General features: G+C 33.3%; 51 protein-coding genes (2 of these 51 running past the window's edge). 18 read left to right on the top strand and 33 right to left on the bottom strand.

Going from position 1 to position 57,671, the window contains the following annotated elements; translation table 11 throughout:
* The 17 genes from GQ47_RS22580 to GQ47_RS22500 form a co-directional block, all read right to left on the bottom strand.
* A protein-coding gene (locus GQ47_RS22580; protein ID WP_035653405.1) for a 3-phosphoshikimate 1-carboxyvinyltransferase crosses the window boundary here: on the bottom strand, nucleotides 1-186 show its 5' end (the start). It extends 1,044 nt beyond the left edge of the window; only the first 186 of its 1,230 coding nucleotides appear in the window; its start codon is at nucleotides 184-186; its stop codon lies beyond the left edge, outside the window.
* A 98-nt stretch (nucleotides 187-284) separates the two neighbouring features.
* Nucleotides 285-611, bottom strand: coding sequence for a nucleotide pyrophosphohydrolase (locus GQ47_RS22575; protein ID WP_012022600.1), 327 nt, complete (start codon nucleotides 609-611; stop codon nucleotides 285-287).
* A 249-nt stretch (nucleotides 612-860) separates the two neighbouring features.
* The gene (locus GQ47_RS22570; protein WP_035653402.1) at nucleotides 861-2,888 is read right to left on the bottom strand and encodes a DUF3857 domain-containing protein; all 2,028 of its coding nucleotides are present in this window, start codon (nucleotides 2,886-2,888) and stop codon (nucleotides 861-863) included.
* A gap of 37 nt (nucleotides 2,889-2,925) precedes the next feature.
* Nucleotides 2,926-4,833: a DUF3857 domain-containing protein gene (locus GQ47_RS22565; protein WP_035653399.1), complete on the bottom strand. Its 1,908-nt coding sequence runs from the start codon at nucleotides 4,831-4,833 to the stop codon at nucleotides 2,926-2,928.
* A gap of 63 nt (nucleotides 4,834-4,896) precedes the next feature.
* The gene (gene dtd, locus GQ47_RS22560; protein ID WP_035653397.1) at nucleotides 4,897-5,349 is read right to left on the bottom strand and encodes a D-aminoacyl-tRNA deacylase; all 453 of its coding nucleotides are present in this window, start codon (nucleotides 5,347-5,349) and stop codon (nucleotides 4,897-4,899) included.
* A 106-nt stretch (nucleotides 5,350-5,455) separates the two neighbouring features.
* On the bottom strand, nucleotides 5,456-6,433 hold the full coding sequence (gene rsgA / locus GQ47_RS22555) for a ribosome small subunit-dependent GTPase A (protein WP_035653394.1): 978 nt from the start codon (nucleotides 6,431-6,433) through the stop codon (nucleotides 5,456-5,458).
* A gap of 138 nt (nucleotides 6,434-6,571) precedes the next feature.
* Nucleotides 6,572-10,168 (bottom strand): VIT domain-containing protein, encoded by a 3,597-nt coding sequence (locus GQ47_RS22550; protein ID WP_152561081.1) that lies wholly within the window; start codon nucleotides 10,166-10,168, stop codon nucleotides 6,572-6,574.
* A 220-nt stretch (nucleotides 10,169-10,388) separates the two neighbouring features.
* Complete coding sequence (locus GQ47_RS22545) at nucleotides 10,389-11,471, bottom strand: bifunctional 3-deoxy-7-phosphoheptulonate synthase/chorismate mutase type II (RefSeq protein ID WP_035653393.1); 1,083 nt, start codon at nucleotides 11,469-11,471, stop codon at nucleotides 10,389-10,391.
* Nucleotides 11,472-11,484: 13 nt separating this feature from the next.
* Nucleotides 11,485-12,345, bottom strand: a complete 861-nt coding sequence (locus GQ47_RS22540) for a prephenate dehydrogenase (protein ID WP_035653391.1) — start codon at nucleotides 12,343-12,345, stop codon at nucleotides 11,485-11,487.
* A gap of 107 nt (nucleotides 12,346-12,452) precedes the next feature.
* A complete protein-coding gene (locus tag GQ47_RS22535) occupies nucleotides 12,453-13,598 on the bottom strand; it encodes a pyridoxal phosphate-dependent aminotransferase (RefSeq protein WP_035653390.1) in 1,146 nt (381 codons plus the stop codon).
* Nucleotides 13,599-13,692: 94 nt separating this feature from the next.
* Nucleotides 13,693-14,526, bottom strand: coding sequence for a prephenate dehydratase (locus GQ47_RS22530; protein ID WP_035653388.1), 834 nt, complete (start codon nucleotides 14,524-14,526; stop codon nucleotides 13,693-13,695).
* A 450-nt stretch (nucleotides 14,527-14,976) separates the two neighbouring features.
* Complete coding sequence (locus GQ47_RS22525; protein ID WP_051951720.1) at nucleotides 14,977-16,143, bottom strand: DUF1501 domain-containing protein; 1,167 nt, start codon at nucleotides 16,141-16,143, stop codon at nucleotides 14,977-14,979.
* An 11-nt stretch (nucleotides 16,144-16,154) separates the two neighbouring features.
* Complete coding sequence (locus tag GQ47_RS22520; protein WP_035653386.1) at nucleotides 16,155-17,552, bottom strand: DUF1800 domain-containing protein; 1,398 nt, start codon at nucleotides 17,550-17,552, stop codon at nucleotides 16,155-16,157.
* Between the two features lie 284 nt (nucleotides 17,553-17,836).
* Nucleotides 17,837-20,230: a ribonucleoside-diphosphate reductase subunit alpha gene (locus GQ47_RS22515; RefSeq protein ID WP_035653384.1), complete on the bottom strand. Its 2,394-nt coding sequence runs from the start codon at nucleotides 20,228-20,230 to the stop codon at nucleotides 17,837-17,839.
* Nucleotides 20,231-20,496: 266 nt separating this feature from the next.
* Nucleotides 20,497-21,474, bottom strand: a complete 978-nt coding sequence (locus tag GQ47_RS22510) for a ribonucleotide-diphosphate reductase subunit beta (protein ID WP_035653382.1) — start codon at nucleotides 21,472-21,474, stop codon at nucleotides 20,497-20,499.
* A gap of 337 nt (nucleotides 21,475-21,811) precedes the next feature.
* Nucleotides 21,812-22,381, bottom strand: coding sequence for a DUF3109 family protein (locus GQ47_RS22505; protein WP_026728413.1), 570 nt, complete (start codon nucleotides 22,379-22,381; stop codon nucleotides 21,812-21,814).
* Between the two features lie 90 nt (nucleotides 22,382-22,471).
* Nucleotides 22,472-23,254, bottom strand: a complete 783-nt coding sequence (locus GQ47_RS22500) for a DUF4412 domain-containing protein (RefSeq protein WP_152561080.1) — start codon at nucleotides 23,252-23,254, stop codon at nucleotides 22,472-22,474.
* Nucleotides 23,255-23,545: 291 nt separating this feature from the next.
* On the opposite strand from GQ47_RS22500, the gene GQ47_RS22495 reads away from it, so the two are divergent.
* The 3 genes from GQ47_RS22495 (at nucleotide 23,546) to GQ47_RS22485 (ending at nucleotide 25,033) form a co-directional block, all read left to right on the top strand.
* Nucleotides 23,546-24,124 (top strand): MarC family protein, encoded by a 579-nt coding sequence (locus tag GQ47_RS22495; protein WP_035653377.1) that lies wholly within the window; start codon nucleotides 23,546-23,548, stop codon nucleotides 24,122-24,124.
* Nucleotides 24,125-24,224: 100 nt separating this feature from the next.
* Nucleotides 24,225-24,425, top strand: a complete 201-nt coding sequence (locus GQ47_RS22490; protein ID WP_035653375.1) for a hypothetical protein — start codon at nucleotides 24,225-24,227, stop codon at nucleotides 24,423-24,425.
* A gap of 2 nt (nucleotides 24,426-24,427) precedes the next feature.
* Nucleotides 24,428-25,033, top strand: coding sequence for an FAD-dependent oxidoreductase (locus tag GQ47_RS22485; protein ID WP_035653372.1), 606 nt, complete (start codon nucleotides 24,428-24,430; stop codon nucleotides 25,031-25,033).
* Between the two features lie 166 nt (nucleotides 25,034-25,199).
* Here the strand turns inward: GQ47_RS22485 and GQ47_RS22480 are convergent, their stop codons facing one another.
* The 5 genes from GQ47_RS22480 to GQ47_RS22460 all read right to left on the bottom strand — a co-directional run bounded on the left by GQ47_RS22480 (nucleotide 25,200) and on the right by GQ47_RS22460 (nucleotide 28,598).
* Nucleotides 25,200-25,514, bottom strand: a complete 315-nt coding sequence (locus tag GQ47_RS22480; RefSeq protein ID WP_035653369.1) for a hypothetical protein — start codon at nucleotides 25,512-25,514, stop codon at nucleotides 25,200-25,202.
* 92 nt (nucleotides 25,515-25,606) lie between these two features.
* Entirely contained in the window at nucleotides 25,607-25,972 is a 366-nt protein-coding gene (locus tag GQ47_RS22475; protein WP_035653367.1) for a nuclear transport factor 2 family protein, read from the bottom strand.
* Nucleotides 25,973-25,990: 18 nt separating this feature from the next.
* Entirely contained in the window at nucleotides 25,991-27,568 is a 1,578-nt protein-coding gene (locus GQ47_RS22470) for a S41 family peptidase (protein WP_035653365.1), read from the bottom strand.
* Nucleotides 27,568-27,999 carry a deoxycytidylate deaminase gene (locus GQ47_RS22465; protein ID WP_035653364.1) on the bottom strand — a complete coding sequence of 144 codons (432 nt, stop codon included), beginning with the start codon at nucleotides 27,997-27,999 and terminating at the stop codon, nucleotides 27,568-27,570. The genes GQ47_RS22470 and GQ47_RS22465 overlap by 1 nt, the downstream gene beginning before the upstream one ends.
* A gap of 5 nt (nucleotides 28,000-28,004) precedes the next feature.
* Nucleotides 28,005-28,598: a HupE/UreJ family protein gene (locus GQ47_RS22460; RefSeq protein ID WP_035653361.1), complete on the bottom strand. Its 594-nt coding sequence runs from the start codon at nucleotides 28,596-28,598 to the stop codon at nucleotides 28,005-28,007.
* 170 nt (nucleotides 28,599-28,768) lie between these two features.
* On the opposite strand from GQ47_RS22460, the gene GQ47_RS22455 reads away from it, so the two are divergent.
* Nucleotides 28,769-29,200, top strand: a complete 432-nt coding sequence (locus tag GQ47_RS22455; RefSeq protein ID WP_035653359.1) for a TerB family tellurite resistance protein — start codon at nucleotides 28,769-28,771, stop codon at nucleotides 29,198-29,200.
* A gap of 123 nt (nucleotides 29,201-29,323) precedes the next feature.
* On the opposite strand, the gene GQ47_RS22450 is transcribed toward GQ47_RS22455, so the two are convergent.
* Both GQ47_RS22450 and fbp read right to left on the bottom strand, forming a co-directional pair.
* Nucleotides 29,324-29,725 carry a hypothetical protein gene (locus GQ47_RS22450; protein WP_035653358.1) on the bottom strand — a complete coding sequence of 134 codons (402 nt, stop codon included), beginning with the start codon at nucleotides 29,723-29,725 and terminating at the stop codon, nucleotides 29,324-29,326.
* Between the two features lie 61 nt (nucleotides 29,726-29,786).
* Complete coding sequence (fbp, locus tag GQ47_RS22445) at nucleotides 29,787-30,794, bottom strand: class 1 fructose-bisphosphatase (protein ID WP_035653356.1); 1,008 nt, start codon at nucleotides 30,792-30,794, stop codon at nucleotides 29,787-29,789.
* Between the two features lie 171 nt (nucleotides 30,795-30,965).
* On the opposite strand from fbp, the gene GQ47_RS22440 reads away from it, so the two are divergent.
* From GQ47_RS22440 to GQ47_RS22430, 5 genes are all read left to right on the top strand, one after another.
* Complete coding sequence (locus GQ47_RS22440) at nucleotides 30,966-31,466, top strand: GNAT family N-acetyltransferase (protein ID WP_035653354.1); 501 nt, start codon at nucleotides 30,966-30,968, stop codon at nucleotides 31,464-31,466.
* Nucleotides 31,467-31,531: 65 nt separating this feature from the next.
* Nucleotides 31,532-32,791 (top strand): aspartate kinase, encoded by a 1,260-nt coding sequence (locus tag GQ47_RS22435; RefSeq protein WP_035653351.1) that lies wholly within the window; start codon nucleotides 31,532-31,534, stop codon nucleotides 32,789-32,791.
* 212 nt (nucleotides 32,792-33,003) lie between these two features.
* Complete coding sequence (locus GQ47_RS23685; RefSeq protein WP_193745240.1) at nucleotides 33,004-33,165, top strand: hypothetical protein; 162 nt, start codon at nucleotides 33,004-33,006, stop codon at nucleotides 33,163-33,165.
* 41 nt (nucleotides 33,166-33,206) lie between these two features.
* Nucleotides 33,207-33,404 carry a hypothetical protein gene (locus tag GQ47_RS23525; protein WP_152561079.1) on the top strand — a complete coding sequence of 66 codons (198 nt, stop codon included), beginning with the start codon at nucleotides 33,207-33,209 and terminating at the stop codon, nucleotides 33,402-33,404.
* Nucleotides 33,405-33,430: 26 nt separating this feature from the next.
* On the top strand, nucleotides 33,431-33,655 hold the full coding sequence (locus GQ47_RS22430; RefSeq protein WP_035653349.1) for a DUF5808 domain-containing protein: 225 nt from the start codon (nucleotides 33,431-33,433) through the stop codon (nucleotides 33,653-33,655).
* A 1-nt stretch (nucleotide 33,656) separates the two neighbouring features.
* On the opposite strand, the gene GQ47_RS22425 is transcribed toward GQ47_RS22430, so the two are convergent.
* Together GQ47_RS22425 and GQ47_RS22420 are read right to left on the bottom strand one after the other, a co-directional pair.
* Nucleotides 33,657-36,050 (bottom strand): TonB-dependent receptor domain-containing protein, encoded by a 2,394-nt coding sequence (locus GQ47_RS22425; RefSeq protein WP_035653348.1) that lies wholly within the window; start codon nucleotides 36,048-36,050, stop codon nucleotides 33,657-33,659.
* Nucleotides 36,051-36,164: 114 nt separating this feature from the next.
* Complete coding sequence (locus tag GQ47_RS22420; protein WP_035653346.1) at nucleotides 36,165-37,226, bottom strand: helix-turn-helix domain-containing protein; 1,062 nt, start codon at nucleotides 37,224-37,226, stop codon at nucleotides 36,165-36,167.
* A gap of 196 nt (nucleotides 37,227-37,422) precedes the next feature.
* Between GQ47_RS22420 and GQ47_RS22415 the strand changes: the two genes are divergently transcribed.
* From GQ47_RS22415 to GQ47_RS22405, 3 genes are all read left to right on the top strand, one after another.
* Entirely contained in the window at nucleotides 37,423-40,854 is a 3,432-nt protein-coding gene (locus GQ47_RS22415; RefSeq protein WP_035653344.1) for a hypothetical protein, read from the top strand.
* 63 nt (nucleotides 40,855-40,917) lie between these two features.
* The gene (locus GQ47_RS22410) at nucleotides 40,918-41,517 is read left to right on the top strand and encodes a hypothetical protein (protein WP_035653342.1); all 600 of its coding nucleotides are present in this window, start codon (nucleotides 40,918-40,920) and stop codon (nucleotides 41,515-41,517) included.
* A gap of 226 nt (nucleotides 41,518-41,743) precedes the next feature.
* Nucleotides 41,744-42,814: a glycosyltransferase gene (locus GQ47_RS22405; RefSeq protein WP_035653339.1), complete on the top strand. Its 1,071-nt coding sequence runs from the start codon at nucleotides 41,744-41,746 to the stop codon at nucleotides 42,812-42,814.
* Nucleotides 42,815-42,816: 2 nt separating this feature from the next.
* Here the strand turns inward: GQ47_RS22405 and GQ47_RS22400 are convergent, their stop codons facing one another.
* The 3 genes from GQ47_RS22400 to GQ47_RS22390 form a co-directional block, all read right to left on the bottom strand.
* On the bottom strand, nucleotides 42,817-44,127 hold the full coding sequence (locus GQ47_RS22400) for a porin (RefSeq protein WP_035653336.1): 1,311 nt from the start codon (nucleotides 44,125-44,127) through the stop codon (nucleotides 42,817-42,819).
* 165 nt (nucleotides 44,128-44,292) lie between these two features.
* Nucleotides 44,293-45,372 carry a sensor histidine kinase gene (locus tag GQ47_RS22395; RefSeq protein ID WP_035653332.1) on the bottom strand — a complete coding sequence of 360 codons (1,080 nt, stop codon included), beginning with the start codon at nucleotides 45,370-45,372 and terminating at the stop codon, nucleotides 44,293-44,295.
* A 209-nt stretch (nucleotides 45,373-45,581) separates the two neighbouring features.
* The gene (locus tag GQ47_RS22390) at nucleotides 45,582-46,265 is read right to left on the bottom strand and encodes a response regulator transcription factor (RefSeq protein WP_026728392.1); all 684 of its coding nucleotides are present in this window, start codon (nucleotides 46,263-46,265) and stop codon (nucleotides 45,582-45,584) included.
* 232 nt (nucleotides 46,266-46,497) lie between these two features.
* Between GQ47_RS22390 and GQ47_RS22385 the strand changes: the two genes are divergently transcribed.
* The 4 genes from GQ47_RS22385 to GQ47_RS22370 all read left to right on the top strand — a co-directional run bounded on the left by GQ47_RS22385 (nucleotide 46,498) and on the right by GQ47_RS22370 (nucleotide 52,257).
* On the top strand, nucleotides 46,498-49,302 hold the full coding sequence (locus tag GQ47_RS22385; RefSeq protein ID WP_035653329.1) for a TonB-dependent receptor: 2,805 nt from the start codon (nucleotides 46,498-46,500) through the stop codon (nucleotides 49,300-49,302).
* A gap of 199 nt (nucleotides 49,303-49,501) precedes the next feature.
* Nucleotides 49,502-50,695: a hypothetical protein gene (locus GQ47_RS22380; protein WP_035653327.1), complete on the top strand. Its 1,194-nt coding sequence runs from the start codon at nucleotides 49,502-49,504 to the stop codon at nucleotides 50,693-50,695.
* A gap of 106 nt (nucleotides 50,696-50,801) precedes the next feature.
* Nucleotides 50,802-51,140: a T9SS type A sorting domain-containing protein gene (locus GQ47_RS22375; RefSeq protein WP_035653325.1), complete on the top strand. Its 339-nt coding sequence runs from the start codon at nucleotides 50,802-50,804 to the stop codon at nucleotides 51,138-51,140.
* Nucleotides 51,141-51,276: 136 nt separating this feature from the next.
* On the top strand, nucleotides 51,277-52,257 hold the full coding sequence (locus GQ47_RS22370; protein ID WP_035653323.1) for a LuxE/PaaK family acyltransferase: 981 nt from the start codon (nucleotides 51,277-51,279) through the stop codon (nucleotides 52,255-52,257).
* 60 nt (nucleotides 52,258-52,317) lie between these two features.
* On the opposite strand, the gene GQ47_RS22365 is transcribed toward GQ47_RS22370, so the two are convergent.
* Both GQ47_RS22365 and tyrS read right to left on the bottom strand, forming a co-directional pair.
* Nucleotides 52,318-52,665 carry a hypothetical protein gene (locus GQ47_RS22365; RefSeq protein ID WP_035653320.1) on the bottom strand — a complete coding sequence of 116 codons (348 nt, stop codon included), beginning with the start codon at nucleotides 52,663-52,665 and terminating at the stop codon, nucleotides 52,318-52,320.
* A gap of 204 nt (nucleotides 52,666-52,869) precedes the next feature.
* Complete coding sequence (gene tyrS / locus GQ47_RS22360; protein ID WP_035653317.1) at nucleotides 52,870-54,165, bottom strand: tyrosine--tRNA ligase; 1,296 nt, start codon at nucleotides 54,163-54,165, stop codon at nucleotides 52,870-52,872.
* Nucleotides 54,166-54,358: 193 nt separating this feature from the next.
* On the opposite strand from tyrS, the gene GQ47_RS22355 reads away from it, so the two are divergent.
* Nucleotides 54,359-55,591, top strand: coding sequence for a hypothetical protein (locus GQ47_RS22355; RefSeq protein ID WP_035653316.1), 1,233 nt, complete (start codon nucleotides 54,359-54,361; stop codon nucleotides 55,589-55,591).
* Nucleotides 55,592-55,733: 142 nt separating this feature from the next.
* Complete coding sequence (locus GQ47_RS22350; protein WP_035653315.1) at nucleotides 55,734-56,735, top strand: NAD-dependent epimerase/dehydratase family protein; 1,002 nt, start codon at nucleotides 55,734-55,736, stop codon at nucleotides 56,733-56,735.
* Here the strand turns inward: GQ47_RS22350 and GQ47_RS22345 are convergent, their stop codons facing one another.
* Entirely contained in the window at nucleotides 56,736-57,206 is a 471-nt protein-coding gene (locus tag GQ47_RS22345; RefSeq protein ID WP_035653313.1) for a DUF4296 domain-containing protein, read from the bottom strand. It abuts the gene before it with no gap.
* Nucleotides 57,207-57,215: 9 nt separating this feature from the next.
* Nucleotides 57,216-57,671: the end of a dihydroorotase gene (locus tag GQ47_RS22340; RefSeq protein ID WP_035653312.1), read on the bottom strand. The gene runs 885 nt beyond the window's last position; only the last 456 of its 1,341 coding nucleotides appear in the window; its start codon lies beyond the right edge, outside the window; the stop codon is at nucleotides 57,216-57,218.

Genomic DNA, 57,671 nt, shown 5'->3' with positions numbered 1-57,671 from the left:
ATCATTTCCAATTAACGCTTTTTGCATTACTTCGCTGTCGTCTGAGTTTGAAGTATTAGCTAAAGTGATATTTGGAAATAAAGCTTTTAGTAACAATAAACGGTTCGTTTCGCTTTTAGAACCTGTGATATTTAGTTTCGAATCATCAATTGTGAATGGTGAATTCGTGCTTAATTTTAAATTCATGATATTAGTTATGAGTTGCGAATTATGAGAAACATAATTCGAGTGCGCAATTTAACACTCCTCGTTCGTAAATCAAAATTCACGCTGAAATTTCACAATTATTTCAATTTATCATTGTTTTTGTGACGATCTTTATCTCTAACCGATTTTAAATCCATTTTTTTGTCAAAAGCAGCTTGTAAATCGATTCCGGTTTGGTTTGCCAAACATAAAACCACAAAAACAACATCGGCTAATTCTTCGCCTAAATCTTTGTTTTTATCACTTTCTTTTTCAGATTGTTCTCCATAACGACGCGCAATAATTCGGGCAACTTCACCTACTTCTTCTGTAAGTTGCGCCATATTTGTCAATTCGTTAAAATATCGAACTCCGTGTTCTTTTATCCAGGTATCAACATCAAGTTGAGCATTTTTCAAATCCATTACTATATTTTTTTAAGGACAATTTTTTCATTTTGGCTGGCAATTACTTGTTGGAAAAGATTTTTTAATCCAAATATAATCGCCAGCTACAAAAATACTATTGTTAATTTCTTTTATACAGCTAATCTGAATTTTATTTTTGAAATTTGAAAGAATTAAAGTCTAAATGATTTCTTTGTTTTGTGCTTTTACTTTTGCTGTAAAAACAATAAGCAAAATTGCAATCGCTACACTTTTAACCTTCATTTTTTATATACGTTTTAAAACAATTTTTTCAGTTTCTTTCGCAATCATTGTTTTATAATATTCTTTCAGCATTTCGTATTTTTCTGCAGAAAAAATCGCCTCATTAATTTGATTTGAGATAATTACTTGCAAACTGTTTCCGCTCGCTGCAACATTAAATTTAAAACTTCCTGCATTGTCTTGCATATTTATAGCCGCAGGAGCCGGCAGAGTTTCAACGGCAAAACCATCAGGAATCTGAATTGTGATATTGAACTTATCCATTTGCGGAAATCCAAAATCAACCGGATATTCTCGTACGTCCTGTTTAAACGGATTTTTGTCATTTGTAAAAAACAGCATTGGACTAATATAAATTTTACCCCCAATAATTTCGCATAAATCATTTCCGGTAAAGGCATATGTTTCTATAGCAGGCAACAAAATATCTTTTTCGTTAGTTCGGCTATAATCACTAATCTCAATTTTTCCGCTTTTATTTTCTAATTTTTCAAGATAATCTTCTTCTTTAACACCATCAATTTTTTCTCTTGTAATCATTGCCATGTGATCTGTGTATTGTCTTTTGGTTTTTCCAGAAATTTTTCCATCAGCATCAATACTATAAATCATAAAAACAAAATCATTTGATGCTTTTTTAGGTGTCAGCTCAATCTCTTCAGAAGTACCATCTTTACGGATCAATCTTCCTGTCCAGTTAATGGTTCTAAAAGGAAGAATATTTGGTGTTGAAAATTTATTTGAAGCATCTAACAATAAATTTCCTTGCGGTGTTTCGACAGCAGCAACTACATAATCAAAAGCAGTTCTGTTAGGAAATAAAGCAATTCCGTTTTCACGTGTACTCAACAAAACCGGATTTGCAGTCAGACCTGCATAACGAAGCATTGAAGTCAGCATTAAATTGATGTCGCCAATATTTCCTGTTTTTTCTTTGTATGCTTTTTTAACTCCGTTATCGCAATCGTAACCAGTGTAACCGTTCCATTTTACACTAGATTTTACATGATTCAAAATCACCCAGATTTTTTCTTCAGGCGTATTTTTTCTGGCAAGAAGTGCTTTTAAATCATCTTCATAATATCCTGTTTTATTTAATTCAGGACCAAAAGTTTCATAATCATAAATTGTTTTCACTACCGATTCCCAATCTGTTGAATACATTTTCAGCTGTGAATTAGGATATTTTATCATCGCTAATTCATGTTGAACACTGGAAACATAATTGTCCATATTGTTTACAAAAGATTCCTCTTTTATAGCTGGAAAATCTTGTGCTACGTATGTCGTTCTTGTTTCTGTATAATCGTATTTGTCCGTTGAAAAATCAGTTCTGACCGGACCGCCAAATCTGCCGACATTTGATCGTTCTTTAGTTGTAATTATAATGGAACGTGGTCCTTTTTCAACTGACATTTTAGGAAAAACATAGCCTTTTTGTCTTGGATTAAACACGTAATACTCTGGAATATTAGTGCCAAATTCAGAATAATTTACCGGAATAGTTTCCTGAAAATTCCATTCTCTTATTATTCTGTCGCTCGGACTTTTGATGGTATATTTATATTCAATTACAGAACCTTCTTTTACATTAGGCATTGTAATTTTTTTCTGCGCTTTGAACTTGTTTAGCACTTCATCAAAAATCCCTTCAGGTTTTAATTTTGTTTTTTCGACTTTACCATTCACTAAATTATAAGTATAAGCATCTGAAAAAGTAACTTTTTCAACAAAGTTAGCTTGCTTATAATACCAAACCGCCTGATTCGCCCATTCATAACCTTCTTTTTTATAAACTTTTATTCGAACCTCAACATCGGCCATTGTAGCAAAACCTCCTTCACTTACATCGTACTCAATTCTGGTTCTTCCTCTTTTATATAAAATAGCGGCCGGCGCTGCTGAATCTTTTGGATGCACTTTTTGCTCTAATTCGGCAACAGATACTTTTCCTAATTTAAATTCTTGTGCTGTAGTTTTTGTAACGATTAACAGCACAATTGAAATACTGAAGATCTTGATTAATTTCATTTGGTAATTCTTTGGTTAGTTGGTTTTGGTTAGTTTATTAGCTTTTAATCAATATAATTTTTGCATTATCATTTTTTGAAACCTGTTCCATAAACAAACGAAATTCGTCATATTCCTTATTTGAATATTTTCCTTTATTCAAAAACATGCTTCGTTTGTAAACAAGCTTATTATTCTCTTTTTTGATGATTTCAGTTTTGTATTCTCCGAATTTTCCTTTGAGTTCATAATTTTCAGGAAGAAATTCAATTGTAAATCCGGCCGGTAGATTCACTTCAATTTCATCAGAATCTAAAAAACCACGCTGAATTTGGAACGGATTTTTTCTGTTTCGGATTCGTTTTATATTTCCTGTATTTTGATTGAAAGCATCAATGGCAAAAATCATTTTGTTTGCTGAAATTGAAGCGTAATTTATCGCGCTGAACTGTACATCTTCAGTAAAACGAACATTTTCCTTATCGTTTGAAAATGTTATTTTGCCTAATTTCAGATTATTGATATTATCCCAATATTCCTTATAATGAGCTTCTTTTTCTGTTGGCTGATACGTTTCGATTCTGTATTTCTCATTATATTTCGAGCCTTCAGAAGTTATCGAAATAGAACCTGAAAAGTTTCCATTTTCGTCAATTGTATAAATTCCTTTATCTTTTTGAATGTTCCCTTTGTCTTCGTAAATCTTTGTGCGAACAATTTCACCTCCTTCTGGCTTAACAATCAAAACATCACGGTCATCTGTAAAAGTTCCCTGGTAGCCAAAAGGATCATCTTGACTTGTACATTCCAAAAAAGTATAATTGTCTCCATTTGGAATTGCCAATATCATATGATTTCCCTGCATTGAAACAAAATCAGACTGAATATTAGATTTATATGAATCTCCATATAAAATGGTGTTGTAAGAAGGTACATCAACTGCTTGCAAGAGTGCTTTAGTATAATTTGACAATGCTTTGCAATCTCCATATCCTAAACGGTCAACATCGCTGGCCAACATTGGTTTCCATCCGCCAATTCCAATAGCAATATTTACATATCTTGATTTTTTTTGGACATAATCGTAAATGATTTTTGCTTTCTTGATTGGATCTTTTTCATTGCCTACAAGCGCTTTCATTTTTGCCTTGGTTTCTTCTGGTAAAGTCGTTGTTCCCGTTAAAATTTTATCTCCGTACCATTTCCCAAATGCTTCCCAGGTTGTTGCTGTTCCATCGACACCTTCTAAATGAAACTTTTCTAAACCCATTATAATTTTTGGAAACAAATCAGATGGAGATGGACTTAAATCTTCTCCTTTTTGAGCCAAAATGTTCGATGCCACATAACTAAGTTTAGTAGCGGTTTCTTCTGTCTTTTTTATATTAAATCCAGCAAACTGAAATTCCTTTTTCTTGAAACCTAAATCACTCGGAAAAGTAACATTCAAAATACATTTCTCAACGCTTGCATTATAGCCTCCTAAAAAATACCAACGTGGTATAAAAGCAGTATTTGAAGTCTCTGTCTCACATGTATAAGCAATCGTAAAAGGATATGAAATTGGTGTATAATTTAAATAAACTACCCGACTATCTGAAAAAAGCGTACTGCCGCTTACTGCACTTTGGTCTCTAAAATCTTTACGCTTGATTTTTTTGATTTCATTGCCCGCTACGTCATAAACAATTGCCTCAATGCTGTTTATTGAAGTCGTTTTATCATAATGCTCATAAGCATCGATATCACCGAGTCCTTTTTCATTTAAAACGGTTACAATTCTTTGTTTTTTGATAATCATGCTTCTTTGCGAAGCAATAGTAATATCCATTTGATCTAGCCGAACAACTGCATTTGCATTTTGTTTAAGGCTATCTGGAATAGAAGTAACGTTATAATTAACCTTTTGAGAGTAAGAATTAAGGGCAATTAGAAATAAAAATAACGCAAAAAAAGGGTTTTTCATTAGTAAGGAATTTCCCCAAATATATATTTTTTTTAGAAATCCTTAACATTTGTTTATATTTTTTTACTCCCGATTTTTGCTGTCCATAACGATTGTTACGGGACCATCATTTAAGAGACTGACTTTCATATCGGCACCAAAAATTCCGGTTTGGATTTTTTTACTGAATTCTTTCTCCAAAGTTTTTACGAAGGTTTCATACATCGGAATTGCAAAATCTGGTTTTGCTGCTTTTATATAGGAAGGACGATTTCCTTTTTTTGTAGAAGCATGAAGTGTAAACTGACTAACTACAATTATATCGCCATCGATATCTTGAACTGAACAGTTCATAACATCATTTTCATCTCCAAAAATTCTCATTTTAATGATTTTCCCAGCAAGCCAGTCAATATCTTCCTGAGTGTCGGCATCTTCTATTCCGACTAAGATTAACAAGCCTTTTTTAATGTCTGCAACAATTTTAGAATCAACGGTTACAGAAGCCTCGGAAACTCTTTGAAGAACAATTTTCATTTAATGGTTAATTGTAAATTATTAATTATTGATTTTTTTCTTTAGAGGTGATGAAATTAAAATTGTAGTCAATCATAATTTACAATTAACCATTCACAATTAATAATTATTTACGTGTTTCGTCGCTGGCAGCACGATCTTCACCATAAGTATCGGTGCGATAATGTTCTTCGTCGCCCTCTAAAATTTTAAGATAACTATTGTAACGCGACCAGGCGATTTCATCTTTTTCTAAAGCGGCTTTTATGGCGCAATGCGGTTCTTCTTTGTGTAAACAATTGTTAAACTTGCATTGATCTTTTAATTTGAAGAATTCAGGAAAATAACCGCTGATTTCTGTTGGTTCCATATCTACGATTCCGAAACCTTTAATTCCCGGAGTATCGATAATTCGGGCATTAAAAGACAAATCATACATTTCAGCAAAAGTTGTAGTGTGCTGACCTTGTTTACTTTGTTCTGAAATCACAGTCGTTTTTAAATGAAGACTTGGTTCCATCGCATTTACCAAAGTTGATTTTCCAACTCCAGAATGTCCTGAAAACATACTAACTTTTCCGACCATCATTTCTTTCAGCTTATCAACGCCTTTATTTTCTGTTGATGAAATTCGCAGACATTTATATCCAATTTCCTGATAAATGTGCTGTAAATAAAGCTGATCATCTAAAGTCTGATCGTTTAAAGTATCAATTTTATTAAAAATCAAGATTGCTTCAATTCCGTATGCTTCGGCAGTAACCAAAAAACGGTCAATAAAACTTGTTGTTGTAGGCGGATTATCGATTGTGACCAATAAAAAAACCTGATCAATATTAGAAGCAATAATATGAATCTGTTTCGACAAGTTAACCGATTTACGAACGATATAGTTTTTTCTTTCATGAATATTATGAATCGTTCCGGTAACGGCATCTGAAGTTTCCTCCAATTCATAATCCACAATATCGCCTACAGCAATAGGATTGGTACTTTTTATACCTTTAATTCTAAATTTCCCTTTCATACGGCATTCGATAAAATCTCCATTTTCAGATTTTACGGTATACCAGCTTCCTGTAGATTTATAAACGGTTCCTGTCATTCTTTAATTTTAGATATCCGATTTTAGATTTTAGAATATTTTAAAACCTAAAAAATAAAAGGCAAAATTACGTTTTTAGAATTGAACAACGCAACTTCGTCTTTTAAATTTGAAATCTAAGCTTTGGATTTCTGACTTTTACCAAACAATTTCGGCCAGAATTTCATTTTCTTTTATTTTTCCTATCTGAATTGTTTTCAAAGTTCTTGAAGTTTTTCCGGCTTTGGTTGTATAAATTTCAATCATTACAGTTGCTGGGCCATTTTCAGTTAATGTGGTTTCGCCAAAGAAATTAGTTTTTATTTGATATTTCCCTTTTACCGCATTTCTAATTAAATATTGCTCTGGGCCATAACCTTGTGTAAAATCTTTCGAAAATCTTCCACCAATTTCTGTCGAAGTATGACTATAATAACATTCTTCTCCAGTTGGTTCAATTACATGTAAATCTAAATCAACATCCATTTGGTTCCAATTCATGATGATTCTGATATCGACAGGCATTTTTTCAATATACTTTTTATCTAATTTTCCGGTTTTCAATCCTGGATGTTCTTTCATTATTCGATTAATATCCATTAAAACAATATCTTCTACACCTTCATATTGTCCGCTCATTTCTCCGTAATAATTTACTTCAAGTGATTTTACTAATTCATCAAATGCCTCTTGATATTTTCCGGCATCTTCCAGCGTCAAAGCATAATCTCTTAGACTTTGTGGTTCATGTTCTCTCCATTTTGCAACTTGTTTTGCAGTAAACACTGCATCACCATAATCTTTCCATTCGCGCAAAGTATAAGTCAATGTTTTATACAATTGATGATTCTCTAAACCTAAATCAGCGATATTACTGACAATCAGCAATGCCTTTTTAACATCGCCTTGATTATAGAAAAAATGAGCCACATCAAAATAAAAACTTGGATTTCTTTCCTGTGCTTTTCTTAACTCAAAATACAAATCGTATTGTTTTTCTTTTGGCGCCGATGCCAAGGCTTTTAAATACAATCGATCTGGATTCCAGCTTTTTGTTTGAACAACACTGTTTGAAGACTTCTTTTTCGTTGTTATAATAATAACTCCATTTGCCCCTCTGCTACCATAAGTAGCAATTCTCGAAGCATCTTTCAAAACTTCTACTGTTTCAAAATCATCTGATTTTAAATCCGTCAATTCGCCTTCATAAAACTGACCATCAACTATTATTAAAGGCTTTTTTGAATCTCCTGTTGAATATCCTTCATCTAAATTTGTTTCGTTTTGAATCGTTTTTACTACCTGACCTGCAGCTTCGGGTTTTATATCTTGTACAGCATCTTTATTTTTTTCAGCACTTTCAGCAGAAACACCAACAAGATCTCTTTTCTTTTGAGTTCCGTATCCAACAACTATAACTTCTTCACTTCCAACTTTTTTATCTTTTAATTCAGTGATTACAGGTGCAGAATTATCTTGAGGAGCCATGTTATACACATTATTGTCTTCTTCAATTACTGTTGTAGCTGTTCCTCTGCCAACAGGTTCGTCTATTGTTAAAACAGCATCAGGATCTCCCTTAATAGTTTCATGGCTAGCAGCAGTAGTTACAACTTCACTTAAAGTCTGAGAATTCTCTCTTAATCTTATAGAAACCATATTATTTCTGCCTACATTAACACGAGCAGGTTCGAAACCAATATAGGTAATATTAAAAACAGTATTCTGAGGAGCTTTTATCGTAAATTTTCCATCAAAATCGGTTTGAACTCCCTCACTTCGTCCATTTATAATAATACTCGCTCCTGGCAATGGCTGACTATCCCCATCTAAAACAATTCCAGAAATAAATCCAGCTGGTACAGTTTGACTACTTCTTAAAATTGTATTTGCAACATTATTATTTGCTCTTTGGGAATTCTTGATTTTAGATTTTGACGCTAATTTAGATGCAGAATATTTCGTGTCTTTTTTCCACCAAGCGTTTATGCTGGCAAAATAACTTTCAATACTTTCCCAATTATTTTTTTGCTGTGCCAATCTAGAATCATGTTCCTGTTTTTTAATTCTATCAAATTCTTCGCGCAATTCTGCCGGCGGTAAAATATCATATAAAATATAATCACTTAAATTTTCCAGAACAATCAACGAGGTATTTTTAGTTACAATTCCGAATTTCTTTCCAAGAAGTTCAATTTCATCTGCATTTTTAGCATATTCTAATTCAAGATTGGCGATTTTTTTCTGTGCCCAAAGTTTCTCAACATTAATATCATTAGTGTTTTGAACCGCACCATCAAGTGTAATTTTTCTTTCTAAAACAGCTTCATTATTATATCCGAATAATAAAGTGATTTCGTTTTTTGGATTTAAAGAAATTCCGGAAAAACTAAAATTCCCCGAAACTGAAGTTCCTTCCATCGGAAACAAATCAGTTACCGTTAAATTTTCTTTTATTCCTAAAAACTTCAAATTTGTATTTATTAATTTATCCAAAGCCACTTCAGGATTTATCTGATTTAAATTGATAAAATTACCGCCAGTTTTCGTTGAAGAAAAATTCAGAAAAGCAAAATCGGCAGAGACTGAAGAGGTAATAGTATAAACAGGTTTTTTAGTTTTTGGCAGAAGATTTTCACTCAAAGAAGATAATCCATCAGTAAAAAACAAATATTCATCTTGACCTGCAAAGTTCAGTTGTGAAAAACGAGTCCCTCCATCGTATTTTGTTTTTTCTAAAACGGCTTTTAAAGCATCCCAATTTCCATTAGAAACTATATATTCTTGTTGTTTATCGAAAGTATAATTCAAAAAGTACAGCGTAACTTTTGTGTTTTTTATTTTTTGAAAATAAGCATCCAGCAAATTCAATTCTTTCTTTAAATCCCTATTCTGACAACTCAAAGAATTATCCCAAATCAAACCAATAGAAGCTGGTATCTTTTTAACCGTTTTATTGCCATCTATAAAAGTATTTCCATAAAAATAATACTGACCACCAACATCCTGCATTAAAACGCTCGGGATATTTTGCTGTATCGGAATTTTAATAACAATTTTTTCTGCAGGCTGGTAATTTTCTTTTTTGATGGAAGCCTGAAAAGCTTGATTCCATTTTGAAAAAGTAATTTCATTTCCTGAATTTTCAGTAACAGTTGGTGCTGTCGAAGTTCCTAAAACCGAAACATTAATTTCAAACTTATCCAGTTTTTTCGGAAAACGACTTACCAATTGATACGCCAGATTGTCTTTATCAAAAGCCGAAAGTTCTTCTTCATAGCCAATAACAACAGTTCGTTCACCATTTGGCATCAATGGATAAATTCTGGTTTTAAAATTATTGCCGTCGACTTTTTCCAGTAATCCCGGATCAACACGACGATGTTCAATGGCTTCAAAAACTTGTTTCCCTTTATTTTTGTTTACCGGAACAGCTTCACGAAGTTTTCCATTAATGTCAATTGCGTATCTGGAAACCGAAACATTTTCTGGTAAAGGAAAAATAAGTTCAGCCTCCATCTGGCGAGTTCCTGAATTAAAAAAATGCATTTCGGCAGTAGTGTATGCAATATTGCCCACCACTTTTACATTGACGAAAAGTTTATTCATTCTCACTTTTTCAGCTTCTTCTCCTTTAACAGTAAGTTCAGGACTTTGTGCGAAAGTTTTTGTTCCAATAAAAAACAGAAAAAAAAGCAATACATTCAAATTCAATTGAAAAATGCGCGGCGCAGACGAAAACAATTTTAACTTCATGACACGAAAATTAAGGTTTATATTGTTATAGAGAACAAAAAACATCAAAAGGTTGGGAAGATAAAAATATTTATGCAAAAAAAATCTCCACCACTTCTTACTTAAGTGATGGAGATTTTAAAAAAACAATCTAATTTTACCATTATGATATAAGAAAACCTAAAAACAAAGTTCAAAAGATTTCAAATTAACTTATACCATAAATATTATTTAGAGAAAATTATGCATTGAAAATTTTCTCTTGGTGTCCAATACTTTCCTGGTGAATTGCTTTGAACATTCTTAAAACGAACTCTTCAGTAAGACCTTTTTTCTCACCTTCCAAAATCATTTTCCCTAAGATTTCGTTCCAACGATTGTTTTGAAGAATCGCAACGTTTGCATCTTTTTTCACTTGTCCAATTTCGTCAGCAACTTTCATACGTTTTCCTAACAATTCTAATAAATTAGCATCTAGAACGTCGATGTTAGCTCTTAGTTTTTTCATTTTTTGGCTGTACTCGTCTGTAGTATCATCCGTTTTTCTGATCGTCAAATCTTTAATGATTTGTTTCAAAGCATCTGGAGTAACTTGTTGAGCAGCATCAGACCAAGCGTTGTCTGGATCGTAGTGCGTTTCGATAATCATACCATCGTAATTCAAATCTAAAGCCTCTTGTGTTACTTCGAAAATCATTTTACGATCTCCAGTAATGTGAGATGGATCGATGATTAATGGTAAATCAGGGAATTTATTTTGCAATTCGATAGCAATTTGCCATTCTGGAATGTTTCTGTATTTTGTTTTTTCGTAAGTAGAGAAACCTCTGTGGATAACACCTAATTTCTCGATTCCAGCCATGTGTAAACGCTCAACACCACCTAACCATAAAGCTAAATCTGGGTTTACAGGGTTTTTAACCAAAACGATTTTATCAGTTCCTTTCAAAGTATCAGCAATTTCCTGAACTGCGAAAGGGTTTGCAGTTGTACGAGCACCAACCCATAAAACGTCGATATCATGTTCTAAAGCCAGTTTACAGTGCGCCGCAGTCGCAACTTCAGTTCCCATTAACAAACCAGTTTCAGCTTTTGCTTTTTGTAACCATTTTAAACCAATTTCTCCAACACCTTCAAATCCTCCTGGACGTGTTCTTGGTTTCCAGATTCCAGCTCTGAAAACACTTACTTTTGAATCTTTCAATTCGTGAGCAATTTTCAATACTTGATCTTCAGTTTCTGCACTACATGGTCCAGCTATCACAAGTGGGTGATTTAAATTGAAATCTTCTAACCACTTTCTCATTTCTTTCTTATTTTCCATCTTAATTCTAATTTTACTTTTTAGTTGTTGTTAATCCGTTTAGTATTTCTTTTATTTTATTTGTGCTTTCCATTTCTTCAAAAATGGCGTTGTAATTTTCGTCTTTCAACAAATCCCTAAACCGACTGAGATTTGAAATATATTCTTCTAATGTTTCCAGAACATGTTCTTTGTTTTGCTTAAAAATTGGTGTCCACATCGCCGGCGAACTTTTTGCTAAACGAACGGTGCTTTCAAATCCACTACCCGCCATATCAAAAATATCCTGTTCGTCTTTTTCCTTATTCATTACCGTTTTTCCGAGCATAAACGAACTAATGTGTGACAAATGCGAAACGTAAGCAATGTGTTTATCGTGTGAAGTCGGATCCATATATCGAATCCTCATTCCGATTTCGCTGAAAAGCTTTAACGCCTTTTCCTGCAATTTAAAAGTGGTTTTTTCCACTTCGCAAATAATGTTTGTCTTTCCTTTAAACAAACCTCTTATCGCCGCCGAAGGTCCTGAAAACTCCGTTCCTGCTATCGGATGTGTGGCAATAAAATTTCTTCTTTTCGGGTGATTGGCAACCGCATCACAAATTGGCTTTTTAGTTGACCCAACCTCAAAAACAATCGTTTTATCTCCAACCGAATCCAGCACTTTTGGCAAAACCGTCAGCGCCACATCCACAGGAACCGAAACGATTACAAAATCGGCTTCAGCCAAATCTTCAAAACTTCCCGCTTCGTCGATAACTCCTAAATCAATGGCTTCCTGCAAATGTTTTTCGTTACTATCGATTCCAAAAATGGTCGAATCCGGATGTTGGTCTTTGATGTCCAACACCATCGAACCGCCTATTAATCCTATTCCTATTACGTATACTTTCATATTCTTTTTTTTTCCTGCAAGGTTTTCAAAACCTTGTAGGTTTATATAATCAAGACTTTCAAACTCATACCTACAAGGTTTTAAAAACCTTGCAGGAAATCTAAACTCTAAAATCGATCAATCGCTTCTTGCACTTTTTCTTCTTTCACACACAATGAGAATCTGATATATCCTTCGCCGTTGCTTCCAAAAATGGTTCCCGGTGTAATGAAAATATGTTTCTCATATAATATTTCGTCAATGAACTTCTCTGCTGATTCTATTCCTTCTGGAAGTTTCGCCCAAACGAAAAGTCCAACTCCTTCTTTATATACTTTACAGTTTAACTTTTCAGCTAATTTCTCCGTTAATTCTCTACGGCGTCTGTAAATTTTGTTTTGGTCTTCGAACCAGGATTTATCACATTTTAAAGCCGCGATCGCACCTTTCTGAATTCCATAATACATACCGCTGTCCATGTTGCTTTTTACTTTTAGAACCACATCGATAATTTCAGGGTTTCCTAAAACCATTCCGACTCTCCAGCCGGCCATGTTGAACGTTTTACTAAGTGAATTCAATTCTAAAGCCACATCCTTCGCGCCTTCAACCTGCAGTAAACTCATCGGATTATCATTCAAAACAAAACTATACGGATTGTCGTTGATCAATAATATGTTGTGTTTTTTAGCAAAAGCAACCAATTTTTCAAATAACGCTAAACTTCCTCTCGCTCCTGTCGGCATGTGCGGATAACCCAGCCACATAATTTTTACTTTCGAAAGATCCAGTTTTTCTAAAGCTTCAAAATCTGGTTCCCATGCATTTTCTTCTTTCAAATCATAATAAACCGGAACTGCCTGAACCAAATTAGTTACCGAAGTATAAGTTGGATAACCTGGATTCGGAATTAAAACGTGATCGCCTTCATTTAGAAATGCCAGCGAAATGTGCATAATTCCTTCTTTTGAACCCATCAAAGGTAAAATCTCATTATTCGGATTCACTTCAACACCAAACTGATCACGATAAAAATCTGCCATCGCCTGTCTCATTTCTGGCAATCCTTGATAGCTTTGATAACCATGTCCGTTTTCGTCTTGAATTGCCGCAGCGACTGCTTCAATTACTGCTTTTGACGGACTCAAATCAGGGCTTCCGATTCCCATATTGATAATCGATTTTCCTTCAGACATCAACTGACGAACTTCTCTTAATTTTGATGAGAAGTAGTATTCTTCAACTGTGTCTAATCGTTTTGCTGTTGTAATCATTTTTTTATTGCTTTAGGCCGTAAGCTTTAGGCTTTAGGCTCTTTTTAAACTTTCTATTTTGGACTTTAAGACTTTCGACTTTCCAACTTTAAGACTAACTTAAAGGTTTTGTGTTTTTATATTCTCCCAACACTTTAAAATATTCTGCCATGATGTTTAATAACGCTTTGGCTTTTGCAAAATCTTCGTATTTCTCAAATGTTACGTCTACGAAGAATGAATATTTCCAAGGCGTTTCAATTTTTGGAAGCGACTGAATTTTTGTCAAATTCAGTTTGCAGTCGCTCATTACATTTAAAACCGCTGCTAAACTTCCTCTTTTATGATCCAATTCAAACTTAACAGATGCTCTGTTGATTTCACTTTCCGGCAAAAATGAATTTTGCTTTTTGATGATTACGAAACGTGTCATATTGTTTTTGATCGTTTGAATCGATGATGCAATAATATCCAGATTGTACATTTCAGCAGCCGTTTCACTTGCAATTGCCGCAATTCCGGTTAATTGTTTTTCCTGAATTCTTCTTGCTGTTTCAGCTGTATCTTTATCCTCAACCAATTTAATATTTGGATATTGTTTCAGAAAATCCATACACTGCAAAAGTGCCATTGGATGTGAATGAACTTCTTTTATATCTTCAATTTTCTGACCTTTTAAAGCCATTAAATTCTGCTGAATGTTTAAATAATGCTCTCCAATAATGTGCAAATTATTCTTGTCGATCAAAGCATAATTCGGGATAATTGGTCCTGCAATTGAATTTTCGATCGCCATAACCGCCTGATCTGATTTTCCGGCAATAAGGCTGTCGATTAATTCTTCAAAAGACAAACATTCATCAATATCCACATTTTCAGAGAAATACTCTTTCACAACCTGATGATGAAATGATCCTTTTATACCTTGTATTGCAATTTTCGTTGTCATATAGTCAAAAAAAAATCCTGATTTGCATCAGGATTGTATATTAGTTTTATTTGTCTTAAATATTTCTCAAATAACCATAGCACAATCCTGACTTCTACTAAAGAAGAAATAAAAATTGTTGCTAAAATAAAAACGGTTACTTGCCATTTTGTTTGTGTTTTGTTTTAAATTCTCTGCGAATGTATAAATTATTTTTACCGCACCAAAAAAAAGATTGCATTTTATGAAACAAAAAAGGATTTCTTAACAAATTTAGCAGGTTTTGTATGATAATATAAAAATATGGGCTTAAAATGAGAATATTAAAATGAGGTTCTAAGGTTCTGAGTTGCTAAGGTTCTAAGGTTTTTTCGCCACGAATTCACGAATTAGCGCAAATCTTTGTGTTTATAAAATTCAATTTCACAGATTTTAAAAAATAAAATTCGTGAATTCGTGGCTATCATTCAATCAAAACAATCCTGAAACTGGTTTATTCATAATCCCTATTTTAGAATAATCGAAATTCAATTTTTCTTTTAATAGAGAAGCATACACACTTCTAAAATCGATTTGGTATTTTAAATCGCCGTTATCCAAGTCAGCTAAATTCGGATTATTTCCTAAAATCGTTCCTTTATTATTTCCTCCGATGATAAACATTGGCGCTGCAGTTCCGTGATCCGTTCCGTTTCCATTGTCTTTTACTCTTCGTCCAAATTCTGAAAAAACAACGATAGTCACATTCTGCAATAATTGGGCTTGTTTCAAATCTTGATAAAAACTGTACAAAGCATCATTCAGATCGGTTAATTTTTTCTCGTGAATTGCAATTTGATTATCATGCGTATCAAATCCACCGAGCGACGTATAATATACTTTCGAATTCAAATTCCCTTTTATCAACCTTCCAATCCATTCCAAGTTTTTGGACAATTCTGTTTTTGGATAACTTATTTCGGTTTTTGATTTCGCCAAAGCTTTCTGAATTTCATCTGAACCTTCAGTAACAGAATTGGCAATTTTTCGAACAAAATCTAAGTGCGGATTGTCAGACAATGTTACATTTTCTTCTTCATCTGATTTTACTTTAAATCGGTTTGGATCTTTTACCGTTATAAAATTAGGTTCGACGCCTTTTAAAGCAAGATTATCAATAGAATCTAAATTTATTCCGGCCGTCGCCTGATGTCCGTTACACTGAAGATCTAAATACCTGCCAAGCCAGCCTTCATTGATATATTTATTAGAATCTGTTGCGGTTTGCCAAATTTCCTGGCTTCTAAAATGCGACCGAATCGGTTCTGGATAACCCACATTCTGAATTACGGCCAAATCTCCGTTTTGTTGCATTTGGGCAAAATCTTTCAAGGAAGGATGAAAAGCCATTCCTTTATTTTTACCAATCACCAAATCTTTATTTAAAGCTATTTTGGTTCTATAGTCATAATATAAAGGATCGTCGTACGGAATAAAAGTATTCAATCCGTCATTTCCTCCATTCAATTGTACAAAAACAACACATTGTTCACCAATAATCAAATTATTCTGCGATCCAAAAGCGTGCAAAAAATCAGGAAGCACGAGCATTCCGCCTGTAAAAGTTCCTGTCAATGTTAGAAAATCTCTTCTGTTCATGATTACTGCTTTTAGATTAATTGATATTCTGGAAGTTTTGTGATGTAATTAAAAAGTCGGATGACGGCAAAATTGGCGTGCTCTTCTTTTGGGTCAAAATCGTATTTGAGTAAATTCTCCATGTCTTTTTGCATGGAATCGTTTACATCAAATAATAATCGGTTCGACAATTCGGCAATGATTGTTTTGTTGTTTCCATTGGAATCAAAATCAATTTTCACATCGATTTTGTCGAATTCTACTTTTGGTTTTTCATCATCTCCCGTCATTGTATTCAATACTTTCTTCGAAATACTTCTCCCACTGCAAAGCAAATCAGATGTATTATTTCGCTGTAAATAAATTTGAGAAGTCAACCAGGAATTTCCTCCGTCCCAGCCTTTTACATTTACCTGATTGTATAAATCCATTCCTTGTTGCCGAAGAAAAAGCGCTATCATCGCGTCATCAAAATCTTTTACTTCCAATTCATCAATCAACTGAATAATATATACTAATGGATCTTTGATTTTGTTTCCCGAATTCTCTTTGGCATATTCTTCGGTAAAAATTTTTGTCAGCAAAGGTTGGATTTCGAAGTTTTTCTTTCGGAAATAATCGCCATAATAAGTCACTAAATCCTCAGGCGGATTATCATAAATAAACCATTTTAGAATTTTTCTGGTAATGAGATACGGAATGTTTTTTTGTTCGAAAATGATATCAACAAGATCATCGGATTTCCAGTTTCCCGTTTTTCCGAAATACGTTTTATCACTGTTATCTTCAGGAATTTTTCTATAAACGCCTCCTTCATCGCCATAATTTAAACCTGCGAGTGCTTTTGCGCCTTCTTTAATATCATTTTCAGAATAATTTCCAATTCCGATAGTAAATAACTCCAACAATTCCCGACTTAAATTCTCGTTGTATTTGCCTTTTTTATTGTCGACATTGTCTAAATACTTTATCATCGCGTTTGACTTTACGATTTGCTTCGTTAACTCTTTGAAGTTCCCAAAAGCATGTTCGCGCAAAATCATATTGTGCTGATAAATCCAGTAATTGACTTTTACTTTTTGCGAAGTAGAAACAAAGTGATTGTGCCAAAAAACAACCATATTTTCCCGAAGCGGAAATTCATCTGTTCGCATTTTATTAATCCACCATCTTCTTAATTCAATGGCCGAATAAATTTCTTTTTTCAGAATTTTCTTTTTAGCGTCAGAATCAGCATCTTTTATGGCCTGCTTAAATTCTTTTAATTCGATAAGTGTTTTGGGATCGTCTTCTAAAAAAGCTGGAAGTTGTTTATCGAATTTCGAATCATAGGAATGTTTTAGAAATTTCTCTAATCCTAGTTTTTCAATTTTATCAGATTCTTTTCCAGAAAAACCCAATCGTAATGACCAAAGATTGCTTTTTTTCATAATTCAGAAATTATTACAATAAGACTTTCCTTTCTCTTAAAGGTTTAATTAAGAGAAAGATTTTGAGTTACTTAGTTATGAGATGCTAAGTTTTAAAAATCTTTGGTAATAATTAGAACGGGGAATTAATTAGAATATTGTCATTCCTTGTTCTTCGAAATGATAAGAATTGTTGATTAAATTAATGGATATAAAAAAAGCAGCTATCATTACGATAACTGCTTTCTATTAATTAAAGAATAAATCTTTCTTCTTTATTCTATTTTCTGTCTTCTAAAAAAAAATTAAGACCCACACATTTCACAATCCTCAGGATCTGCAGCTTGTGCTTTTAAAAGCATTGCTTTATAATCCTCGACACTGATTGCTTCAGTTTCTGCAACTAATGACGGAGCAGTTTCTTCTTTTTTATCGTTGTTTAATGTGAATTTAATCGCATCTACAGCCGCTTTTGTTCTTAGGTAATACATTCCTGTTTTTAAACCAGATTGCCAAGCGTAGAAATGCATTGACGTCAATTTAGAATAGTTTGCATCCTGCATGAACAAGTTCAACGATTGAGACTGGTCAATGAAATAACCTCTTTGGCGAGACATATCGATAATATCTTTCATCGACATTTCCCAAACTGTTTTATAAAGATCTTTCAAGTCTTGTGGAATCTTATCTATATTTTGAACAGATCCGTTATGACGCATAATTTCTTGTTTCAAATCTTCGTTCCATAAACCTAGTTTTACTAAGTCTTCTAGTAAATGTTTGTTTACTACGATGAACTCTCCAGACAATACACGACGTGTGTAAATGTTTGATGTATAAGGTTCGAAAGCTTCGTTGTTTCCAAGAATCTGAGAAGTCGATGCAGTTGGCATTGGTGCAACTAACAATGAGTTACGAACTCCGTGTTCTACAACTTCTTTTCTTAATGAAGCCCAGTCCCAACGGCCTGATAATTCTTCATCTTTCATTCCCCACATATTGTGTTGGAATTCTCCTTGAGACATTGGCGAACCTTCGAAAGTTGAATATGGACCTTCTTCTTTTGCCATTTCCATAGAAGCGGTTACAGCAGCAAAGTATAAAGTTTCGAAAATCTCTTGGTTTAATTGTTTAGCTTCATCGCTTGTAAACGGCATACGCAACATAATGAAAGCATCAGCCAAACCTTGCACACCTAAACCAACTGGACGATGACGCATGTTAGAATTTTCAGCTTCTTTTACTGGGTAATAGTTTCTGTCAATTACTTTGTTCAAGTTACGAGTTACACGTTTTGTAACGTTATAAAGCGCTTCATGATCAAATTTTCCGTTTTCAATAAACATTGGTAACGAAATAGAAGCTAAGTTACAAACTGCAATTTCATCTTTAGAAGTAAACTCCATAATCTCTGTACACAAGTTAGAAGAACGGATTGTCCCTAAATTCTTGTGGTTCGATTTACGGTTTGCTGCATCTTTGTACAACATATATGGTGTTCCAGTCTCGATTTGAGATTCCAGGATTTTCTCCCATAATTCACGAGCACGGATTGTTTTTCTTCCTTTTCCTCTAAATTCATAATCCGTATATAACGCTTCGAATTCATCTCCGTAAACATCATATAATCCTGGACATTCGTTAGGACACATTAAAGTCCACGTTGAATCTTCCTGAACACGTTTCATGAACAAATCTGAAGTCCACATTGCGAAGAATAAATCTCTCGCACGCATTTCTTCTTTTCCTGTATTTTTCTTTAAATCTAAGAAATCAAAGATATCAGCATGCCAAGTTTCGATGTAAATCGCAAAACTTCCTTTACGTTTTCCACCACCTTGATCTACGTAACGAGCGGTATCATTGAACACTCTCAACATCGGAACAATTCCGTTTGAAGTTCCGTTTGTACCGCGAATGTAAGATCCAGTCGCACGAACGTTATGAATAGACAAACCAATTCCTCCCGCTGATTGTGAAATTTTTGCTGTTTGTTTTAATGTATCATAAATTCCGTCAATACTATCATCCTGCATTGCCAAAAGGAAACAAGAAGACATTTGAGGTTTCGGCGTTCCTGCGTTGAACAACGTTGGCGTTGCATGCGTAAAGAACTTTTTAGACATTAAATCGTAAGTTTCAATTACCGATTTTAAATCGTCTAAGTGAATACCAACAGAAACACGCATCAACATATGTTGTGGTCTTTCTACGATTTTTCCGTTTATTTTAAGAAGATAAGAACGCTCTAAAGTTTTGAAACCAAAGTAATCGTAATTAAAATCTCTTGTGTAAATAATGTGAGAATCTAAAAAAGCAGCATTTTCCTGAATCACTTTAAATACGTCATCTGCAATTAATGGTGCATCTTGACCATTTCTTGGATTTACGTAGTGATACATATCTTTCATCGTTTCTGAGAAAGATTTTTTAGTATTTGAATGCAGATTTGAAATTGCCACACGCGCTGCTAATTGAGCATAATCAGGATGCGCGATAGTCATTGATGCTGCCGTTTCTGCTGCAAGATTATCCAATTCAGAAGTAGAAACCCCATCATACAATCCCTCGATAACTCTCATCGCTACCTTAACCGGATCTACGAGCTCATTCAAGCCGTAACACAATTTTTTGATTCTTTCTGTAATCTTATCAAACATTACGGGCTCTCTGTGGCCATCTCTTTTTACTACATACATAAGCTTACCTTTTATAGTTATTGAAAAAATGAAAGTAACTAGAAAACGAATTCCAGTCCCTAAACATTGCGTGTTTTTAAATTATTTTTCGAGAATTACAGGATTCTCAATAGTTGCCCTTTTCCAATTTGAATATCAAACCGAAAAGCCGTTAAAATTGCTATTAAATCTCCGATTTGGGTGATAGAGATCTAACCTAATAAATGTTCTGTAAATATTAATTATGGCTTTAGATAAAATCGGCCAGAATTAAAAATGCTGTTGTTCTAAAAATCTGCGTCAAATGAAATTTTTTGAGCATCGCTGTCTGTGTTCATCACACCCGATTTTTGATACTCGGCAACACGTTTTTCAAAGAAATTAGTTTTTCCCTGAAGAGAGATCATGTCCATGAAATCAAACGGATTCGCTGATCCATACACACGCTCACAACCTAATTCTACTAGTAATCTGTCAGCAACAAATTCCAAGTATTGCGTCATTAAAGTCGCGTTCATACCAATTAAACTTACCGGAAGCGATTCTGTTACAAATTGTCTTTCGATATCAAGAGCATCAACAATGATTTCTTTGATTCTGTCTTTTGGCACTTTGTTTATCAAATGATGATTATGCAAATGAACCGCAAAATCACAATGCACGCCTTCGTCACGAGAAATCAACTCATTAGAGAAAGTCAAACCTGGCATTAAACCACGTTTTTTCAACCAATAAATTGAACAGAAAGCTCCTGAGAAAAAGATTCCTTCAACAGCTGCAAAAGCAATAAGTCTTTCAGCAAATGAATCAGACTCGATCCATTTTAAAGCCCATTCTGCTTTTTTAGCAATTGCAGGGAAAACTTCCAAAGCATTGAATAATTCCGCTTTTTCAGCTTCGTCTTTCACGTAAGTATCAATCAATAAAGAATACGTTTCACTATGAATGTTTTCCATCATGATTTGGAAACCATAGAAAAACTTCGCTTCTGCGTATTGAACTTCGTTTACAAAATTCTCAGCAAGATTTTCATTTACGATTCCGTCAGAAGCTGCAAAGAACGCAAGGATATGTTTGATGAAATATCTTTCATCATCATTTAATTTGTTATTCCAGTCTGTCAAATCCTGGTGCAAGTCGATTTCTTCCGCAGTCCAAAAACTAGCTTCCATCTTTTTGTACCATTCCCAAATATCATGATGTTTAATTGGAAAAATAACGAAACGATTTTTATTTTCTTGTAATATTGGTTCGACTTGTGACATGACAATTTTTGTTTAATTTTTATACTGAAACTTTACTAATTCAGTAGACTACAAAGATTGTCAATTATCGCTAAAAATGAAAGTCAAACTTATTCACAATTCGACGTAGTTTTTAACAACGGCCAAAATTTGAAATGATTTTCATACAATAATTAATTTATTGCAAATGAACACTTTAAAAGCACAAATAGCATCTTGAAGTCCCGTAGAATATAGACTTTTTGAAATAAAAAGCAAGAAATTTTAAATAGTTTTTAAAAGTTTTTTTTGAGTCAAAACTTTATTTTTTTGAGTTAAATCACGCCCTCGCAAAAGGGTATTTTTTACACTTGATTTTTTACGAGTTCTTAAGTTCCTCAGCAACTTTTTCAAGTTCCAAATACCAATCTTCACCAAAGCGGCGAATCAAAGCTTCTTTAACAAATTTGTAAACCGGAACTTCTAATTCTTTACCTAAAGAACAGGCATCATCGCAAATATCCCATTTATCGTAATTCACCGCAGCAAATTCTGTAAAGTCTTTCACACGGATTGGATATAAATGGCACGAAACTGGTTTTTTCCAGTCTACGATTCCTTGATTATAAGCTTGCTCGATACCGCAAAGTGCCGTTTTTCCATCAAAAATAACATACGCACAATCTTTATTGTCAATAAGAGGAGTTTCAAGATCCCCGTCTGTTCCTTTTACCCAAGTTCCTTGGGCTTCAATTGCAGCAATTCCTTCTTTTCGTAAAAAGGGTTTTACTTTCGGATAAATCTCTTCCAGGATTTTAGTTTCAGCTTCATTCAAAGGCGCGCCTGCATCTCCGTCGACGCAACAAGCCCCTTTGCATGCTGATAAATTACAAACAAATTCTTTTTCGAGGATATCCTCTGATACTATGGTTTTTCCTAATTGAAACATTTTGCAAAGGTAGCTAAAGATTCAGGAAATAAAAACCGCTCATCAATATATGTTCACAAACCTAACTAATTTAGAATGTTACCATTTTATCTACATAAATTTATAGTCCGATTTATTAAATGTGTAAGCACTTTTTTCTAAACTTAAACATTTCATAGTGGTTACTTTTCTGCTTTTTAAATCCTTCATTGTCATATCCATTAATAAGGTACGATCTTCGGGTTTAAAATAATTCGATAATCCTTCGGGCATTTTCCAGCCTTTTTGGTTTTTGAACATATCGCCAAAGCTCACTTTTGCCTCGCTCGTGTAATAACAAATAATATCATATTCATCACTTGTCATCTGAATTCCTTTGCAGTTGTAACCTAAAAAAGTTTTGTTTGGAAGTGTCTTATAAGTGAATTTTGATTTCTCTCCTTCTTTTTTCGCCATTTCTGTATAATCAGGCATTTTTGACGCTGATGCCATTTTTTCCTTTCCGTTTCCAAAAGCAGTTACCGTAATACTGTTTTTAGAATCCATAATCATGAACATATCCTGACCTTGTCCCTGAGAAATATTCATTCCGAAATAAGCCGCATTAGGTTCCAGCAAATAATTTGCATTCATAGCTTTTCCTTCATCAGTTTTAATTTCCATTATATATTTCCAACTAAAATTATAGGAATTTGGTACAACCGAGGGATCAACTTTGTTTTTACCGTAACTTAAAACAGCATTTTCCATATTTACATTTTGATCAGCAGCTCCACTACCATTTTGGCTTTTTTGTTGCGCTGCTTTTTTAATTTGTTGCCAGATTTGGGCTTGTGAACTATTGGACGAAAACAACAGACACAAGAAAACTATAACAAACATCATCTTTTTCATAATCTTTCCTTTTTAAGTTATAACAAATTTAATGATTGATTTTCAGTAAGTTATATTTTTTAACGTTTGATTTTATATACCTTGTTCAGACCAACAATAAAATAAATCAAGTTCAAAAACAAACCGTCCTTTTTTATTGATATCAATAATTTTAGCATCATAATGTTATAAATATCACACTTTACACATTTAAACAATGTTTTTATAACAAAAATACAATCTGTGAAAAAATCACCTAACTTTATTACCTACTTTTGCACCAAATTATTAATCGCTTAAAATCAGAGCTATATGTTAGAAATTGACTTTAAAGAAATTATTACGGTTGGAATGGTACTTTTTGCAGTAATCGATATTGTAGGATCAATTCCGATTATTGTCAATTTACGAGCAAAAGTTGGACATATCGACTCAGAAAAAGCTTCATTAGTTGCAGGCATGATTATGATTGTTTTTCTATTTGTTGGAGAAGGATTATTGAATTTAATCGGCATCGACGTACATTCATTTGCTGTTGCTGGATCTTTTGTATTATTTTTTCTTGCTTTGGAAATGATTTTAGGAATCCGAATATATCGCGATGAAGAACCAGGATCTGCTTCAATTGTTCCTTTGGCATTTCCACTTATTGCTGGGGCCGGAACCATGACGACTTTATTATCACTTCGATCTCAATTTCACACCATCAATATTATTATCGCCATTTTACTAAATATTATACTGGTTTACATTGTTTTAAAATCGTCTAAGAAAATTGAAACGTTATTGGGTGAAAACGGTCTGGGCGTGGTCCGCAAGACATTTGGGGTCATACTTTTAGCGATTGCTGTTAAATTATTCGCTGCTAATGTTAAAGGTTTGTTTGTCTAACATTTATTTTTATACTTTTACCCCATAAAATTTCTAAAAACAAAACTTTAAGCTCTTTTTAAAAAGTTTTGCCTTGATTATTTTAAACAAAAACAACCAGATGAAAATTTTTACTTCAATATTAGTCCTTTTGGCATTAGCTTTAATTGTTTTTAATATTACGCTATTAGACTTTAAAAACCCTTTTCAGGGTGACAGCATGGTAGCTTTTATTGGAATCGTCGCTTCTTTCTGCGCCGTATTAATTCTTTTGATTTTTAGAATTTCAAAAAGAATTGAAGAAAAAACAAACGGCAGATAATAATGTTTGACGTTTTAATTATTGGCGGAGGCGTATCAGGAATGTCTTGTGCGCTCGTTTTAGGCTCTGCTAAAAATAAAGCTTTTGTTACCGATAAGAAAATCGGAATTTTTACACATCAAAAGAATTCTTCTCTACAAGAGGCAATTTTCTACAATGCTTATGGCATTACACCAGGAAAATTAGGCTCTGAATTACTTACAGAAAGTACGCAGGATTTAGCAACTACTTATCCGCATATTGCTCAAATTCCAAATGAAAAGGTAATTAAAGTTGAAGGGCAATTTCCTGAATTCACTGTAACAACAAATAAAAACTCTTATAAAACAAAAAATATCGTTGTCGGAATTGGTTCTGCCAATACTTTTGACATTGAGGGTTTAATGCAGTTTGTTGAACCTCATAAAAAAGCACTTCCAGAAAAACAACGAATTCAGCTCAAAAACGAAGATCATAAAGTCGCTGAAGGCATTTATGTAATTGGAACTTTAGCGGGCTGGAGAAGTCAATTAGCCATTGCTGCCGGAAGCGGTGCCGCTGTTGCTACAGATATTCTTACTTTATGGAATAATGGTGTGCAAACTCATGCGCACGATAGCATTCGATAATTTTTTTTCACCATTAAGAGATTAAGAAAATTAAGCTCTCTTTGTTGTACAAATTTAATTTAAAAGTTCATTAAGAATAAAATACAAAACCATTAAGAAGTTAAGAAAACAAGCTATAAAGCTTAACAAACTTAACCTCTTAATGGTTTAAAATTTTATAATGCTATTATTTCACCGAAATTATCTGCGTAACCTTAATATGGTTTTCGTCTTCACTTTTCCAGAATTCTCCTTTTACTGAAACTTCATCACCAATTTTTACTTGTTTGTAATTTTGTGGTCCACCAACATTTACGATACTGATAGTCGCAAAATAAACTTCTTTTTGAGCTGTGTTGATTTTTGCTGTGTAGCCATCTTTACCGCCTTCAATTGATTCTACTTTTCCTGAAACTGTCTTACTACCGTCTTTGGCAGTTGCGCAAGAGATTATAAAAGTCATTACAACCAGAAGAAAGCTTATTCTTTTTAAATTTTTCATATTTTGATTTTATTTAACCGCAAAGTACGCTAAGAATTACGCAAGGATTGCTAAGTCTAATTTTATGTTACTATTAAATTTCTTTTCAAAATTTATGCCAATGGAACACAGCTTCCAGCAACAACTTTTAGATTTTCATTAAATTGTTTCCAAACCCTGATATATTTTAAAGCACCATTTATTGAAGTATTACCATAAGTCCCTTTTAATGAAACCACTACAGTTACAACAGCTATATCATCAATTATATTAATAATTTGATCCGAAGCTTCTAATGATTCGACTTGCATTTTTCCCGAACGATAAGAATCTAAATCGAACTCTTTTGTAATTGTATTTCCGTCGGGTAAATTGAAAAGCAAATCGTCGTGAAGGATTTTTTCTAAAGTGGAAACATCAGCATTTTTAATTGCGGTCAAAAGTTCGATTTCAGCATTTACAACGGCTTCTGTTTTCATACTTTAAAAATTTTAGGATTATTTTTTTGAACTTAAAACCGACTTAATCATGGCATCGTCTTTTAAAACTACATTATAATAATATATTTCACCAAATAATTGTCGGGCAAATTCAGCTGTGATATAGCGATTTACTAACGTTTTTGTTTTATCCAATTTTAAATCCAAACCAGTTATCGCAACGTAGTTTTTAAATTTTTTGAAATAAACATCAGAAGTTTTCATTTCGTTTAAAAACTCATTAAAATGAAGTCCGGCAAATGCTTTTCTGTTTTTATCTAATTCCTCAAAAACAAAATGGCCTACAATTCCGGTTTGCAATAAATACGCAACATTTTCATTTCCATGTTCTGCTTCCATCGGAACAAAAACATCTGGAACGATTCCGCCGCCGCCGTAAACAATTTTTCCTTTTGGAGTTTTGAATTTCAAAGAATCCGCCACTTTGATGCTGTCTTTTGCATAAAGTTCCCCCGATTTAATTCTGGATTCTGATTCTTTAAAATATTCTTCATTTCCTTTTTTATACGGCTTTTGAATCGATCTTCCGGTTGGCGTATAATAACGCGCCACAGTCAATCTTACCGCTGATCCGTCATTAAAATCCATTTCACGCTGTACCAAACCTTTTCCAAAAGAACGGCGTCCCACAATAATACCACGGTCGCTATCCTGAATTGCACCTGCTAAAATTTCACTAGCTGAAGCGCTGTTTTCATTTATTAGAATATATACTTTTCCGGTTTCAAAACTTCCTGCTTTTGTTGCGTATGTTTTTTCAGTAGTACCATTTTTATTTTTTGTAAAAACAATCAACTGTTTGTCTTTCAAAAATTCATCAGCGATTGCTACTGCTTCTTCCATATAACCGCCGCCGTTGTCACGAAGATCAATTATCAGTGACTGAATTCCACTTTGTTTTAATCTTGTTAAACCGGATTTGAATTCATTATAAGTCGTTTCGGCAAATCGGTTGATTTTGATATAGCCTGTATTATTTCCTAGCAAAACAGAGACATCAACGCTTTTTATCGGAATAACATCTCTTCGTACTTTAAATTTCAGTTTCTTTTGTTCCGATTTTCTAAAAACGGTAAGCTCAATTTCAGAACCCTGAAGTCCTTTTAATTTGGAAAACAAACTATCAGAAGGCAATTTTCGTCCAAATAATTTTGTTTTTCCGGCAAATAAAATTCGATCCCCAGATTTTATTCCTGCTTTTGCCGATGGCCCATTTTCTATTGGTTTTATAATCGCAACTGAATCTTTATACATATAAAAATTAATTCCGATTCCAACAAAATCGCCTTTCATGCTTTCAGCAACTTCGGCTTGTTCGCTTGGCGGAATATAAACAGAATGCGGATCTAATTTGGAAAGAATATTATCAACTGTAAGATTTACAATTGAGTCTGTATTGATGCTGTCGACATATTCATTATTTATAAAATCGATCAGTTTATTTAATTTGGTTTTAGAGTAATTTTTAGCCAAAAGCTGATCATCTGCGGGAGCATTCATCAAGCTTCCGAGCACAGTTCCAAGAGCAAAAGTTGCTCCAATGACAATTGGCAAATATTTTGGATTAAATTTCATTACTCTTCTAAAACAGGAATATGTTCGACTTCAATACCTGCTTTTATTAAAAATTGAATTCCAGAATCATCACGATATCCATCTTTGTACACCACTCTTTTTATTCCCGACTGATGTATTAATTTACTACATTCTTTACAAGGCGAAAGTGTGATATATAAAGTTGCACCTTCGCAAGATTGTGTCGACCGTGCTACTTTCAAAATTGCATTTGCCTCGGCATGCAATACATCCCAACGGGTTAATCCGTCTTCATCTTCGCAGCAATTTTCAAATCCTGACGGCGTACCATTGTATCCATCAGAGATAATCATTCGGTCTTTTACGATAATAGCGCCTACTTGTTTGCGTTTGCAATAAGAAAGCAAACTCCATTCTTTTGCAATTCTCAAATAAGCTTTATCGTATTTGTTTAATTTTTTTATTTCCATTTATTTTATCTGTTCCAAATAGGGCTTTCAATAATCATTGGAATCACAACTCCAACAATAAAAGCCGACATTACAAGTGCCCAATCGCGTTTTGAAAAACGAAATACCGTTTGCACTATATATGATAGTACCAAAACTACAAAAACTACAACTAACTGCGCTGCTTCGATTCCTAACGCAAATTCCCCTAAAGGTACTAATTTTGACGTTGCGGTACCACCTAAAATTGTTTTAAAATAATTTGAGAATCCAAGTCCGTGAATTATTCCAAAAAACAACGTGACCATAAAAATTAAATTTACGCCTTCATTTTTAGTAGCTTTTCCTGCCGTAAATAAGTGATATAAAGCGGTTATCAAAATGGTAATCGGAATTAAAAATTCGACTAAATTCACTTTGACAGCAATTATTCCGAAAACGGAAAGTATTAAAGCTAAAGTATGACCAATTGTGAAAACAGAAACCAACAACAAAATGCGTTTCCAGTCTTTAAATGAATACGGAACTGTTAGTGCGATTAAAAAAAGAACGTGATCGTAGGCGTGGATATCTAAAACGTGTTTTAATCCTATCTGAAAATAAATCCAAAATTCTGACATAGGGGTTGTAATATTAAATGATTAGGGGATGTAAACTTACGATTTATTTTGAAAATGTCGTGAAGTCCTCCTCTAAAACAACGCAGAAAAATAAGTTAAATTTTATGAGAAATTTAAAATTATAAATTAAAATAACTTTTATCTTTGTTTAACAAAAATCTTAATTAATTATGTCATTTTCAGAATTATTTGATAGCGAATTCAAGCAAAGAAACAAAGGGCACTTTTCAGCTATCGTTCGTGTAGCGTTAGCAGATGGAGTTGTTTATCCAGAAGAAAAAGCCTTCTTAGACAAACTTGCTTCTCGTTTAGAAATTACAGAATCGGAATACGAAGAAATTCTTAGCGATCCATTAAAATATCCTATCAACCCTCCTTATTCATATGTTCAGCGTTTAGAGCGTTTATATGATTTAACAAGAATGGTACATGTTGATCATCATCTTGAAGACAAACAAGAAGTATTGTTAAAAAAGATAAGTGTTGCGCTAGGATTCACGCCAAGCAACGTAGATTATATCATTGCAAAAGCATTGTCATTAGTTGACCAAAAAGTTGACGGCGACACTTTTATCTATGAAATGCAGCACATGCATAAATAATAGTTTTTCAGTTTTCGGTCGTAGTTTATAGTTACATAATCGAAAAATTGAAATACATTTTAAATTAAAACCCCGACAGATTTCAAAAATCTTTCGGGGTTTTTCATAAAATTGAATTGTGCATTAATCTTTAATTAATTTCAAATTCAATTTTCCGTATTGATTTTGAGAATCATTTGCGGTAATTTCATAAGTATAGCTTCCTTTTTCTAGTGGTGTTTCTCCAACATAATCAATAGGCTGTAATGTATAAGTTTTCCCGTCAATTTGTAATTCAACAAATGCGTAGCTATACGCAACCGAAAAACCTTTATATTTTGTCTTCTGTCCAGAATTTACATTCTCAAAATTCACATTACCAGTTGTAGTATTTACTGTAATATTTTGAAAATTGAATTTACTGGCATTCGACAATCGAATTCTTAACTCAGACGAATCTTCATTAGAAGAACGAGATGACGAATCATCACTAGAACAGCCAAATAAAGCAAAAACCAAGACAACTAAAACAAATATATTTTTCATAAGTCTATTTTATTTAATAGATATTGAAAACACAAAAAGGTTGCGTAAAATAATCGTATCGCTATTCAACCTCGGCCATAAATTCTTCGGCTTTTTCAACCATATTTTTGCTTCCGCAGAAAAACGGAACTCTTTGGTGCAATTCTGTCGGCTGGATTTCCATAATTCTTCCAAAACCGTCTGTGGCTTTTCCTCCCGCCTGCTCTGCAATAAATGCCATCGGATTACATTCATATAACAAACGTAGTTTCCCTTTTGGTGCTTTTGAACTTGTCGGATAAATATAAACGCCGCCTTTAATCATGTTTCGGTGAAAATCGGCTACTAAACTTCCTATATATCTAGAAGTATACGGTCTGTCCTCTTCTTCACGTTGACAATATTTGATGTAATTTTTTACTCCTTGCGGAAAATGAACATAATTTCCTTCGTTTACCGAATAGATATTTCCGTTTTCCGGAAACTTCATATTTGGATGCGAAAGATAAAATGTACCAATTGCCGGATTCAATGTAAAACCATTTACTCCATGTCCAGTTGTATAAACCAGCATTGTCGAAGTTCCATAAATTACATAACCTGCTGCCACTTGATTGATTCCCGGTTGTAAAAAATCCTCGCTTGTTACCGGGGTTCCTATTGGTGTAATTCTTCTGAAAACAGAAAAAATCGTTCCTACAGAAACATTTACATCAATGTTTGAAGATCCGTCAAGCGGATCCATTAAGATCACGTACTTATTATTATGACTGTTGTCGCTCCCCTGAACAGTTATAAAATCGTCGTTTTCTTCTGAAGCAATACCACAGACAATCTCACGGTTTATTAACGTCTGGATAAATACTTCGTTGGCATACACATCTAATTTTTGCTGGTCTTCACCTTGAATATTCTGTTCGCCTGCGGCGCCAATAATATCCACAAGTCCTGCCTGGTTAACTTTATAGTTCACGACTTTTGCCGCCAAACGTATAGAGTTGATAATCCGGGAAAGTTCTCCCGACGAATACTGAAATGCTTTTTGGTTCTCAATAATAAACTCTCCCAGTGTTTTATTGCGTTCTTCCATTGCTATATCGTTATAGTTTTAATTTAAAGTCACAAATATCGCTTATTTTGTGAGAATGATTTAAAAATTATTTTGTTAGTTTGCTACTATTGTATATTTGCTAATTAATAGCAAAAAGTACCTTATAAATAAATGCTTTTTTAGCTAATAAACACTTAATAATACGAATAAATGAATATTAGAAAAGGAAATCCCGAAGACATGAAATCGGTTTTAGGATTAATTCAGGAGCTGGCAATATTCGAAAAAGAACCGGAAGCTGTCGTAATTACAGAAGAAGATTTAGTTCGTGACGGATTTGGAGAAAAACCGCTTTTTCAGGTTTTTGTTGCCGAAATTGAAAGTGATTCAGAAGAAAGTAAAAACGGAAAAGAAATAGTTGGAATTGCATTGTACTATTACCGCTACTCTACCTGGAAAGGAAAAACGATACATCTTGAAGATTTGATTGTAAAAGAAAAAATGCGCGGTACAGGTTTGGGATCGGCGCTTTATGCTGAAATCATGAAACAAGGAAAAAAAGATGGTGTTCGAAGAGTTGAATGGAATGTTCTGGCATGGAATACACCTGCAGTTAATTTTTACAAGAATTCTGGCGCAAGAATTCTGGAAGACTGGCAAGTTGTTCAAATGGACGAAGCTGGAGTTAATTCGTTTCTAGAAAAATTATAAAAACAAAAAACATAGGATTTCGCCTCAAATCTGAAATCTAAAAACTAAAAATCTATAAATTAATAATGAGAGTATTTAAATTTGGAGGAGCATCGGTAAAAGATGCAGATGGAATTAAAAACGTATACGACGTTTTACAAAAAGTAGGTTATGAAGACGTAATTCTTGTAGTTTCGGCTATGGGAAAAACAACAAATGCTCTTGAAGTTGTAATAAAGAATTATTTTGATAAATCGGCAGAATTAAATTCTTCTGTTCAGGAAATAAAAAAATACCACAATCAAATATTATTGGATTTATTTGAAGATGAAAATCATCAGGTTTTTGCAGCTGTAAATGAGCAATTTTCTGAACTTGAGTATTTTTTAGCACACAATAAATCACCAAATTATAACTTTGTTTACGATCAAATTGTAAGTTTTGGAGAATTGATTTCTACAAATATTTTAAGTCACTACATGAATTTCAGAGGAATTCAGACACAATGGCTTGATGTTCGCAATTTCATTAAAACCAATGCAAACTATAGAGATGCTGAAGTAGATTGGGAAGCAACTCAACAAAACATCAGCAAAAATGTTCCAAGAAAACAGCTAAACATTACACAAGGATTTTTAGGTGCTGACGAAAACAATTTTACTACAACTCTTGGTCGTGAAGGTTCTGATTATACTGCCGGAATTTTTGCTTATTGCTTAAATGCTGAAAGCGTAACGATCTGGAAAGATGTTCCTGGGGTTATGAATGCCGATCCTCGTTATTTTGAAAATGCTAGTTTGTTAAATCAAATTTCGTATCGTGAAGCTATCGAATTGGCTTTTTACGGAGCTACAGTAATTCACCCAAAAACATTACAACCGTTACAGAAAAAAGAAATTCCGCTATACGTAAAATCATTCATTAATCCTTTATTAAAAGGAACTTGCGTTTCTAAAGGTGTTGACTTAGAGCCTCAGTATCCATGTTTTATCGTAAAAAGAGAACAACTTTTAATTTCGCTTTCTTCAATTGATTTTTCTTTCATTATGGAAGAAAACATTAGCGAGATTTTTGGTTTATTCCACGAATTTAAAATCAAAGTGAATTTGATTCAGAATTCTGCAATTAGTTTCTCTGTTTGTGTGGAAGATAAATTTGGAAATTTCAATGATTTGAATGCAATTCTTTCGAAAAAATTCAAAGTTGATTACAGCGAAAATGTAACCTTATATACAATACGTCACTTTACGGAACAAGCTGCCGAAACGGTTGAAAAAGATAAAGAAGTTTTATTGAAACAAGTTAGCCGCGAAACCATGCAAATTGTGACTAAAGAGCTAAATTAATATTGCTTTATAAAAGGTAATTATTTCAATTCAAATATATTTTCAAAAAGGCTTCACTTAATTAGTGGAGCCTTTTTTATATATTCTTCACTTTTCGACACTCTTTCTTCTATTCTTTCCTCGTATTAAATTTATCAACAGAAAATTACTACATTTATCAAAAATATAAAACCTATTAACTATCAAATAATTTTAAACCCAAACAATATATTATGTATAAAAGTGTAAAAATCATGACGTGGGTTGTTGTAGCTATTATGATGCTTAATGCCAATCAACATTTTCTTTCAGACAAAATGTTCGCTAACATGATGCTTTTATTGTTAGCAGCTTTCATCATAAATATAATTGGTTTGAGTCTCAAAAAAGATTAACCAAAAAACAAAGAGAATAGTAATAATCTAAAAAACTTAAAATGACCAAGAAGAACTTTTTACTTGTTTTTATTATTCTTAGTTTATTATACATCGGTATATCTTTAAGTCCGTTGCTTACAAAAAACGTCAAAGACATTTCTTACTCCGATTTTAGATTAGTGATTGGTCCTTTTCTCGCTACAATTGGAATTCTCATTACTTATACACAGCTAAAAGAAGGAAAAACGAATAAGTAATAACGATCTTTCTACTAATTCCTGATATGGAAAATCAAGAACCATCCGAAAAAGAAAAAAACAATTGGCATAACGATCCTAATAATTGGGTTTGGGGAATGTTTTATTATAACCCAGAAGACAAAAGGATGTTTCCTCCTAAAAGAATAAAAGAATTTGGCTGGACTATTAATTTTGCAAATCCTAATTCGGTGTTTATTTGTGTTATTCTTATTCTTGTTTTAATGGTTATTTCAGAAAGCATCAAGTAATTTACCTCGCTCTATTATTCTCCGTCTGCTCAACTTCTGATTTTTTATAAGTCGTTTTTTTAGAATCTCCGAAATTGTATGTTGCAATTAATTTAAAATAATCGGTACTATACGTTCGGTGATAATAAATCTGAGTCTGTCCAACATTATAATCGCCAGAAACCATAAACTTATGAAAGATGTCGTTTGCGGTAAAATTGAGCTTTAATGCATCTTTAAAAAAGTTTCTCTCTATTCCTAAAGTTACAGTCGAGCGACTGTTTTCGCTTCCTAATCCATAACTTCTATCACTTAAATACCAGGCCAAAAGCTGCAATTTAAAAAGCTTAGGAATCGTAAATGTATTATTAGTATATAAATAAATCTGAGGTTCTACGGGACTAAAAGCAAATGCATAATAATTGTCTACCGATTTCTGCCAGGTAATACTTGCTGTGTTAACAGAATTCCACCATTTGATGTTGAAAGATCTGGAAAGCGAAGTAAAAAAAGTATGCCCTTTTTCAAGATTCAGCGCTCTTAAAATATAGCTATTTGGTGTATCACCACGCAAAGCCGCCGCAGAAATCGGATCAATTTTATAAGTGTAGCCAACTTTAAAATCGAACTTTTTGTACATCGCTCCTATTTCAAAAGCATGTGTTTTTTCTGGAAGAAGATTCGGATTTCCTTCAATCGTCGTAAACGGATCTTGATAAATCACATACGGATTTAAAGCCTGGTATCTCGGTCTTGTAATTCTGGAAACATAAGAAAAATGTCCTTTCCAATCTTCTGAAAGATCAAAATTTAAAAGTGCGTTTGGAAAAAAATTACTGTACGATTTCTCAAATTTCTGAATTCCGTTGGCATTTGTGAATAAATCATAACTTGTTTTTTCGGCTCTTACGCCAAGAGAAAAATTGACTTTTTCGTTTAATGTTCCAATATAATTAAAGTAAGAAGCCGCAATTTTTTCATTGTATTCAAAATCACTCGAAAGCGCATCGTCCAGCTCAAAATTTACATTATCAGCTGCAATCAGGAAATCTGTTCCTGAATTTATTGTGGCATGACTCAACTTGGCTCCTACTTCAAGTTTTGTTTTTTCATTAATTTTCTTCGAATAATCGGCTTGAACTGCGATTATATTGATTCGACTTCCCACATTATTCTTCAAATCTCTTTCAGAATCGGTTTGTTCTACCAAACTGCTTTCTTCAATAAAATCTCTTATAGTTTGATTGTAATTTGAAAATTGTGACCCTATAAACAGTGTAGAACCTTTATCGGTTGTCCAGTTATAATTCAAATTAATAAACTGGTTTAACAAAACATCGTTTCGGTCAACATCTGTAGCATAAAAACTAATTCCTGAATTGTTGGTTATGGAATTCCTGCTTTCTGTAATTCCGCCTAAATCATTCACGTTTCCGCTATACGCCAATGAAATATAATTATTTGGAAAAAAACTATATTGAAGTCCGAATCCGAAATTAGAATAATTATTAAATCTTCTTTTCCAATCAGTTGTCAATTCAGATTTCATAAAATCATCAGGATTTGGGCGAGTTCTGGTAGTGTACAGCAACTCGCGGTTTCTTCCTAACTGCAAACCGTAATTGGTTATAAAAGAAAACTTTCCTTTAGAATAATTAAAATCAAAAAGCGTGTTATAAAGTGTTCCGCCAAATTTAGAAACTGTTATGTGCTGATTGACAGTACCCATTATACCGCTTTCAACATTTTGCTTTGTAATAATATTGATGACAGCTTTTCCTTCTGCATCGTATCTTGCAGACGGATTGGAAATGACTTCGATCTTCTGAATTTGTGAAACCGGAATTGCCGCAAACCTTTCGTAATTAATCAAAACTCCGTTGAGATAAATAATGGCTTCTCCTTTTCCAACAATGCTGATTTCTCCGTCGGCAACCACAACATTTGGCACTCTTCCCAACAATTCGTTTACCGAACTGCTCGTTGCGAGAACCGTTCCGTTTACATTGACATCGATATTTCCGTTGGCTCCATATTTTAATAATGACGGATTGCTTTTCACCACAACCTCATTTAACTGATTATTATTTTCTGAGACTATAATTGAGCCTAAATCAATGTTTGATGAATTTGAAAATTTTATGCTCAAAAATTGATCTGCAAATTCTACCGAAGTCAATTTCAGAATAATTTCATTTTGGTTGATATCTGATAATTGAAAGACCCCATCTAAGAAATCCTGTTGTTTGATAATTACAGAATCGCGAACAGAAAAAACAGACGCATTTCCCATCATCAATTCATTGTTTCGATTGACAACTTTGCCTGAAATTTTTTGGATTGACTGCGCGTTTGAAGCCACAGAATTAAAAAGAAAAAAACAAACATAAATAGAAACCAGAATTAGAAACCTCATAAAATTTAGGGATTAAGATTTGACTTTTGCAGCAACAAAAGTCAGTTCTAAATCACGAAATGAGGTAATCGAAAGTTAAATCAGGAGTACGGATTTATAAATCGACACTCTGTTTTACGGTTGTAAAGCCTGAAGCTGATAATTTAGAGGCGTTGTTCCGGTATGTTTTTTAAAGGCCGCAAAAAATGTCGACTTCGAATTAAAACCAACATCGTAACCAACAGATTCTAAAGTCAGTTTATCATTTGAAGTAATAATTTTACAAGCTTCATTTATTCTAAATTCATTTACAAAACTGGTAAAATTCTTTCCCAGATTATTATTTAAAAACTGTGATAATTGATGACTTGAGATATTAATTTCCCGCGACAACTCCTGTAAATTCAAATTTGGATTTTTATACAAACCTTTTTCATTCATTATATTTTCTAATTTTTCAGAAATAAAAACGGCTTCGCCTGCATCTATTTTTTTTCCGGAAACCTTCTGACTATTCAACAGAAACAAATCGTCGGTTTTTTTTCGGTATAAAAGAATAGAAATGATTAGATACAAAATAAAAGAAAAAACAACAGCGCCACTTATATAAGTTGCTGCCGGAGCACCCATAATCGCTAAAAAGTAAAAAAGAAATAATAAAAAATTTCCGAGAAAAAGAGTTCCAAACCACATTTCAGACGGACTGGTTTTTTCTTTTGCATTGAAAATTTTCTTTAAAACAGTACGAATTGTAAATCCTGAAAAAATAATATATACAAACCACTGAAAGTAAATCATTCTAATAAAATAGAAACTCCAAAGCGTTGTATGAGTTTGGTACGGATATAGTATTCCGGCACCAACAATCAGGATTCCCCAAAAAAGGAGCATCATTTTCCAGGATTTTGGCATTATGTTGATTTCTTCAACCGCCGATCTTAGAAAATAATACAAACACGGACCAATAAAAAAACAAGCAGTAAGCCCTAACTGCAAATACATTTTTGGCAGTTCGGGATGAAAATAAACAAAAACAGATTTTCCAATTCGTATGCTTAATGCAAACAAAAGTGCACCAAGGAAATAATTTGTGAGGTATTTTTTCTTTGTAAAAAAGAAAAAATAAACTCCCAAAATAATTCCGTTGAAAGATCCCAAAGCGCTAAAAAAAAATAAGAGTTCTTTGCTGGTATCCATAATTTAAGTTCGTTATATCTTGAGCAAAGCTAAAAAAAAGATTGATTTATGATGAGAATTATACTTCAAATTATAATTAAAAACAAGGTTTAAAATGAGAAAACGAACTTAAAATCAATCAATTGTCCAATAAATAAAAGCCTCACAATTTCTTGATTATAAATACTACTTTTGAATTTTTAGAGTTAAAGTATTTATGCTGAAAAAATTACTGTTTTTAACGGTTTTGATCTGGTTTTCTGGGCTTCATGCACAGGAAACAGAATCATCGTATAAAACAAAAAAAGTAATTGCTTCCCGCGACACCATTCATCTGGAAAAATTCAGTATAAATCCAAGTTACTTTCAGCTTTTGAACACTAAAAATGAAGCTGTCGATTCTACTTTTTATAAAATTGATTTTCAAAAAGGAACACTTCTTTTAAATGAAAAATTCACTTCGATTTCAGATACTTTAATTGTCAATTATTTAAAATATCCAGATTTTATTACCAAAGAATATAGTCTTTACAAATCAGATCAAGTAGTCAGCAATGAAGCCGGTTCTGAAAAACTGTATAAAATTGACAACAAAAACACCAAAAAAGTTGTTCCATTTGATGGTTTAAGTACTTCTGGGAGCATTACACGTGGCGTTACAGTTGGAAACAATCAAAATACGGTTTTAAATTCTAACTTAGATTTGCAGATTACCGGAAAAATCTCCGACAAAGTCAGTCTGCGGGCTTCTCTTCAGGACAATAATATTCCGTTACAAGATGGTGGTTATTCGCAAAAGCTGGATCAGTTTGACAATATTTTCATGGAACTTTTTAGCGACGATTGGAACATTCGCGCAGGCGACGTTTTTCTGGAAAATCATAAAACGCAATTTCTTAATTTCAATAAAAAGGTTCAGGGACTTTCTGCAAGTTTCGATTTTGATACTGAAAAAAGCAAAACCAACATTTTCGCTTCGGTGGCTTTTGTAAAAGGACAATATGCAAAAAGTACTTTTACAGGACAAGAAGGAAATCAAGGTCCGTATAAATTGAAAGGTCAAAACGGCGAATTGTATGTTTTGGTCATTTCAGGTTCTGAGCGCGTTTATGTAAATGGTGTTTTGCTAAAACGCGGTGAAAACAACGATTATGTAATTGATTATAATGCGGGCGAAATTGTTTTTACGTCACTTTTCACAATCACTTCTGAAATGCGTATTAATATTGAATATCAATATTCGGAACGAAATTACAACCGATTGGTAACCTATGCCGGTGGAACTCATGAAAATAAAAATTGGAGTTTTGGCGGTTATATTTATTCTGAAAGTGATTTGAAAAATCAGCCGTTGCAGCAAAATCTTTCTGCAGATCAGGTTCAGGTTTTGAAAAATGCGGGCGACAATCCGGATTTAATGAAAGCGCCTTCTGCTTATGAAGATAAATATGCGGATAATAAAATTTTGTACAAAAAAACATTTATCAATTCAGTTGAAATTTATGAATATTCGAATAATCCTGCTGATGTTTTGTACAATGTAAAATTCAGTCTTGTGGGAAATAATGCCGGAAATTACATTATCCAAAATAATAATTCGGTTGAAAGAATTTATGAATATGTACAGCCGGTAAACGGAATTCTTCAGGGAAATTATGAACCAATTGTGCAATTAGTTCCGCCAATAAAGCTTCAGGTTGCTACTTTTTTAGGAAAATACAATCCAAATGAAAAAACACTTGCCGATTTTGAACTTGCCGTTAGCAACAACGACAAAAATTTATTTTCGGGTATTGACGATGGAAACAACGAAGGAATTGCTTTTAAAACCAATCTCAAAAAACGTCTTTTTACGAAAAGCTGGACACTTGACGCATTTGCAAATTATCAATATGTTGCAGAAAATTTCAAGTCGGTTGAGCGTTTATATAATATTGAATTTAATCGCGACTGGAACTTAAATACCACTCTTTTTGGCAATCAGAGTTTGTTATCTACTGGTTTTAATTTTGATTTATTTGCGAAGAAGAAAACTTCAAATGTTGGATTATTGACGTATCAATTTGAGAAATTAGATTTTAGCGAAAGTTATACAGGAACGCGCCACACTACAACCGCGTTTTTTAAAATAAAAAAATGGACTTTTGAAAATCAGGGAAGTTTCCTGAATTCAGATGCGACAACATCAACTTCAAAGTTTATTCGAAATCAAACGCGAACGAAATATCATTTTGGCAAAAACTGGATTGGCGCCAGCATGCAACTTGAAGACAATCAGGAAAAAGACAAAACAACCAATCAGTTTTCGGCTTTAAGCCAAAGATTTTCAGAATTTGGTGGTTTTGTCGGGCGTGGCGACAGTACTAAAGTTTTTGTGGAATTGGGTTTTCTGCAACGTAAAAATGACAGTTTACAAAATGGATTACTGCAACATGTCAACAATTCGCAGACTTATTATTTAAAATCGAAATTAATTCAGAATAAAAAAACAAATTTGGCTGTTTATGCGAGTTATAGAAATTTAGATTTTACAGATCCAAATCGGGGAAATGAACCGTCTTTGAATTCGAGAATTTTATACAATGACCGTTTCTTTAATCAATTAATCCAAGCTGGAACCGCTTATGAAACGAGTTCAGGAACTATTGCTCAACAGGAATTCACTTATATTGAAGTTCCAACTGGGCAAGGTGTTTATACCTGGAACGATTATAATGGTAATGGAATTCAGGAATTAGAAGAATTTGAAATTGCTCAATTTCCAGATCAGGCGCGATTTATCAGAATCTTTTTGCCGAATCAGGTTTATATAAAAACCAATCAAAACAAATTTTCACAATCAGTGACGCTAAACCCGACGCAATGGCAAAATGAAAAAGGTCTGAAAAAATTTGCTTCGTATTTCTATAATCAAACTTCCTTTATTATGGATCGAAAAGTAAAAAGCCAAGGTCAGCGTTTAGAACTAAATCCGTTTGAATCTTCGGAAGAAAATATTTTGGGGTTGAATTCAAGTTTGAGAAACAGTTTGTACTTTAATCGAAGCAAACAAAAACATTCGGTTACCTATTCTTATTTAGTCAATAAAGGAAAAAATCTGCTTTCTGTAGGTTCGCAAAATGTCACGAACAATTCGCATCAATTGCAATACACCCATTTATATAAAAAGACCTGGCTTTTTAATTTTTTCACCAAAACCATAAAAACCGATTTAGTTTCAGAAGATTTTGTAGAAAAAAACTATGATTTAAAAGGCTATCAAATCGCGCCAAAAATCAGTTATTTATTTTCAAAAAACACAAGTCTGGATTTCTTTTATGAATTTCAGAATAAAGAAAACCAAATTGGAAATTTAGAAACTTTGGTTCAAAAAAGACTTGGAACATCATTTTCATTTGCCGGAGAAAAAAAAGTAACACTAAATGGCGAATTTTCTTTTTATGACAACAAATTTAACGGAAATGAATTTTCATCGGTCGGATATCAAATGCTTGAAGGACTTCAGGCAGGACAAAATTTAGTCTGGAAACTGCTCTTGCAAAAAAACATAACATCATTTTTGGATATCAATCTAAACTATCAAGGCCGAAAAAGCGAAACTGGAGCAACCATACACACAGGAAACGTAAACCTTCGTGCATATTTTTAATGCGATGCGAAAAAGGTGACAATAAATTGATTAATTTTAATAGAAATTTAAACATGTAACCTTATGAAAAAATTATTATTACTTTGTTTTATAGTTGTTTTCTCATCTAATTTCTATGGTCAGGACGCCGCTGTAAAAGCAACAAAGAGCCAAACTGAAGCAGCTGCAAAAAAAGCAAAAGCTGACGCAAAAAAAGAAGCTGACAAATCTAAGAAAGCAGCAGACAAATCTAAAAAAGCAGCAGACGATGCGACCGCAGCTACAACAAAAGCTAAAAAAGAATCGGCTAGCGATGCTAAAAAAGCAGCAGACAAATCTAAAAAAGCAGCAGATGATGCAACCGCAGCTGCAACAAAAGCTAAAAAAGAATCAGCTAGCGCTGCTAAAAAATCTGCAGATAAAGAAGCTGCAAAAGCAAAAACCGAAGCTGACAAAGCAAAAAAATCAGCCACAAAAGCTGATGCTGCAAGCAAAAGTGCAAAAACTGAAGCCGATAAAGCTAAAAAATCAGCTTCTAAGACTTTAAAAGAAACAAACGAAAAAGCTCCAAAAACACCAGATAAAGTTACAGGAGAATACAACGGTAAAAAAGTATACACCGGACCAAAAGGCGGTAAATACTACATCAACAAAAATGGAAACAAAACTTATATTCAGGATTAGGGACTAAGGCGCTAAGGGGCTAAGGTTCTAAGTTATTGAAATACGACATTTAAAAAGCCGAACGCAAGTTCGGCTTTTTTGTTTATCAAGCAAAAACCTTAGTCCCTTAGAACCTCAGCACCTTAGAACCTCAAAAAAAATATTCAGTTAATAATTTAGTAATATGTCCGAAATATCATCAAAAACATATTTCTTTATCTTCGTTTTTTAAAAAGCGTATAAACATATGAGCATTGACTATTCTGCGAACAAAACAATTTTAGTTGCTCCATTAAACTGGGGATTAGGCCATGCCACTAGATGTATCCCAATTATTAAAGCGCTTCAAGAGAATAATTTCATTCCGATTATTGCTTCTGATGGAGTTGCGCTTGCTTTATTGCGAAAAGAATTTCCGTATATACAAACTTTAGAATTGCCTTCTTATCATATTGAATATGCTAAAAACGGCAAAAACTTCAAATGGAAACTGATTAAGAATCTTCCAAAAATGATTACAGCTATTTTGGATGAGAAAAAAGTCGTGAATTCCTGGATCAAAAAACATGGAATTGATGGTATCATTTCTGATAATCGATTGGGCGTTTTCAGTAAAAGAGTTCCGTCTGTTTTTATGACACATCAATTGAATGTGATGACAGGAAATACAACTTGGTTTACAAGCAAATGCCATCAGCATATTATTAAAAAATATACTGAATGCTGGGTTCCTGATACAAATGAAGAAACTAATCTTACCGGAGATTTAGGACATCTTAAAAATGATCATCTTAATTTAAAATATATTGGCCCTTTAAGCAGAATGAAAAAAAAGGAAACGCCAATAGTTTATGATTTAATGATTATTTTATCGGGTCCTGAACCTCAACGCACTTATCTGGACGAAAAATTGCAAAAGGAAGTTTCTAATTTTAAAGGAAAAGTGGTCTTTGTTCAAGGTATCGTAGAGAAAGTACAAAGCAAATGGCAGGCAGGAAATGTTACCTATTATAATTTTATGAATTCAAAACAGCTGGAACAGACTTTCAATGAGAGTGAATTTGTTCTTTGCCGTTCTGGATATACAACTGTTATGGACTTGGCAAAATTGGGCAAAAAAGCCTTTTTTATTCCAACACCGGGGCAATATGAACAGGAATATCTGGCGATTAAACTTCAGGAAGAAAATTTGGTACCGTATGCAATGCAAGACGACTTTACCATTGAAGATCTTTCAAAAGTAAAGTCGTTTAAAGGATTGTCCCAATTTAAAAATGATATTGACTGGGATAAATTATTTTCAGTTTTTGAAGAATAATATTAGAAGTTAAACTGCGCCTGTAATCTTAATAAGTTACCTTCTTGTCTATTAATCGGGCGGGCGCTGTCTTCAAAAGTTCTATCGGCGATAACATATTCGGCAGTTAATTCGAATGCTTTGATTGGCTGCCATTCTATACCAAATTGGTAATCTCTCACCACATAACTTCTGGCATCTTTTTCATATTTCTTGCCTCCGTCATAATATTGAAATTGGGCGTAAGGATAAATATGCTGTTTCTTGTAGTCCCATTTGTAATTCAGTAAAACATAACCTCCATTCAAACTCTTTTCATCAACAGTATTTGTTGCTGGATTATAGCGAGGTCCTTTACCTATATTATATTCCGTTTGGATTCCGAAAGGTTTTGGATACAAAACAAAGGTTGCACCTACTCTTTCATCTTTCACATATTTAGGATCATTAACAATAACTCCCGTAGAAATTTCGTCTGTAAAAGCCCATTTCCCGTCATACGCCTGAATTCCAGGTTCAATAATCTGGCTTCCAATTACAAAAGGATAAGAAACTCTGGCTACTACATTCAAATCTCTGTTTGCATCTATTTTATTGGCAATTTGTCCGTTATAAACTCCAAAAGCAAAAACTCCAAAATCGCCTGAACCTTTATAACCATCTTTTACTAACATGGCAAAACGCTCTCTGATTTCGGCTGGAGCCCAATAAAAAATCAGTCCCAAATCACGTTCATTTGCTATTGAACTGTTTATTGCATCTGCACGATCTAAGGTTAAACGTTGCGAACTAGACTGCATATTTATAAATCCATACGGAATTTTACTTTGTCCGACACGAACACGATATTCTCTTTTCTTATCAAAAGAAAGGTCAAAATACAAATCGCGAATTTGAACGAAATTTTGGATTCCGGTAACTGGTGAACTGGCAAAATCGGGTTGAAAATAGAAAAACACATTAGGATGAACCTGACCAGAAAACACTAAACGGGCACGACGAATAAAAAGTCCGTTGTTTGCTTTTGCGTCTGGAGCGGTTGAAGTTGTTCCCCAAGATCTGTCACATTGGTCGCAAGCAACTTTATCATTTGTAGAAAACAAACCATTGTATCGAATTTGGGCATAACCTCTTAAAGAGATTTTATCGTACCAATGTTCTTCAATACCTCCTCCAGATTTTGTTTCTGGAAGCTTAGCTTTATTAATAGAATCTAAAATACGAAGTACTTCATTTTTTACTTCTTGTTTATTTACATTCTGCTGATTTACATCTTGTGCATTTACTGCTATTGTAAGCAATATTGTCATCACAAGAACTATTTTTTTTATCATTTTTCTTTTACCCTTAGTTTCAGGATGCAAAGATGACGCACCTATGTTAACAAATCATTAACCAGATGTTACTATAATAAAAATTTAATGTTAGGCACTGAAACCCAATGTTTCTTTAATGTTAAAAACCTTGTTTTGCGGCTTCTAAGAAAAGCCAACTTACAATTATTTAACCTCAGCTTTTATCGTTTTGTTAGCTTTTTCGAGTGTAAAAGAGAATTCTGAACCAATTCCGAATTCACTTTCTACATAAACTTTCTCTTTATGAGCCTCAATAATATGTTTTACAATGGCTAATCCTAAACCAGAACCTCCTTCAGAACGTGTTCCGCTTTTGTCAACACGATAAAAACGTTCAAAAAGTCTAGAAATATTCTGTTTTTCGACACCTTCTCCGTTATCACTGATTCGGATTAATACTTTTTTCTTTGTAAGATTTACAACGCCAACTTCAGTCAAACCACCTTCTTTTCCGTATTTAATTGAGTTGACAATCAGGTTTTCCAGAACTTGCTGAATTCTGTCCTGATCTCCGCGAATAATTACGGATTGAACATTTTTACTTTCAAAAGCCAATTTGATTTTCTTCTTATCGGCTTTCATTTCCAATAAATCAAAGACATTCTGAATCAATTCAACAATATCAAAATCGGTCATATTCAAATCCAAATCTCCCGATTCTAATTTGGTAATCATATCCAAATCTTCAACTATATATATAAGACGCTCTACACCTTTTTCGGCACGTTTTAAATATTTTTTTCGAATGTTTTTATCATCCATCGCGCCATCAAGCAAAGTCGAAACATAACCCTGAACGGTAAACAATGGTGTTTTAAGTTCGTGCGAAACGTTTCCTAAAAACTCTCTTCGATATTGCTCTCGAATTTCAAGCATTTCGATTTCAAGCTTTTTATCAGTCGCAAACTTTTTCACTTCTCGCGAAAGCGTTTCCATATCAGTTGTTATAGGCTGATTGATAAGGGGCGTTGATTCCAGCAACGAAACCTCATCGTAAATTTTCTTTACTCTTCTGTAAATGAAACGTTCAACGCGATATTGAAGCACTAAAAAAGAGAAAATATAAATTGAAATTATAAAAACGATTCCAAAAGCAACTTGATGTTTCAATTGATTTTTATAGAATAAAGACATCAGCATCAGTACAAATCCCGTTGAGAAAAGACTGATATACAATGCCGATTTTATTGCGAATTTGTATGTTTTTTTAAAATTGATTTTCATTAAAAATAGCTCCCATTAAGGGATTAGTAAAATTAAGTTTAACTCAAAAACCATATAAAAAACTGAAGCTCAAGTAAACTTCAATTTCTTATATGGTTTAAATATAGTGAATGTTTTAAATAATTTGAGTGAGCTTAAAATTAACTTCAATACATTGTTACTAAAAACCTTAGCAACTTAGTGTCTTAGAATCTTAGCTACTAAAAAAATTATACTTCGAATTTATAACCAACACCTTTTATGGTTTTAAAAAGGTCTTCGCCAATTTTCTCGCGAAGCTTTCTAATGTGAACGTCGATTGTTCTTCCTCCAACTACAACTTCATTTCCCCAAACTTTATCAAGGATCTCATCTCTTTTAAAAACTTTTCCTGGTTTAGAAGCCAATAAGTAAAACAATTCGAATTCTTTTCTTGGCAAAGCAATTTCAACATTGCCTTTTATGATCTTGTATTCTTCGCGGTTGATCTCGATTCCACCTACATTTATAGTGTCTGTAACGATTTCTTGTTCTTTTAACCTTCTTAACAAAGCCTTTACTTTACTGACCAATAATTTTGGTTTTATTGGCTTCGTGATATAGTCATCAGCACCTGCGTCAAAACCAGCTACTTGCGAATAATCCTCACTTCTTGCGGTTAAGAATGTTATGATAACATTATTTAATTCTGGAATTTTTCTGATGTGTTCACAAGCTTCCATCCCGTCCATTTCGGCCATCATTACGTCCATGATGATTAATTCTGGCAATTCTTTCTGAGCTTTTGCTATCGCTTCTTTTCCATTTGAAGCTGTTACAATTTGATAGCCTTCCTGAGCAAGGTTATAGCCAACGATTTCTAAGATATCTGGTTCATCGTCAACTAATAAAATCTTAGTTTGTGTTTTTTTCATAAATAGCAAAAATTGAGATTTTGACATCAAATTTCGTTTGTTATTATTTGATGTTTTTTATTTCACAGCGTAAAGATAGTAACAAAATAACCGTTAAAAATTACGGTTAACGGTAATTTAATCTGGTAACAATTTGATAATCTTGGCAACACAAAAACATAACAAGTGCCTAACATGAACTTTACAATGCGTGTCTTTCTTTGCACCAAAATAAATTAAACACAACACTGAAATGAAATTCAATTTAAAATTTCTATTAATCACATTATTTATCTGTTCGATTTCGATCGCGCAAAACAAAGGTACGATTTCTGGTGTATTAACCGACAAAGAAACTAATAATGAAGTACTTCCTTTTGCAAATGTTTTATTAAAAGGAACAAACATTACTGCCAACACTGACATTGACGGAAAATATTCGTTGACTGTAAATCCTGGAACTTATACTATTATTTTTAGTTTCGTAGGATATGAATCTGTAGAAAAACCTGTTACTGTAAAAGCTGGTGAAACAATCACTGTTAACCAAGTACTTTCATCAGGAAGTTATACTCTTAAAGATGTTGTTGTAAAATCGACAGCAAACAAAGAAAAAGAAACTGCTCTTTTATTGGACCAAAAAAATGCTGTTGTAATCAAACAAAGTATTGGTGCACAGGAAATGTCTAGAAAAGGTGTAAGTGATGTTGAAGAAGGTTTGACAAAAGTAACCGGAATTACAAAAGTAGGTTCAAGAGGAATATTTGTTCGTGGTCTTGAAGATCGTTACAACAACTTATTGATCAATGATCTTGCTGCTCCTTCAAACAGCCCATACTCAAAAATTGTTCCGCTTGATTTGTTTCCAACAAATATTGTAGGTGTAATTGATGTTTACAAGACTTTCAACCCAAACATTTACGGAGATTTTGCTGGAGGAACTTTTAATATTCAAACTTCAAAACCAACAAAAAATATTACTAAAATAAATCTTGGAGCAGGATATACAACTGGAAACAGCTTTAAAGATTTCTTGCTTTCTGGAGATGCAGATTCTGCTGCAGGATTCTTCGGATTTAATGGAAAAGACAGAGAGCTACCAAGTTTCTTAGGCGAAACTGCTGGAAGAACAACTTTCACGACAGATCAGGCATTAAATTTTGTAAATGGAGATAAAGGTTTTAACGTAAGCAAAAGCAAAAGCCCGCTTAACTCAAGTTTCAATTTTCTACACGCAGAAAAATTTGACTTAAGCAATAACCGCAACGTTTCTTATTTATTATCGCTTAATTTTGATAATAGCTTTGCAGTTAGAGAAGGTGTTAACAGAACACTACAAACACTTGGTGATAAATACAACAATGATTTCATCAATACTGAATACCGTTTCAAAACCAGTACTTCTGCTTTAGTAGGTGTAAATTATTCAGCTGAACGATACAAATTATCTTTCAACACTTTATACTTAAAAACAACATTAAACTCAATCTTAGATCAATACGGAGTTTTAAGCAATAACGGTATCAACAACAACTTTATCCGTACGAATCAATTGGATAAAACAGATTATTTAAATGCTCAATTATTAGGAGAATACAATTTGACAGAAGATAAAAACCAAACTTTAAAAGGTGGTGTATCTTATGCAAATACAAAATATGGTCAACCAGACAGAAAATTCTACACTGGTACTCAGGAATCTGAAAATCAAATCAACACTTCTTATGGAGCAAACAATTTCTTACGTCAATATTTAAGTGTTGACGGTAATGTGTATGTTTCAGGATTGTTAGAGTACAACTTAAAATTTGGAAAAGAAAAACAAAACAAATTGACTGTTGGTTATAATGGAAACTTTTCTAAAATGGAATCTTCTTACCGATTTGTTGCAAGTTATGGTAGTGCTTTTTCATCAAATGATATAAACAATATCGATAGTAAAATCAGAACTGACATCAGTAACGGTTCTGTATATTTTGCTGAAAGTTCAAACGCAACTTACAAAGTTAAACTTAACGAAAGTGCTAATGCAGGTTATGCAAATTTATTCTGGAAATTTGCTGACAAGTTTGAGCTTAACGGAGGTTTGAGAGTTGAAAACACGATCAAAGAAACATACTTCAGAACTTTAGGTTCTTTTGATGATCCATTCAAAAAGAAAACATACAACAATCTTTATGTTTTGCCTTCTGTAAACTTGAAATACTTAATGACAGAAACATCTAACATTCGTTTCGCTGCAAGTAAAACATATACAAAACCAGTTGTAATGGAAGCTTTCCCGATCTCATACATCAATGCTGATAATACTTCTACACAAGGTAATTCTTTATTGAAAAATAGCGACAATTATAATGTTGATTTGAAATATGAAATATTCCCAACATCTAAAGAAATGTTAGCTTTTGGTGTTTTTGGAAAATATATTGACAATCCAATCGAAAGAACATTTATTGCAAATGCAACTTCTGGAACTGTAACTACTTTCTTGAATTCAGACAATGCAACTTTATATGGAGCAGAAGTTGAATTCCTTTTAGGACTAAACAGAATTAGCGACAAGTTAGAGCATTTCTCTTTCGGATTGAACGCTTCATTGATGTCAACAAAAGTAAATGTTGCTAAAACTTACGAATCTCAGGATGAGGACGGAGTTGTGACTATTAAAAATTCAATTGAAACACACCAAACAAGATCATTGCAAGGTGCATCAGACTGGTTAGTGAATTCTGATTTAAAATATGAATTTACTTTAGGCAAAGATTGGACAAACACTATGTCTCTTGTTTACGGCGTATTCGGAAAAAGAATTTATGCAGTAGGAACAAACGGTCAGGACAATACTTATGAATTACCTGTATCTCAATTAGACTTTGTTTGGGGAAGTAAAATTTCAGACCATTTTGATGTGAAGTTTACAGCAGACAACTTAATAAACCCTGCAAGACAATTAGAATTTGGAAACAACGGAACAGTAAAAGTTGACGAACCATCTTTATTGGCAAACAGCTATAAAAAGGGTGTAGGATTCTCAGTTAAAGTTGGCTACACATTCTAATATTAATAACATAACAAACTTGAAAGCTCCAGATATCTGGAGCTTTTTTTATAGCTACAATTTGCAAAGATTCGCTTAACATTCTCTTCACATTTTAATCAATTTTTGGTAACTGTAATGTAATGTTGAGATAACACCTTAAAAAGATTAACCTCATAATTTTGACAAAAATAAAAACGAATAATACAACACAAAAACTATGAAAACTAAAATTCTTGCTTTAGCACTTGCTACAGGTTTATTTTTTAATTCTTGCTCAAGCAGTGACGATTCAACTCCTGTTACACCACCTGCTACAGGCGAAATTACAGGTCCTATCACTGCAAACAAAACTTATGCTTACGGAAACTACACATTAAAAGGAATTGTAAAAATCAATTCAGGAGTAACTGTAACTTTTGACGCAGGATCTACAATCACTATAGACAAAGCTACCGGAGACAACGCTTTAGTTGTTTTAAACGGAGGAAAATTAATCATCAACGGAACTGCTGATAAACCAGTTGTGTTTACAGAAAAATCTAAAGTTCCAGGTTCTTGGGGAGGTATCATCATGTACGGTGATGCACCTGCAAAAGTTGCTGGAGGAGGAACTTCTTCTACTTCTGAAGACGGGAACAACATCTCTTACGGAGGATCAAATGCAACTCACAATGGTGGTTCATTAAACTATGTAAGAGTTGAGTACGCTGGTTCTAAATTAGCAGACGGTAACAAAGAAAACAACGCTTTCACATTCTACTCTGTAGGTTCTGGAACAACTCTTGATCACTTAGTAGCTTACAAAGGTGCTGATGACGGATTCGAATTCTTCGGAGGAACTGCAAGTATGACAAATGCTATTTCTTACGGAAATACTGATGACTCTTTTGACTGGCAAGATGGATGGCAAGGTCAAGCTAATACTAATTGGTATGCTTACCAAACTGGAAAAGGTAACTACGGAATGGAAATCGAAGCGTCTGCAAATGACAATGCTTTCGGACCAAAAGTTTCTAACATTACTTTAAAGAGAGAATCTACTAACGTTCCTGAAGGTGCAGACAACCAAGTTGATGCTTTCCAATTCAAAAGAGAAGGTAACGGAGAATACAGCAACATCGTTGTTGATGGTTACGGAAACTTCACAGTTCCAAATAGCACAACTACTTACCAAGGTGCTGTAGTAAGTATCTTAGATGCAGCTACAAATGATCACCAAGTAAAAACATCAAAAATTAAAATTTTAAACATCAAAATTTCTAACACAACAAACATCATCCCAATCGCTGGTGCTTCAACTTTTACAGTTGCTTTCCCAACTGGAACTTTCACGCCAAGTTCTACAGCTACAGGAGCTTCATTAACTGCAGGAGCTTGGGCTACAGTTGACGGTGTAAACTTGATCAAATAATTTACTTCGAACATAAATTGTTAAAAACATCCTAAATATTTAGGATGTTTTTTTTTGGCGTAATTTTTGTAATTTTTTTTGTATATTTACTTATCAAATAAATGCGATGGCAAAAAACTACTTTTATATTACATTCTTATTGGCTTTTTTCTTTACTGTAAGTGTCTCGGCACAAGACAGTAAACAATTACCAAAACCTCAAGAGTCTACTTCTATCGAGGGTCTAAGCTTGTATCCTAACCCAGTTATCAACGGAAAAGTATTTATTTCGACCAAAAATGATTTGGAAAAAGAAATAATCATTTTTGATCTTTTGGGGAAAAAAGTACTCCAGACGCATTTAAGCTCACGAGAATTGAACGTTTCAGATTTGGTTCCAGGCGTTTACATCATTAAAATAAGTGAAGAAAACGCATCCGCAACCCGAAAACTGATTATCAGATAAATATAAAAAAAGCTCCTTCTTGGGAGCTTTTTTAGTTTTCAGTCGCAGTCTTTGTTTTCAGTTAAACTAAACCCAAAAACCGTGGTCGAAAACTGAGACTAAAAACTAAAAACAATATCTTTGCAAAAAAAAAGTTTTGATTACAGCCAGCGATATCTTTACCATTTCAAGTCAGAAACAATTTGAAAAAATAGCACTAAAAGTGTTTCGTTTTCAGCACGAGAACAACAAAGTATATCGTGATTTCTGTGACTTTTTGAACGTAAATCCGCAACAGGTAAAAACATTGAAACAAATTCCGTTTTTGCCAATCCAGTTTTTCAAAACTCATGAAGTAATTTCTAATTCAGATTTGCCACAAGTTACTTTTACCAGCAGCGGAACAACCGGAATGGTCACAAGCCGACATTTGGTTACCGATGTTTCACTTTACGAAGAAAGTTACCGTCAGGGATTTTCTCAGTTTTACGGCAATATTGAAGATTATGTCGTTTTAGCCCTTTTACCGTCTTATTTAGAGCGCGATGGCTCTTCGTTAATTTACATGGTAGAAGATCTTATAAAGCTCTCTAATCAACCTGAAAGTGGGTTTTATTTACACAACCACGAAGAACTTACACAGAAACTAATCGAACTAGATAATGCCGGACAAAATGTAATCTTGATTGGCGTTACATACGCACTCTTAGATTTAATCGAAAAACATCAGTTTCAACTTCAAAATACCATTATAATGGAAACCGGTGGAATGAAAGGAAAACGCAAAGAAATGATTCGCGAAGAATTACACGAAATTTTATGCAAAGGTTTTGGTGTTTCTTCTATTCATTCTGAATATGGAATGACGGAACTTCTTGCGCAAGCTTATTCATTAGGAGACGGTATTTTTGAATGTCCTTCCTGGATGAATATTTTAGTTCGTGACCCTGAAGATGCACTTACGTATGTGAATGACGGAAAAACAGGCGGAATCAATGTTATTGATTTAGCTAACATCAATTCATGTTCCTTTATTGCAACGCAAGATTTAGGCAAAAAATATCCCAACAACTCTTTCGAGGTATTGGGACGTTTTGATAATTCTGATATTCGTGGTTGTAACTTGATGGTTTTGTAAAATGTTTAATCGTTGATTTGTTTATTCGTTTAACCGAAAAAATCTAAAGCAGAATATTTATTAACCTTGATTATCATTCTCGATTCCAATATTATCTATACTGTCTTCTTTTAACAATTCTCTTTCTTTTTCACCTCTGTATTCTAAAAGTTTATATATTCCATAACAGGCTAAAACGCCACAAACTATAAAAAGCAAATTCCATCCCGGATTTACAGAAGCTTCATCTACAGCACTCGGATCATCAAGAATAGCCAAGACAATTCCTAAAACAAATCCAGAAATAATTGTTCCTCCATAATACGACACAATTCCAATAAAAAAATAGAGCCATTTGTTCTTTTCATTTTTTTCGGCCAAATCAACAAATGCTTTCCAAATCCAATAAATAAATAAAAATCCAATCATAATTAGGTTAATAGTTTTTGGTTAGAGAATAAACTTACTAAAAAAAACATTCGATTTCAATTTCATACAAAACAAAAAATCCCAACAACTTTTTCAAGCTATTGGGACATTTTGATGATATGTTTAACGTTGATTTGTTTAATTGTTTAACTGTCTATTTAAAAATCGATTAAACAATTAACCGATTAAACAGTTAAACAAAATTTAAACAGTTCTAATCACAAAATAATTTTTCTTTCCACTTTGCAATAACACAAACTGATTATTAATTAAATCATTTGCTGTCAAAACAAAATCTTCTTTGATTTTTTCTCTGTTTACCGAAATAGAATTTGCAGTTAAAGCTCTTCTCGCTTCTCCGTTTGATTTAAAGAAACCTGTTTTTTCGTTTAAAACAGTAATAATATCTAATCCATTTTCTAAATCTGCTTTTGCGATTTCCGCTTGCGGAACGCCGTCGAAAACTTCCAAAAAAGTCTTTTCATCCAATTTTTTCAAATCTTCAGCAGTTGAATTTCCGAACAAGATATTTGAAGCTTGAATTGCTTTTTCCAACTCTTCTTTGCTATGAACAAAAATTGTAATTTCTTCTGCTAATTTCTTCTGCAAAACTCTTAAATGTGGAGCCGCTTGATGTTCAGCAATTAAAGCATCAATAGTTTCTTTATCCAAGAAAGTAAAGATTTTAATATATTTTTCAGCATCTGCATCTGTAGCATTTACCCAAAACTGGTAAAATTTATAAACCGAAGTTTTATCGGCGTCAAGCCAAACATTTCCACCTTCCGATTTTCCAAATTTAGATCCGTCTGCTTTTGTAATTAATGGAGTTGTCAAGGCAAAAGCTTTTGCATTTTCTCCACCCATTCTACGAACCAATTCTGTACCTGTGGTGATATTTCCCCATTGGTCAGAACCTCCCATTTGCAAAAGGCAGTTATTGTTTTTATATAAATGATAAAAATCGTATCCCTGAATTAATTGATATGTAAATTCTGTGAAAGACATTCCTTCACCTTCTCCGTTAATTCTTTTTTTAACCGAGTCCTTCGCCATCATGTAATTTACAGTGATTCGTTTTCCAACTTCACGTGCAAAATCAATAAACGAGAATTCCTTCATCCAGTCATAGTTGTTTACCATAATTGGACCATTTGGTTCGTTTGAATTAAAGTCTAAGAAGCGAGATAGAACACTTTTGATTCCGGCAACATTTTTAGCCAAAGTTTCTTCGTTCAACAGATTTCTTTCGTCAGATTTTCCAGATGGATCACCAATCATTCCGGTCGCGCCACCCACAAGAGCAACTGGCTGATGACCAAAATTCTTTAAATGAACCAATAAAATAATCTGAACCATGCTACCAATATGCAGCGAATCTGCCGTTGGATCAAAACCAATATAAGCCGATGTTACCTCTTTTAGCAATTGTTCTTCCGTTCCTGGCATGCTATCATGGTACAAACCGCGCCATTTTAATTCTTCAACTAGATTCTTCATTTTTATAATATTTTGCGCAAATATAATCAATGGCAATGGCAATATCAAAAAGCAACGACAATATCAAAAAAACAATTCTAAAAATAGATTTTAGCAATAATCCTAAAGAACTTTAAACCCATAAACAAAAATGCGGGAAACCGTAAAAAAGCCTAAATTATTTTATATACTTTCGGCAACCTAAATTACTAACATGAAAAAAATTTTACTCCTTACATTATTCCTTTATTTCTCTGCAATTAATGCTCAAATTTCTTTTGAAAAAGGGTATTTTATTTCTAACGACGGAACAAAAACTGAATGTTTCATAAAAAACATCGATTGGTACAACAACCCTATTGATTTCAAATACAAAATCAATCTTAACGATAGTGATTCTAAAACAGAAACAATAAAAAGCATCACGGAGTTTGGGATTGAAAACAATGTGACCTACAAAAGAGCAAGCGTAAAAATTGATGAATCAAGCAACAAATTAGACAATTTGTCAACAAATAAAAATCCAATTTGGAAAGACGACACTGTATTTCTGAAAGTTTTAATAAAAGGCGATGCTACATTATATCAATACGTAAATGGAGATATGATGCGATTTTTTTATGAAACAAAAGAAAGACCACTTGAACAACTAGTCTATAAAGAATATTTTATTGTTAATGATAATGGCGGAAAAACTACTGATGTAAACACTTTTTACAAACAGCAACTTTACAACAATGCAAAAAGCGAGACAACGACATTAAATGAAATTAAAAAACTTGAATACAAAAAAGAACAGCTAGTTAAATACTTTATAAAGTACAATTATCTTGATGCAAATACTGTAAAACAAAATTCAAGCAACGAAACTAAAAGTATATACTTACTCAAAATAATGGCTGGAATAAGTTCTCAGTCACTAAGTATCAACAGCTCTCAACCATCTGGATATACAAACGCAAAATATGACAACAAAATTTCTCCAAAATTTGGAATCGAAGGTGAATATATCCTTCCAGTCAACAAGAACAAATGGAGCATTTTTATGAATCTAACTTACCAAAAATATGAAGACAGTCAAGAATATGGCATAATAACAAGCATTAACAATGGACAAACAATTCAACATCCATCAGAAGTTGAATACACTAATTTACAGATGCCAATAGGTTTACGCCACTATCTTTTTTTAAACGACAATTCAAAAATATTTATCAATGCAGCCTATGTTCTTAATCTTTCTGGAAAATTCACTTTAAAAAGCTCTCTTATCAATTTAGAAAGCAAAAGTGAAAACAATTTTGCATTAGGACTTGGATACAATTACAAAAACAAGCTCAGTGCAGAAGTAAGAGCTAATTTAAAAAAGAATCTTCTCCGTGAATATACAGTTTTCAAAACTGATTATAGCACTATAGACCTATTGTTTACATATACCATTTTGTAAAACTCTTGCCGCAAAGGCGCTAAAACTCAACGATTATAAAAACTTTGCGTCTTAGCGCCTTTGTGGCAAAATTCAAAAAAACCTTTGCAACTTTGAACCTCTGCCTCTTTGCCACTTTACAACAAAAACTTATCTTTACAAAATGGTATTAGTAACAGGAGGAACAGGTTTAGTAGGCTCACATTTATTACTTCATTTACTTGAAAATGGAGAAAATGTTAGGGCTATTTACCGCAATCAAAGCGGTATTCAAAAAACAAAATCGGTTTTTGAACTTTACCAAAAAAGTAATTTATTTGAAAAAATAGAATGGCTTGAAGCCGATATTTTAGATGTTCCTTCTCTGGAAATTGCTTTTGAAAATATCGATTATGTTTACCACTGCGCAGCTTTAATTTCATTTGATCCAAAAGATGAAGATGCACTTCGAAAAACTAATATTGAAGGAACTGCCAATATGGTCAATTTTTCAATTGCCCGCGGAATAAAAAAATTCTGTTTTGTAAGTTCCATTGCTGCTTTAGGAGATTTGGCTTCTCATGAAAAAGAAATCACTGAAGAAACCGATTGGAATCCTGAAAAACCACACAGCGATTATGCTATTTCTAAATATGGAGCCGAAATGGAAGTTTGGCGCGCTGTTCAGGAAGGTTTGGATATTGTAATTGTAAATCCGGGTGTGATTTTAGGTCCAATTCCGAAAACGAAAGACGCACAACAAGGAAGTGCCGAATTATATGTAAAAGTTAGAAACGGACTTCCGTTTTACACGCTAGGAAGCACAGGTTTCATAACCGTTGACGACGTTGTCAAAATCGCGTATCAGCTAATGAAAAGCAACATCAAAAATGAACGCTTCACTTTAATTGCCGAAAATGTAGTTTTTAAAGATATTCTCGATACGATTGCTACAGCTTTAAAAGTCAAAAAACCACATATTCACGCAAAACCGTTTTTAATGAATTTCCTTTGGATGGCAGATGGTGTGTTTTCTACTTTGTTTTTTCAAAAAAGACGTCTTACTAAAGCAACAGCAAAATCTTCGTACACTAAAGATTTGTATTCTAACCAAAAAATAAAAACCGCTCTAGGAACGGTTTTTCAAGATGTACAGGAGTACATTATAGATGTTTCAAAACTTTAATTATCGATCTAAAAGCTTTTCTCTGCTGTTAGGATTAACATTTGCAGGGTTTGATGCGCTTTTTATAGAATCTTTAGGTTTTTCAACTGCTTTCTTTTTTGCTGCTTTTGCCGCTTTTTTCTCTTCTATTTTAAGAAGTGAATCTGTTGCTCTTTCCTGAACAGCCAATCGCTTGCCCAATTCATCAAACATGTCTTTATACGTTTCATAATCTGCTGCGTAATAAATATTGCTTTGAGCAAACTGTAGACTATCTACTTTATATTTTTTAAAAATAAATTTCTTCGGATCTGATTCAACCGAATCTAATGAAAGCGGATTTTGATATTTGATTGCTTCCAAAAGAGACAAATCATACATAATATCAACCATTTTTCCTTTCTCAATAAGTCCTTTTGGCTCTTTTACAAGCTCTTTTTTACAGCTTACAGAAAGAAACAAAACCAATATTATAAATACAAAATTCTTCATTTCCGTTTTTTATCTGTCAAATAATAATCTTTTTCCGGCGCGTACATCTTTTACTTTGAAATTGTTGTAAACCATTTCTCCGTTCACAAAAGTATGCGTGATTCTCGATTTGAAAGCCATATTTTCAAAAGGTGACCAACCGCATTTGTATAAAATATTATCCGAATTTACACTCCAAGGCAAACTTGGATTTACAATTACTAAATCGGCATAATAACCTTCTTTGATAAAACCTCTTTTTTCAATTTTAAAAATTTTAGCCGGATTGTGGCACATTTTCTCCACAATTTTCTCCACGCTGATTTTTCCCTGATGATGCGCTTCAAACATTGCAACTACTGCATGCTGCACAAGCGGACCTCCAGATGGTGCTTTCAAATACGATTGCTGTTTTTCTTCTTTTGTATGAGGCGCGTGATCTGTTGCAATAACATCGATTCGGCCATCATTCAAAGCTTTCCAAAG

This window comes from Flavobacterium sp. ASV13 (assembly GCF_000745775.1).
Lineage (GTDB): Bacteria > Bacteroidota > Bacteroidia > Flavobacteriales > Flavobacteriaceae > Flavobacterium.
Note: the sequence above shows the minus strand (reverse complement) of the source record. Positions and strands in the feature narration are given on the sequence as shown.

What these genes read in the sequence shown, in the direction of transcription:
- GQ47_RS22575 (WP_012022600.1), bottom strand. Translation starts at nt 611, where the DNA reads ATGGATTTGAAAAATGCTCAACTTGATGTTGATACCTGGATAAAAGAA.
- GQ47_RS22570 (WP_035653402.1), bottom strand. Translation starts at nt 2,888, where the DNA reads ATGAAATTAATCAAGATCTTCAGTATTTCAATTGTGCTGTTAATCGTT.
- GQ47_RS22565 (WP_035653399.1), bottom strand. Translation starts at nt 4,833, where the DNA reads ATGAAAAACCCTTTTTTTGCGTTATTTTTATTTCTAATTGCCCTTAAT.
- dtd (WP_035653397.1), bottom strand. Translation starts at nt 5,349, where the DNA reads ATGAAAATTGTTCTTCAAAGAGTTTCCGAGGCTTCTGTAACCGTTGAT.
- rsgA (WP_035653394.1), bottom strand. Translation starts at nt 6,433, where the DNA reads ATGACAGGAACCGTTTATAAATCTACAGGAAGCTGGTATACCGTAAAA.
- GQ47_RS22550 (WP_152561081.1), bottom strand. Translation starts at nt 10,168, where the DNA reads ATGAAGTTAAAATTGTTTTCGTCTGCGCCGCGCATTTTTCAATTGAAT.
- GQ47_RS22545 (WP_035653393.1), bottom strand. Translation starts at nt 11,471, where the DNA reads ATGGAAAATAAGAAAGAAATGAGAAAGTGGTTAGAAGATTTCAATTTA.
- GQ47_RS22540 (WP_035653391.1), bottom strand. Translation starts at nt 12,345, where the DNA reads ATGAAAGTATACGTAATAGGAATAGGATTAATAGGCGGTTCGATGGTG.
- GQ47_RS22535 (WP_035653390.1), bottom strand. Translation starts at nt 13,598, where the DNA reads ATGATTACAACAGCAAAACGATTAGACACAGTTGAAGAATACTACTTC.
- GQ47_RS22530 (WP_035653388.1), bottom strand. Translation starts at nt 14,526, where the DNA reads ATGACAACGAAAATTGCAATACAAGGTATAAAAGGATCATTTCATCAT.
- GQ47_RS22525 (WP_051951720.1), bottom strand. Translation starts at nt 16,143, where the DNA reads ATGAACAGAAGAGATTTTCTAACATTGACAGGAACTTTTACAGGCGGA.
- GQ47_RS22520 (WP_035653386.1), bottom strand. Translation starts at nt 17,552, where the DNA reads ATGAAAAAAAGCAATCTTTGGTCATTACGATTGGGTTTTTCTGGAAAA.
- GQ47_RS22515 (WP_035653384.1), bottom strand. Translation starts at nt 20,230, where the DNA reads ATGTATGTAGTAAAAAGAGATGGCCACAGAGAGCCCGTAATGTTTGAT.
- GQ47_RS22510 (WP_035653382.1), bottom strand. Translation starts at nt 21,474, where the DNA reads ATGTCACAAGTCGAACCAATATTACAAGAAAATAAAAATCGTTTCGTT.
- GQ47_RS22505 (WP_026728413.1), bottom strand. Translation starts at nt 22,381, where the DNA reads ATGTTTCAATTAGGAAAAACCATAGTATCAGAGGATATCCTCGAAAAA.
- GQ47_RS22500 (WP_152561080.1), bottom strand. Translation starts at nt 23,254, where the DNA reads ATGAAAAAGATGATGTTTGTTATAGTTTTCTTGTGTCTGTTGTTTTCG.
- GQ47_RS22495 (WP_035653377.1), top strand. Translation starts at nt 23,546, where the DNA reads ATGTTAGAAATTGACTTTAAAGAAATTATTACGGTTGGAATGGTACTT.
- GQ47_RS22490 (WP_035653375.1), top strand. Translation starts at nt 24,225, where the DNA reads ATGAAAATTTTTACTTCAATATTAGTCCTTTTGGCATTAGCTTTAATT.
- GQ47_RS22485 (WP_035653372.1), top strand. Translation starts at nt 24,428, where the DNA reads ATGTTTGACGTTTTAATTATTGGCGGAGGCGTATCAGGAATGTCTTGT.
- GQ47_RS22480 (WP_035653369.1), bottom strand. Translation starts at nt 25,514, where the DNA reads ATGAAAAATTTAAAAAGAATAAGCTTTCTTCTGGTTGTAATGACTTTT.
- GQ47_RS22475 (WP_035653367.1), bottom strand. Translation starts at nt 25,972, where the DNA reads ATGAAAACAGAAGCCGTTGTAAATGCTGAAATCGAACTTTTGACCGCA.
- GQ47_RS22470 (WP_035653365.1), bottom strand. Translation starts at nt 27,568, where the DNA reads ATGAAATTTAATCCAAAATATTTGCCAATTGTCATTGGAGCAACTTTT.
- GQ47_RS22465 (WP_035653364.1), bottom strand. Translation starts at nt 27,999, where the DNA reads ATGGAAATAAAAAAATTAAACAAATACGATAAAGCTTATTTGAGAATT.
- GQ47_RS22460 (WP_035653361.1), bottom strand. Translation starts at nt 28,598, where the DNA reads ATGTCAGAATTTTGGATTTATTTTCAGATAGGATTAAAACACGTTTTA.
- GQ47_RS22455 (WP_035653359.1), top strand. Translation starts at nt 28,769, where the DNA reads ATGTCATTTTCAGAATTATTTGATAGCGAATTCAAGCAAAGAAACAAA.
- GQ47_RS22450 (WP_035653358.1), bottom strand. Translation starts at nt 29,725, where the DNA reads ATGAAAAATATATTTGTTTTAGTTGTCTTGGTTTTTGCTTTATTTGGC.
- fbp (WP_035653356.1), bottom strand. Translation starts at nt 30,794, where the DNA reads ATGGAAGAACGCAATAAAACACTGGGAGAGTTTATTATTGAGAACCAA.
- GQ47_RS22440 (WP_035653354.1), top strand. Translation starts at nt 30,966, where the DNA reads ATGAATATTAGAAAAGGAAATCCCGAAGACATGAAATCGGTTTTAGGA.
- GQ47_RS22435 (WP_035653351.1), top strand. Translation starts at nt 31,532, where the DNA reads ATGAGAGTATTTAAATTTGGAGGAGCATCGGTAAAAGATGCAGATGGA.
- GQ47_RS23685 (WP_193745240.1), top strand. Translation starts at nt 33,004, where the DNA reads ATGTATAAAAGTGTAAAAATCATGACGTGGGTTGTTGTAGCTATTATG.
- GQ47_RS23525 (WP_152561079.1), top strand. Translation starts at nt 33,207, where the DNA reads ATGACCAAGAAGAACTTTTTACTTGTTTTTATTATTCTTAGTTTATTA.
- GQ47_RS22430 (WP_035653349.1), top strand. Translation starts at nt 33,431, where the DNA reads ATGGAAAATCAAGAACCATCCGAAAAAGAAAAAAACAATTGGCATAAC.
- GQ47_RS22425 (WP_035653348.1), bottom strand. Translation starts at nt 36,050, where the DNA reads ATGAGGTTTCTAATTCTGGTTTCTATTTATGTTTGTTTTTTTCTTTTT.
- GQ47_RS22420 (WP_035653346.1), bottom strand. Translation starts at nt 37,226, where the DNA reads ATGGATACCAGCAAAGAACTCTTATTTTTTTTTAGCGCTTTGGGATCT.
- GQ47_RS22415 (WP_035653344.1), top strand. Translation starts at nt 37,423, where the DNA reads ATGCTGAAAAAATTACTGTTTTTAACGGTTTTGATCTGGTTTTCTGGG.
- GQ47_RS22410 (WP_035653342.1), top strand. Translation starts at nt 40,918, where the DNA reads ATGAAAAAATTATTATTACTTTGTTTTATAGTTGTTTTCTCATCTAAT.
- GQ47_RS22405 (WP_035653339.1), top strand. Translation starts at nt 41,744, where the DNA reads ATGAGCATTGACTATTCTGCGAACAAAACAATTTTAGTTGCTCCATTA.
- GQ47_RS22400 (WP_035653336.1), bottom strand. Translation starts at nt 44,127, where the DNA reads ATGATAAAAAAAATAGTTCTTGTGATGACAATATTGCTTACAATAGCA.
- GQ47_RS22395 (WP_035653332.1), bottom strand. Translation starts at nt 45,372, where the DNA reads ATGAAAATCAATTTTAAAAAAACATACAAATTCGCAATAAAATCGGCA.
- GQ47_RS22390 (WP_026728392.1), bottom strand. Translation starts at nt 46,265, where the DNA reads ATGAAAAAAACACAAACTAAGATTTTATTAGTTGACGATGAACCAGAT.
- GQ47_RS22385 (WP_035653329.1), top strand. Translation starts at nt 46,498, where the DNA reads ATGAAATTCAATTTAAAATTTCTATTAATCACATTATTTATCTGTTCG.
- GQ47_RS22380 (WP_035653327.1), top strand. Translation starts at nt 49,502, where the DNA reads ATGAAAACTAAAATTCTTGCTTTAGCACTTGCTACAGGTTTATTTTTT.
- GQ47_RS22375 (WP_035653325.1), top strand. Translation starts at nt 50,802, where the DNA reads ATGGCAAAAAACTACTTTTATATTACATTCTTATTGGCTTTTTTCTTT.
- GQ47_RS22365 (WP_035653320.1), bottom strand. Translation starts at nt 52,665, where the DNA reads ATGATTGGATTTTTATTTATTTATTGGATTTGGAAAGCATTTGTTGAT.
- tyrS (WP_035653317.1), bottom strand. Translation starts at nt 54,165, where the DNA reads ATGAAGAATCTAGTTGAAGAATTAAAATGGCGCGGTTTGTACCATGAT.
- GQ47_RS22355 (WP_035653316.1), top strand. Translation starts at nt 54,359, where the DNA reads ATGAAAAAAATTTTACTCCTTACATTATTCCTTTATTTCTCTGCAATT.
- GQ47_RS22350 (WP_035653315.1), top strand. Translation starts at nt 55,734, where the DNA reads ATGGTATTAGTAACAGGAGGAACAGGTTTAGTAGGCTCACATTTATTA.
- GQ47_RS22345 (WP_035653313.1), bottom strand. Translation starts at nt 57,206, where the DNA reads ATGAAGAATTTTGTATTTATAATATTGGTTTTGTTTCTTTCTGTAAGC.